46 protein-coding genes are annotated in these 52,441 nt (G+C 67.9%); 26 read left to right on the top strand and 20 right to left on the bottom strand.

Features of this window, described 5'->3' with window-relative positions; genetic code table 11:
- Nucleotides 1-802 (top strand): glycoside hydrolase family protein (locus EAD89_RS15350; RefSeq protein WP_199733514.1); only part of this gene is annotated, 802 nt, incomplete at its 5' end.
- Nucleotides 803-808: 6 nt separating this feature from the next.
- On the opposite strand, the gene EAD89_RS15345 is transcribed toward EAD89_RS15350, so the two are convergent.
- Nucleotides 809-1,702: an NAD(P)-dependent oxidoreductase gene (locus tag EAD89_RS15345; protein WP_121676181.1), complete on the bottom strand. Its 894-nt coding sequence runs from the start codon at nucleotides 1,700-1,702 to the stop codon at nucleotides 809-811.
- Between the two features lie 211 nt (nucleotides 1,703-1,913).
- Between EAD89_RS15345 and EAD89_RS15340 the strand changes: the two genes are divergently transcribed.
- From EAD89_RS15340 to EAD89_RS15315, 6 genes are all read left to right on the top strand, one after another.
- Entirely contained in the window at nucleotides 1,914-2,336 is a 423-nt protein-coding gene (locus tag EAD89_RS15340; RefSeq protein WP_233578705.1) for a YbaB/EbfC family nucleoid-associated protein, read from the top strand.
- Entirely contained in the window at nucleotides 2,323-2,643 is a 321-nt protein-coding gene (locus EAD89_RS15335; RefSeq protein ID WP_121676180.1) for a type VII secretion target, read from the top strand. Before EAD89_RS15340 ends, EAD89_RS15335 begins: the two co-directional genes overlap by 14 nt.
- A complete protein-coding gene (locus tag EAD89_RS15330; protein WP_121676179.1) occupies nucleotides 2,640-3,923 on the top strand; it encodes a WXG100 family type VII secretion target in 1,284 nt (427 codons plus the stop codon). Before EAD89_RS15335 ends, EAD89_RS15330 begins: the two co-directional genes overlap by 4 nt.
- A 4-nt stretch (nucleotides 3,924-3,927) precedes the next feature.
- Entirely contained in the window at nucleotides 3,928-4,158 is a 231-nt protein-coding gene (locus EAD89_RS15325) for a hypothetical protein (protein WP_121676178.1), read from the top strand.
- 227 nt (nucleotides 4,159-4,385) lie between these two features.
- Nucleotides 4,386-4,727, top strand: coding sequence for a hypothetical protein (locus tag EAD89_RS15320; protein ID WP_233578703.1), 342 nt, complete (start codon nucleotides 4,386-4,388; stop codon nucleotides 4,725-4,727).
- A 104-nt stretch (nucleotides 4,728-4,831) separates the two neighbouring features.
- Complete coding sequence (locus tag EAD89_RS15315; RefSeq protein WP_121676177.1) at nucleotides 4,832-5,767, top strand: NAD(P)-dependent oxidoreductase; 936 nt, start codon at nucleotides 4,832-4,834, stop codon at nucleotides 5,765-5,767.
- Between the two features lie 79 nt (nucleotides 5,768-5,846).
- Here EAD89_RS15315 and EAD89_RS15310 read toward each other — a convergent pair whose 3' ends face one another.
- From EAD89_RS15310 to EAD89_RS15295, 4 genes are all read right to left on the bottom strand, one after another.
- Nucleotides 5,847-6,197, bottom strand: coding sequence for a hypothetical protein (locus tag EAD89_RS15310; protein WP_233578701.1), 351 nt, complete (start codon nucleotides 6,195-6,197; stop codon nucleotides 5,847-5,849).
- Between the two features lie 111 nt (nucleotides 6,198-6,308).
- On the bottom strand, nucleotides 6,309-8,273 hold the full coding sequence (locus EAD89_RS15305) for a beta-propeller domain-containing protein (RefSeq protein ID WP_233578700.1): 1,965 nt from the start codon (nucleotides 8,271-8,273) through the stop codon (nucleotides 6,309-6,311).
- 153 nt (nucleotides 8,274-8,426) lie between these two features.
- Nucleotides 8,427-9,917 (bottom strand): CoA-acylating methylmalonate-semialdehyde dehydrogenase, encoded by a 1,491-nt coding sequence (locus EAD89_RS15300; RefSeq protein WP_121676175.1) that lies wholly within the window; start codon nucleotides 9,915-9,917, stop codon nucleotides 8,427-8,429.
- Nucleotides 9,914-11,203: an aspartate aminotransferase family protein gene (locus tag EAD89_RS15295; RefSeq protein ID WP_121676174.1), complete on the bottom strand. Its 1,290-nt coding sequence runs from the start codon at nucleotides 11,201-11,203 to the stop codon at nucleotides 9,914-9,916. Before EAD89_RS15295 ends, EAD89_RS15300 begins: the two co-directional genes overlap by 4 nt.
- Before the next feature lie 124 nt (nucleotides 11,204-11,327).
- Here EAD89_RS15295 and EAD89_RS15290 point away from each other — a divergent pair, with 124 nt between their 5' ends.
- The 5 genes from EAD89_RS15290 (at nucleotide 11,328) to EAD89_RS15270 (ending at nucleotide 17,972) form a co-directional block, all read left to right on the top strand.
- Nucleotides 11,328-12,932, top strand: a complete 1,605-nt coding sequence (locus EAD89_RS15290) for a PucR family transcriptional regulator (RefSeq protein ID WP_121676173.1) — start codon at nucleotides 11,328-11,330, stop codon at nucleotides 12,930-12,932.
- 239 nt (nucleotides 12,933-13,171) lie between these two features.
- On the top strand, nucleotides 13,172-14,728 hold the full coding sequence (locus EAD89_RS15285; protein ID WP_121676172.1) for an NCS1 family nucleobase:cation symporter-1: 1,557 nt from the start codon (nucleotides 13,172-13,174) through the stop codon (nucleotides 14,726-14,728).
- A complete protein-coding gene (locus tag EAD89_RS15280; RefSeq protein WP_121676171.1) occupies nucleotides 14,725-15,567 on the top strand; it encodes a nitrilase-related carbon-nitrogen hydrolase in 843 nt (280 codons plus the stop codon). The genes EAD89_RS15285 and EAD89_RS15280 overlap by 4 nt, the downstream gene beginning before the upstream one ends.
- Nucleotides 15,564-16,967 (top strand): dihydropyrimidinase, encoded by a 1,404-nt coding sequence (gene hydA / locus EAD89_RS15275; protein ID WP_121676170.1) that lies wholly within the window; start codon nucleotides 15,564-15,566, stop codon nucleotides 16,965-16,967. The genes EAD89_RS15280 and hydA overlap by 4 nt, the downstream gene beginning before the upstream one ends.
- Nucleotides 16,968-16,979: 12 nt before the next feature.
- Complete coding sequence (locus tag EAD89_RS15270; RefSeq protein WP_121676169.1) at nucleotides 16,980-17,972, top strand: TIGR03842 family LLM class F420-dependent oxidoreductase; 993 nt, start codon at nucleotides 16,980-16,982, stop codon at nucleotides 17,970-17,972.
- Between the two features lie 35 nt (nucleotides 17,973-18,007).
- Here the strand turns inward: EAD89_RS15270 and EAD89_RS15265 are convergent, their stop codons facing one another.
- Nucleotides 18,008-18,457 carry a VOC family protein gene (locus tag EAD89_RS15265; protein WP_121676168.1) on the bottom strand — a complete coding sequence of 150 codons (450 nt, stop codon included), beginning with the start codon at nucleotides 18,455-18,457 and terminating at the stop codon, nucleotides 18,008-18,010.
- A 123-nt stretch (nucleotides 18,458-18,580) separates the two neighbouring features.
- Between EAD89_RS15265 and EAD89_RS15260 the strand changes: the two genes are divergently transcribed.
- On the top strand, nucleotides 18,581-19,015 hold the full coding sequence (locus EAD89_RS15260) for a TIGR03668 family PPOX class F420-dependent oxidoreductase (RefSeq protein ID WP_121676167.1): 435 nt from the start codon (nucleotides 18,581-18,583) through the stop codon (nucleotides 19,013-19,015).
- An 8-nt stretch (nucleotides 19,016-19,023) separates the two neighbouring features.
- Here the strand turns inward: EAD89_RS15260 and EAD89_RS15255 are convergent, their stop codons facing one another.
- The 3 genes from EAD89_RS15255 to EAD89_RS15245 are packed head-to-tail and all read right to left on the bottom strand — an operon-like array spanning nucleotide 19,024 to nucleotide 20,827.
- Nucleotides 19,024-19,935, bottom strand: coding sequence for a TIGR03619 family F420-dependent LLM class oxidoreductase (locus EAD89_RS15255; RefSeq protein ID WP_121676166.1), 912 nt, complete (start codon nucleotides 19,933-19,935; stop codon nucleotides 19,024-19,026).
- Nucleotides 19,936-19,976: 41 nt separating this feature from the next.
- Nucleotides 19,977-20,369 carry a DUF2267 domain-containing protein gene (locus EAD89_RS15250; RefSeq protein ID WP_121676165.1) on the bottom strand — a complete coding sequence of 131 codons (393 nt, stop codon included), beginning with the start codon at nucleotides 20,367-20,369 and terminating at the stop codon, nucleotides 19,977-19,979.
- A gap of 44 nt (nucleotides 20,370-20,413) precedes the next feature.
- Nucleotides 20,414-20,827 (bottom strand): DUF2267 domain-containing protein, encoded by a 414-nt coding sequence (locus EAD89_RS15245; protein WP_158610741.1) that lies wholly within the window; start codon nucleotides 20,825-20,827, stop codon nucleotides 20,414-20,416.
- Nucleotides 20,828-21,492: 665 nt separating this feature from the next.
- On the opposite strand from EAD89_RS15245, the gene EAD89_RS15240 reads away from it, so the two are divergent.
- Nucleotides 21,493-22,722 carry a CdaR family transcriptional regulator gene (locus tag EAD89_RS15240; RefSeq protein ID WP_121676163.1) on the top strand — a complete coding sequence of 410 codons (1,230 nt, stop codon included), beginning with the start codon at nucleotides 21,493-21,495 and terminating at the stop codon, nucleotides 22,720-22,722.
- A 42-nt stretch (nucleotides 22,723-22,764) separates the two neighbouring features.
- Here EAD89_RS15240 and EAD89_RS15235 read toward each other — a convergent pair whose 3' ends face one another.
- On the bottom strand, nucleotides 22,765-24,678 hold the full coding sequence (locus EAD89_RS15235; protein ID WP_121676162.1) for a Xaa-Pro dipeptidyl-peptidase: 1,914 nt from the start codon (nucleotides 24,676-24,678) through the stop codon (nucleotides 22,765-22,767).
- A 376-nt stretch (nucleotides 24,679-25,054) separates the two neighbouring features.
- Here EAD89_RS15235 and EAD89_RS15225 point away from each other — a divergent pair, with 376 nt between their 5' ends.
- The 6 genes from EAD89_RS15225 (at nucleotide 25,055) to EAD89_RS15200 (ending at nucleotide 32,083) form a co-directional block, all read left to right on the top strand.
- The gene (locus EAD89_RS15225) at nucleotides 25,055-25,888 is read left to right on the top strand and encodes a carbohydrate ABC transporter permease (protein WP_147457360.1); all 834 of its coding nucleotides are present in this window, start codon (nucleotides 25,055-25,057) and stop codon (nucleotides 25,886-25,888) included.
- Nucleotides 25,885-27,186 (top strand): sugar ABC transporter substrate-binding protein, encoded by a 1,302-nt coding sequence (locus EAD89_RS15220; RefSeq protein WP_121676160.1) that lies wholly within the window; start codon nucleotides 25,885-25,887, stop codon nucleotides 27,184-27,186. Before EAD89_RS15225 ends, EAD89_RS15220 begins: the two co-directional genes overlap by 4 nt.
- On the top strand, nucleotides 27,179-28,189 hold the full coding sequence (locus EAD89_RS15215) for an ABC transporter ATP-binding protein (RefSeq protein ID WP_121676159.1): 1,011 nt from the start codon (nucleotides 27,179-27,181) through the stop codon (nucleotides 28,187-28,189). Before EAD89_RS15220 ends, EAD89_RS15215 begins: the two co-directional genes overlap by 8 nt.
- Entirely contained in the window at nucleotides 28,186-29,067 is an 882-nt protein-coding gene (locus EAD89_RS15210; protein ID WP_158610740.1) for a carbohydrate ABC transporter permease, read from the top strand. The genes EAD89_RS15215 and EAD89_RS15210 overlap by 4 nt, the downstream gene beginning before the upstream one ends.
- 18 nt (nucleotides 29,068-29,085) lie before the next feature.
- Nucleotides 29,086-29,553, top strand: a complete 468-nt coding sequence (locus tag EAD89_RS15205; RefSeq protein ID WP_147458806.1) for a hypothetical protein — start codon at nucleotides 29,086-29,088, stop codon at nucleotides 29,551-29,553.
- Nucleotides 29,554-29,695: 142 nt separating this feature from the next.
- Complete coding sequence (locus EAD89_RS15200; RefSeq protein ID WP_233578698.1) at nucleotides 29,696-32,083, top strand: sialidase family protein; 2,388 nt, start codon at nucleotides 29,696-29,698, stop codon at nucleotides 32,081-32,083.
- Between the two features lie 83 nt (nucleotides 32,084-32,166).
- Here the strand turns inward: EAD89_RS15200 and EAD89_RS15195 are convergent, their stop codons facing one another.
- On the bottom strand, nucleotides 32,167-32,418 hold the full coding sequence (locus tag EAD89_RS15195) for a hypothetical protein (protein WP_121676156.1): 252 nt from the start codon (nucleotides 32,416-32,418) through the stop codon (nucleotides 32,167-32,169).
- Nucleotides 32,418-32,717, bottom strand: coding sequence for a DivIVA domain-containing protein (locus tag EAD89_RS15190; protein ID WP_121676155.1), 300 nt, complete (start codon nucleotides 32,715-32,717; stop codon nucleotides 32,418-32,420). Before EAD89_RS15190 ends, EAD89_RS15195 begins: the two co-directional genes overlap by 1 nt.
- Nucleotides 32,718-32,949: 232 nt before the next feature.
- Here EAD89_RS15190 and EAD89_RS15185 point away from each other — a divergent pair, with 232 nt between their 5' ends.
- The 3 genes from EAD89_RS15185 to EAD89_RS15175 all read left to right on the top strand — a co-directional run bounded on the left by EAD89_RS15185 (nucleotide 32,950) and on the right by EAD89_RS15175 (nucleotide 35,717).
- Complete coding sequence (locus tag EAD89_RS15185) at nucleotides 32,950-33,840, top strand: helix-turn-helix transcriptional regulator (protein ID WP_121676182.1); 891 nt, start codon at nucleotides 32,950-32,952, stop codon at nucleotides 33,838-33,840.
- The gene (locus tag EAD89_RS15180) at nucleotides 33,833-34,030 is read left to right on the top strand and encodes a DUF397 domain-containing protein (protein ID WP_121676154.1); all 198 of its coding nucleotides are present in this window, start codon (nucleotides 33,833-33,835) and stop codon (nucleotides 34,028-34,030) included. Before EAD89_RS15185 ends, EAD89_RS15180 begins: the two co-directional genes overlap by 8 nt.
- Before the next feature lie 139 nt (nucleotides 34,031-34,169).
- Nucleotides 34,170-35,717: a CBS domain-containing protein gene (locus EAD89_RS15175; RefSeq protein WP_147458805.1), complete on the top strand. Its 1,548-nt coding sequence runs from the start codon at nucleotides 34,170-34,172 to the stop codon at nucleotides 35,715-35,717.
- Between the two features lie 92 nt (nucleotides 35,718-35,809).
- Here the strand turns inward: EAD89_RS15175 and EAD89_RS15170 are convergent, their stop codons facing one another.
- The 8 genes from EAD89_RS15170 to EAD89_RS15135 all read right to left on the bottom strand — a co-directional run bounded on the left by EAD89_RS15170 (nucleotide 35,810) and on the right by EAD89_RS15135 (nucleotide 49,954).
- A complete protein-coding gene (locus tag EAD89_RS15170) occupies nucleotides 35,810-36,769 on the bottom strand; it encodes a restriction endonuclease (protein WP_158610739.1) in 960 nt (319 codons plus the stop codon).
- Nucleotides 36,720-38,330 carry a serine/threonine-protein kinase gene (locus EAD89_RS15165; RefSeq protein ID WP_121676151.1) on the bottom strand — a complete coding sequence of 537 codons (1,611 nt, stop codon included), beginning with the start codon at nucleotides 38,328-38,330 and terminating at the stop codon, nucleotides 36,720-36,722. Before EAD89_RS15165 ends, EAD89_RS15170 begins: the two co-directional genes overlap by 50 nt.
- A gap of 45 nt (nucleotides 38,331-38,375) precedes the next feature.
- Entirely contained in the window at nucleotides 38,376-39,164 is a 789-nt protein-coding gene (locus EAD89_RS15160) for a hypothetical protein (protein WP_121676150.1), read from the bottom strand.
- Between the two features lie 28 nt (nucleotides 39,165-39,192).
- Nucleotides 39,193-42,090 carry a type I restriction endonuclease subunit R gene (locus tag EAD89_RS15155; protein ID WP_199733513.1) on the bottom strand — a complete coding sequence of 966 codons (2,898 nt, stop codon included), beginning with the start codon at nucleotides 42,088-42,090 and terminating at the stop codon, nucleotides 39,193-39,195.
- A 281-nt stretch (nucleotides 42,091-42,371) separates the two neighbouring features.
- A complete protein-coding gene (locus tag EAD89_RS15150) occupies nucleotides 42,372-44,507 on the bottom strand; it encodes an AIPR family protein (protein ID WP_121676148.1) in 2,136 nt (711 codons plus the stop codon).
- 42 nt (nucleotides 44,508-44,549) lie between these two features.
- Nucleotides 44,550-45,827, bottom strand: a complete 1,278-nt coding sequence (locus EAD89_RS15145) for a restriction endonuclease subunit S (protein ID WP_121676147.1) — start codon at nucleotides 45,825-45,827, stop codon at nucleotides 44,550-44,552.
- Nucleotides 45,824-47,788 carry a class I SAM-dependent DNA methyltransferase gene (locus tag EAD89_RS15140; RefSeq protein ID WP_255421275.1) on the bottom strand — a complete coding sequence of 655 codons (1,965 nt, stop codon included), beginning with the start codon at nucleotides 47,786-47,788 and terminating at the stop codon, nucleotides 45,824-45,826. The genes EAD89_RS15145 and EAD89_RS15140 overlap by 4 nt, the downstream gene beginning before the upstream one ends.
- Before the next feature lie 249 nt (nucleotides 47,789-48,037).
- Nucleotides 48,038-49,954, bottom strand: a complete 1,917-nt coding sequence (locus tag EAD89_RS15135) for an N-6 DNA methylase (protein ID WP_121676145.1) — start codon at nucleotides 49,952-49,954, stop codon at nucleotides 48,038-48,040.
- A 102-nt stretch (nucleotides 49,955-50,056) separates the two neighbouring features.
- On the opposite strand from EAD89_RS15135, the gene EAD89_RS15130 reads away from it, so the two are divergent.
- From EAD89_RS15130 to EAD89_RS15120, 3 genes are all read left to right on the top strand, one after another.
- Nucleotides 50,057-50,581 carry a DUF4352 domain-containing protein gene (locus EAD89_RS15130; RefSeq protein ID WP_121676144.1) on the top strand — a complete coding sequence of 175 codons (525 nt, stop codon included), beginning with the start codon at nucleotides 50,057-50,059 and terminating at the stop codon, nucleotides 50,579-50,581.
- Between the two features lie 83 nt (nucleotides 50,582-50,664).
- Complete coding sequence (locus tag EAD89_RS15125; protein WP_121676143.1) at nucleotides 50,665-51,201, top strand: hypothetical protein; 537 nt, start codon at nucleotides 50,665-50,667, stop codon at nucleotides 51,199-51,201.
- A 95-nt stretch (nucleotides 51,202-51,296) separates the two neighbouring features.
- Nucleotides 51,297-52,193, top strand: a complete 897-nt coding sequence (locus tag EAD89_RS15120) for a hypothetical protein (RefSeq protein ID WP_121676142.1) — start codon at nucleotides 51,297-51,299, stop codon at nucleotides 52,191-52,193.
- Nucleotides 52,194-52,441 lie beyond the last annotated feature (248 nt).

The following is a 52,441-nucleotide window of genomic DNA, read 5'->3' as shown; positions in this document are numbered from 1 at the left end:
ACCCTCGGCGGCGACCCCGAAGCCGAAGCCGACGACCGCCCGCCCGGCCGCACCGGCACCCGCGGTGACCTCGAAGAAGAAGGGCGTCGGCGTCTGGACGTTCAACGGCGTCAGCGCGGCATTGGCCAACTCCACGGCGAGCTGGTACTACACCTGGAACGTGGGCCACCCGGGAGTCACCAGCCCGAAGGGCAGCGAGTTCGTCCCGATGATCTGGGGTGCGAAGAGCGTCACCCCGAGCAACCTGCAACAGGCCAGGAAGAACGGGCGCTACCTGCTCGGCTTCAACGAGCCGGACATGGGCGGTCAGGCGAACATGAGCGTGGAGCAGGCGCTGGACCTGTGGCCGCAACTGGAGTCGACCGGCCTCCCGCTGGGCAGCCCCGCCGTCGCGTGGGGCGGGGACCGACCGGGCGAATGGCTCGACCGCTTCATGACCGGCGCGAAGGAACGCGGCTACCGGGTCGACTTCATCGCCCTGCACTGGTACGGCGGCGACTTCACCACCGCCAACGCGGTCAACCAGCTCAAGTCGTACCTCCAGGCCGTCCACGACCGCTACAAGCTGCCGATCTGGCTCACCGAGTTCGCCCTGATCGACTTCTCCAACGGGGTCCGCTTCCCCAGCCAGGCCCAGCAGGCCGCGTTCCTCACCGCGGCGACCCGGATGCTGCGCGGGCTGTCCTGGCTGCACCGGTACGCCTGGTTCGGCCTGCCCGCCACGGACAAGGACCAGACCGGCCTCTTCCGCACCGGCAGCGAAGCGACCGCCGTCGGCCGCGCCTACCAGGCCGCCCGCTGACCGGAACTACAACAGGTCCACATGGTCCCGCCAGGAGTGCTGGGGCTCGAAGCCCAGCACCCGGCGTGCCTTGTCGGTGCTGAGCAGCGTCTCGTGCTCACCGAGGTCCTTGCGGATCTCGACACCCGGGTAGACCTCCGCCATCAGGCTGGCGCTGGACCTGCTCATCACCGTGTCGGCGTTGGCGATGATGAAGACCTCGGCGCCCGGCTGGTCGTGGACGAGTGCCCGCTCGACCGCCTGGGCACCGTCGCGGGCATCGATGTAGCCCCACAGGTTCCACCGGCGCAGCCGCGGATCCGCGTCGAACGACGGGAACGGCACGTAGTCCTCGACGTCCATCACGTTGGAGAACCGCAGACCCACCATCACCAGCTCCGGATCCCACCGGCAGAAGTGCCGCGCCATCTCCTCCTCAAGAGCCTTGTTCAGCGAGTACGTCGACTCCGGGCGCGGCGCGTACTCCTCGTCGACCGGCGCGTACGGCGGCGGGGTGTCGAACGGCAGCCCCAGCACCGTCTCGCTCGACGCCCACACCACCCGCTTGATCCCTGCCGCCCGAGCCGCCGCGAACACGTTGTACGTGGCGGCCGAGTTGTTCGCGAAGGTGGTCGCGTTGCTGTGCAGCCCGGGGGCCGGTACCGCCGCCAGGTGCACGATGGCGTCGATCCCGCCGGGGTGCTCGTCGGCGCCGCCGGTGAACGCCTCCACCACCTGCCCGTAGTCGGTGAGGTCGACCAGGAGGAACTCGCCTCCGACGTCGCGGGGGTCGCGTCCGGCGGCGCGGTCGACGGCCAGGACGTCGACGCCGATGGCGCGCAGGTGGGTGACCACGGCGCGACCGAGCTTGCCGGTGGCCCCGGTGACGACGACACGCTTGGGCAGGGCGGGATTGGTCATGACCACATCTTCTCCGGCAGAGCGCGGCGCCCCACACGCGGGTGTGGTCCGCTCAGTTCTGGGGGTGGCCGGCCACCGCACTGGTCACGGGTCGCGAGGCCGCCCAGCGGCGGCACAACAACTGCGCTGCGGCTCGGCTTCGAAGAGCCGGGCCGACACGGAGGGCCATCGGTTGGTAACGTGGCGTCGGTTTCGGTGGTGATGACCGCCGATGTCCCTGGGGAGGGCCGACATGTGGGCGGACGACGCTGCGTTGGAGGCGGCGGGGCGCCGGCTCGATGAGTGGGAGTCGTCCCTAGCCGAGCGAGCGGCCCGGGCGACGGCTCTGTCGGCACGGCTTCAGGCACTGACCGGCACCGCCACCACCCCCGACCGGACCGTCGAGGTGACCGTCGACGCATCCGGCCTGCTGACCGACCTGCGGCTGGACGAGCGGATCCGGCAGCATTCTGCGACCCACACCGCCCGTCAGATCATGGAAACCACCAGGGCCGCGCACGTCGACCTGCTGAGTCAGCTCACCGAGGCGACCGCCGAAGCGCTCGGCGACGACGACCCGACCGGACGAGCGCTGATCGACTCCTACCAGCGTCGGTTCGGCTCGGACGAGAGCGTGCCAGATGCCCAGCGGTGACAGCATCCACGTGGACCCGGACGACCTGACCTCCCACGCCGCACACATCGACCGCAACGCCGACCGCCTCGATACCGCCCGCCAGGCCGGCCAGCACGTCCGGTTGAGCGCCGACGCGTACGGGCAGCTCTGCGCGATCATGCCCATCCTGTTGGACGGGCTCCAGCGCACCCTGGTCGACGGCATCGGCACCGCCGCCGGTTCGGTACACGACACCGCCGGGAGGCTGCGCACGAGCACGGACCACTACCGGGCGTCCGACGCCCGCGCCGAGCAGGTGTTGCGTCAGGCTGGGCGCCAGCGGTGACGACCAATCCACTGGTCGCCACAGCCTCCGCCTCCTCACCCAGCCCTTGTGCCGGCATCTGGATCTGCGAAGACATCGAGCTCATCGCCCAGGGCGTTCGTAACGGCAGTTGGATCGACGGCAGCCTCGGCGTGGTCAGTGCCGGCCTCGACGCTCTCGCCTTCGTCTCCGACCCGGTCGGCGCGCTACTCCAGTACGGCATCGCCTGGCTCATCGAGCACGTCAAGCCGCTCAGCGAGGCTCTGGACTGGCTCGCCGGCAACCCGGCAGAGATCGTCGCCCACGCCCAGACCTGGCGTAACGTCGCGGCCTCGCTGCGCGAGGAGGCCACCGGAATGGCCGCCGCCGTCCGCGCTGACGTCGCCGGTTGGGGCGGCACCGCAGGTCCCGCGTACCGGGCTTGGGCCGCGCAGCAGAACCAGGCCATCACCGGGCTCGCCCAGGGCGCCGACACCCTGGCCGCGATCACCGAGGGCGCCGCCGGTCTCGTCGCCGCCGTCCGACTACTGGTCCGCGACGCCATCGCCACCTGCGTCTCCCGCCTCATCGTGTACGCGGGCGAACTGGTCATCACCGGCGGGCTCGCCACACCGCTGGTGGTGGAGCAGGTCGTCACGACGGTGGCGTCATGGGGGGCACGAATCGCGAAGCTGCTCCGTGCACTGCTCAACAGCCTCCGCCGGCTCATCCCGGAGATCCGCCGACTCGGCGAACTCATTGAGCGGCTCAAGCAGGCTCTACGGCGGCTTCAAGACGGGAGCAGTGGTCGTCCGCCCGGCACCGGATCGGACGGGCTCGACATGCACGGGGGCCACACCAGCCGGCCTCACAACATCGGCGACTACGATCGGCAGGAACGATGGGCGGGAGAGGCGTACGACGCAATCCGGCAGCATGACGACACCGATGCGATTGCTGGTCAGCTTGCGGGCGCCCCTCGTCTCGATGGTTCCTCAGGCTTCCCCCGCGAGGAGATCGAGCGAATCCGTCAACACATCTTCTTCGAGGAACATCCAATGGATGACTACGCGGGCGGGATCATCCGTCAACGTTACGACCCAAGCGCTCCCATGGCTGAAGCATGGCTGCGCCTGCGTCGGGGCGATCCGTTGCCTGAGGACTATGCTCTCCTGGAGCACGAATTGGCGGAATCACGGTACTACGGGGCGCATCCGCAGGCGGATTACCGGGAAGCGCATCTCGCGGCCAACCGTGTGTCCAACTGGGAGGAACTGATTCCCGGGCCGACCTATGAGGACTACTCAAACTTCGGGGGTTAGCGCGATGGGCATGATGGTGGCCGCAAGGCGGATTGACGCCACCCAGGGTGAGGTCCGGTATGAGTTCGGATTCGAGGACAGGTTCGACCGGATCCTCACGATCGATCCCAGGACGCTTGAAGCACGCGTCGGTGACGGAGACTTCAACTCGGCCGCCAGCGCGATCACGGCAAAGATCGTCAACGCGTGGCGGTCCAGCGGCGAGTTCCCCGCGAGGATGTTATTCGCCAGCTGAACTACCGCCACCGCGCCCGGACCCCATCCCGGACCTGAGTTGTAGGCGGCACTGCGCGACCGAGGTAGGACGTGACTCGACGAGCTAGCCAACGCGCTCGACGGGCACGGCTTCAGCCTGTTGGCCGACGACGGCGCCCTCAGCCAACAGTCGCCGGAACGGTCGCTCGGATCGAACCCTTCATAGCGGACCGGAGCCCTCGGTCCGCGAGTCTTCATCGTGGGGAAATGATGGCTGGCCTGATCGTTTTGAAACCCGGGGTCGATTGGACCGCGACGGGAGGCTTGTTCGACTGGACGCTGGAGTTCCTGATCGCCCGTATCTCGGATAGGCAGGCTGCGGCCCACCTGCAGGAGATCGTCGACAACAATCTCGGATCTTTGTGGATCGACGACCTGCCGGCCGCGGCCAAGCAAGAGGTTGTCAACCACTGGCGGGAGGGCCTGGTTGCGGCTGGGGAGCGGCAACTGCCCGACACCGAGCACAAGACCGATGTCATCCGCCATCTTCAGGAGTTGGTGGAAGCTACCTACACCGCCGGTTTCGTCGCGCCGAACGATCTTGCATAGTCGGGGTCAGATACGGGGTACACCCGTAGCGCCCGGCAGCCTGCGTCCGGTCGGGGCAGTCTCTTACCTCGGCCGGGCTGCGACGCCTCAGGGCCAAGGACCTGATGATCGATGTGAACAAGCTGGCGCTTTGTGCGGCATTGCTCGAGCGAAATTGGCAGGATGGCGCCATGGCCACGGTCGCTGTGATCGGTCTGGGTGGGATGGGTAGCCGGATGGCGGGCCGGCTGCTCGATGTCGGCCATGACCTCGTCGTCTGGAACCGCACACCGCAGAGGGCCAGCGATCTTGTGGCGCGTGGCGCGGTCGCCGCCGACAGTCCGGCAGAGGCTGCCCGCCGGGCTGAACTGGTCATCACGATGCTGGCCGACCCGGCCGCGCTGCAAGAGGTGGTCGAGGGCCCGCAGGGCATCCTTGCCGGCGCTGACGCGTCGACGACGCTCGCTGAGATGTCGACGGTCGGGCCGCCCGCGGTGCGACGGTTGGCCGCGATGCTGCCGGAGGGCGTTGGCCTGCTCGACGCGCCGGTGCTGGGCAGCGTCTCGGAGGCCGAGTCGGGTTCGCTGCGGATCTTCGTCGGAGGGCCGGAGCAGCTCGCCCAACGGTGGATGCCGGTGTTGGGCGCGCTTGGCTCGCCCATGCATGTCGGACCGCTCGGTGCCGGCGCTGCGGCCAAACTGGTCGCCAATTCGACCCTGTTCGGGGTCCTCGCTGTTCTCGGTGAGGCGCTGGCTCTCGCGGACGGGCTTGGACTGCCGCGGGACACGGCGTTCGAGGTGTTGTCCGCGACTCCCGTCGGCTCGCAGGCGGATCGGCGACGACCAGCGGTCGAGTCCGGTCAGTTCCCGCTCCGGTTCGCGCTGTCACTCGCCCTCAAGGACGCCGATCTGGTCGTGTCGGCCGCCGAGTCGGTCGGCGTCGACCTGCCGGTCGCGGCCGCCGCGCGGCAGTGGGTCGCGTCAGCCCAGGAGGCGGGCCTTGGCGATCGGGACTACTCGGCCGTGATCGCGCACATCACCGACGCCGCCCGATCGGCCTGAGACCTGGCCGTGCGGCGGGCCCGTCCGGTGACCGTTCAACTCGCCGGGCAGCAGGCGATGCCAGATCGACCCGGCAGGTTCAGCGGGGTCGGCTCAGCCACTCCCAGGCGCGGCGGAGGCCCACCTGCACCGGGTCGTTACCCGCGGCCTCGACCTCTCTGGCCGGCGTGTCCTCGCCCGGCTCGTGCATCTCGGGGCCGGGCACCGACAGCACGACCCCCCGCTCGTACAGGTCGGCGATCTGGTCCCGGTGGGCGAAGCGGTGGGAACGGTACGGCTTCGGCGGGGCCACGATCACGCCGTGGAAGATGTCGGAGCGTTCGTCGGTGAGCACGTGCTCGACCACGCCGACGGGTGCCGATTCGACGTCGTAGACCCGGGTGCCGACGGCGAGCGCAAGGTACGAGACCTTCGCGCCGAGATCCTCCACGGCGTTCACGTTACCCGCCGCCTGATCCGGATGGGCCCGATCACGTAGTCGATGCGGACGCCAGGGTGGTGCGCGGCGGGGATCCGCCGCGCCCACCCACCACCTCGCCGTTCACGCGGTACGCAGCCAGCCGAGGGTCGTCATGGTGGAGAGGCTGGTCGCCTTGAGGCCACCGGCGGAGACGGTCCAGAGCACTCCGTCGATCACCAGTGACCGACGGATCGGCGTCAGGTCCTCGGGACGCCCCGTGCCCGGCGTGTGGTCGATTGTGCCGACCTCGGTGAACCCGCCGTCGTCGGCTCGCAGGGCCACAGCCACGTTGCTCGGCAGGCCCTTGCCGTAGACGGTCAGTGGGACCACGACCAGGCGTTCCGCCGGCCAGTAGAGGAACGCATGGGGGTCGAACTCCGCCTCGGAGTGCCCCTGCTTGACGTGATACTGGGCGAGCCGGGTCGGCTTGGTCGGATCGGAGACGTCGAAGAGCGAGAGCTGCGTGCCCTGGACGCGGCCCTGGGCGGACGCCTCCTGCCCGACACCGAGCAGCCGTCCTTCACCGGCCGGGTGCAGGTACGCCGAATACCCGTTGATCTTCAGTTCGCCGGTCACCTTCGGCGCGCCCGGATCACGCAGATCGACGGTGTAGAGCGGGTCGGTCTGCCGGAAGGTGACCACGTACCCGGTGCCGCCGACGAACCGTACCGCGTAGATCCGCTCCCCCTTGCCCAGTCCGGTGACCTTGCCGACGTGGGTCAGCGTCCTGCCGTCGGCGCGCAGGACGTGCACGCTGGACGTCGAGTTCGGCTTGTCGCCCCAGGTACGGCCACTGGTGGTGGCCACTCTCAGATGCCCGTCCCACTCGGACATGGCGTACTGGTTGATGAGCCAGCCCGGTACGGACGCGTCGGCGACGTACCGCGGGGCACCGGCGCCCGAGATGTCGAACTGATAGATGTCGGTGGTCTCGTCTTTGGGATCGGGTGCGACGTTCCGCGCCCTCAGCATCGGCAGCACCCGCCAGCGCTGGTCGTTGGCGACGTACAGCCGGGGTCCGTTGCTGTAGACGGTGTCGCCGTCGGCGATCATGCTGACCGGGTCGCCGGCGCCGAGCGTGGCCGCACCGAGGTTGAAGCTGAGCATGGTCACCAGCGACGTCCCGGAGTAGGCGGCCGGCCGGCTGATCCGTTCGCAGCCGACCCGTCCGGCGCTGGTCCGCCCGCCGGAGGTGACCTCGTACCGGGGCAGCCAGTCGTCGAGGGTGGCGTTGTCGATGATCTCGCGGTTGGCGGCGGTGCGTTGCTCTTCGGTGGCCCGTTGCGGGTGCGGGAAGTCCAGCCGGGGCGCGGAGCGGACCACGACCCGGACAGTGCTGCCCACCTGGCGGGCGTCCACCAGATTGCCGTCGATCCGGTATTCGCCGATGATCTTCGGGGCGTCGGACAGGTCGACCATGATCAGCCGGGGGCCGATGATGCCGTCCGGCGTCGGGGCGTCTGCGGTGCGCGCGTCTCCCCCGCGGATGGCCGGTTTCCCCATCCCGGCCCACCCGTCGCCGAGCAGCACCAGCGCCCGGTCGCCGTGCAGCAGCAGGCTGTCTTCGCCCCCGCGGAATCCATCGGCACCCGGTGCCAGTTTCAGTTCCCCGGTCAGCTGGCGGGTGGCCGGGTCGACCACGTACAGCTTGCCGTGCTGCACGGTGACGATCCGCTTGCCGTCGGTCTTGACCAGGTCCGGCTCATCGGCCCCGGCCTCGTGGGTGTTGGTGCCCGAGTAGCCGGGGGCGGCAGCTTTGGGCGCCGCATCCGTCCGCATCGCAGTGGCAGGCCCGGCGGCCTGTTCGGCGCCGGCGAAGGTACGGATGTCCCCGTTCGGCCCGAACCCCCAGGGCCCGACGTACGCCTTGGCCGCCGTCTTCAGCTGCTGCAACGCCTCCGGGCAGGAGTCGAACGCGACGAGCCGAAACCCGCCAGCCGGCACATCCCGGTCACGTGGCGGGACGGGAGCCGGCTCCGCCGTACAGCCGGTGACCAGCGCCAGGCCGGCGACCAGGGCCAGCCCCAGGACGCGAGCTGGAGTCATGAATCGAGGGACGCCGGTGGCGACGGTTGGCTGGGGTACGTGGGCGCTGCTACGCGTCATGCCCCCTACGACGTGGCTGCCCCTGGCTGGGTTCCCGCCATACAGACCTCGCACCCGGAGCTGTCCGATCGACGTGATTCGGCGAGGAGCTGCTCAGCTGTTCTGTGGGAAGCCGAGGTTCACGCCGCCGTGGGACGGATCGAGCCACCTGCTGGTGACCACCTTGGCCCTGGTGAAGAAGTGCACGCCGTGCGGCCCGTACGCGTGCGAGTCACCGAACAGGGAGTCCTTCCAACCCCCGAACGAGTAGTAGGAGACCGGAACCGGGATCGCCACGTTGACGCCGACCATGCCGACCTCGATCTCATTCTGGTACCGCCGCGCGGCGCCGCCGTCGTTGGTGAAGATGGCGGTTCCGTTCCCGTACGGGTTGGCGTTCACCAGGTCGACCGCCGCGTCGTAGCTGGGGACCCGCACCACCGAGAGCACCGGACCGAAGATCTCGTCGGTGTAGATGGACATGTCCACGTCGACGTGGTCGAAGAGCGTCGGCCCGAGCCAGAAGCCGGCGTCGTCGCCGTCGATCGATTGACCGCGTCCGTCGACCACCAGCTTCGCGCCCGCGGACCGGCCGGCGTCCAGGTATGACCGCACCCTGTCGCGGTGCGCCCCGGTGACCAGAGGTCCCATCTCGCAGCCCGGTCGGCGACCGTCGCCGACCTGGAGTCCGGCGATCCGTTCGCTGATCTTGCCGACCAGCTCGTCGCCGACCGGATCCACCGCCACGACGACGGAGATCGCCATGCAGCGCTCACCGGCCGAGCCGAAACCGGCCGAGACGGCGGCGTCCGCGGCGAGGTCGAGGTCGGCGTCGGGCAGTACGACCATGTGGTTCTTCGCGCCGCCGAGCGCCTGCACCCGCTTGCCGTTACGCGTTGCGGTCTCGTAGACGTACCGGGCGATCGGCGTCGACCCGACGAACGAGACCGCCTTGACCTCCGGATGCTCGAGGATCCGGTCGACCGCCTCCTTGTCGCCGTGCACGACGTTGAACACGCCATCCGGTAGCCCGGCCTCGGCGAGGAGCTCCGCCAGGAAGTTCGCCGCGGAGGGGTCCTTCTCGCTCGGCTTCAGCACCACGGCGTTGCCGCAGGCGATCGCGTTGGGAACGAACCACAGCGGCACCATCGCGGGGAAGTTGAACGGGGAGATCACCCCGACCACGCCGAGCGGCTGCTGGATCGAGTACACGTCCACCTTGGTCGAGGCGTTCTCGCTGAACCCGCCCTTGAGCAACTGCGGGATGCCGCAGGCGAACTCCACCGCCTCCAGCGCACGCTGTATCTCGCCCGCCGCGTCGGAGAGCACCTTGCCGTGCTCGGCGGTGATGATCTCGGCGAGGTCGGACTTGCGGGCGTTGAGCAGTTCGCGGAACGCGAACATCACGTTCGCGCGTTGGGTGAGGGAGGCGTGGCGCCAGCGGGAGAAGGCTTCGCGGGCGGCGGTGACTGCCTCGTCGACGTCCGAGGCGCTGGCGAAATCGACCTGCCCGCCGACCTGACCCGTCGCGGGGTCGTACACGTCACCCGTGCGCTGGGCGATGCCGGTCCATGCCTTGCCGCCGATCCGGTGCGTGATCCTCATGCCGACACCGCCCCAATTGCCTCAGCGAGGATGCCCAGCGCCTCGTCGGCCTCGTCCTCGGTGAGCGTCATCGGCGGGGCCAGCCGGATCACGTTGCCGTGCAGGCCGCCCTTGCCGACCAGCAGTCCGCGACTGCGCGCCTCCTCCAGCAGGGCGGCCGCGGCCGCGGGATCGGGTTCGCCGGCCGGGCCGACGAACTCGAGGGCGAGCATCAGACCCTTTCCGCGTACGTCGCCGACCACCGGATGCGTCGCGGCGACCGAGCGAAGGCCATGGATCAGGCGGTTCCCCAGCTTCGCGGCGTTCGCCTGGAGGTCGTGGTCGAGGAGGTAGTTGAGGGTGGCGAGGGCCCCCGCGGTGGAGATCGGGTTGCCACCGAAGGTGGAGATCGAGTTGGCCCGCAGGCAGTCCATGAGTTCCGCGCGGGCGACGACACCGCCGATCGCCAGACCGTTGCCGAGTCCTTTGGCGAAGGTCATCGCGTCCGGCACGACGTCGTGCGCCTGGATGCCCCAGAAGTGCTCGCCGGTACGCCCCCAACCGGTCTGGACCTCATCGGAGACGAGCAGGATGCCGTACTCGTCGAGCACCTTCTTGAACTCGCGGAACAGGCCGTCGGGCGGGGAGGCGAAACCGCCCACGCCCTGGATCGGCTCGACGATCATGCACGCCACGTCGCCGGCGGTCGCGGTCTCGATCACCTCGCGCAGGTCGGCGACGCACGCCTTGACGTAATCGGCGTCCGACAGGTCCTTGAAGGGGCTGCGGTACCGGTAGCCACCGTGCACCCAGCTCACCGTGATCGGGCTCAGCTCACTGGCCGACCAGCCACGGATGCCGGTGATCGCGACGGTGGCGAACGCGCGCCCGTGGTAGGAGTTGCGCAGCGCGAGCACCTGCCCGCTGCGGCGGTACTGCGTGGCGAGCATCAACGCGGTCTCGTTGGCCTCCGTGCCCGAGTTCGTGAAGAACACCTTCGCGTCCGGGATCCCGGACAGGTGCGCGATCTTCTCGGCGAGCTCGACCTGCGACTCGATCAGGTACAGCGTCGAGGAGTGCAGCACGCCGGTGTCGAGCTGCGAGCGGACCGCGTCGCTGATCTCGGCCACGTCGTAGCCGACCGAGTTGGTGAGAATGCCGCCGAAGAAATCGAGGTACGTGCGGCCCTCGCGATCGGTCACCCGGCGACCGTGCGCGCTGGCGATCTCAATCGGCTCCTCGTAGTAGAGGGCCAACCACTTCGGCAGCACGGACCGGTGTCGATGCAGCAACTCCCGATGCGCCATCGCGTCCTCCGTATCTCGTACCTCAGCCGAGTGTCCCGAGACTTCGGTGCTCACCGCCACCGACAACCTGTACGGGTCGGCATCGATGGCGCTACGTTGTGTGCAACCCCGCAGGGGAGGCGGCATGTATCCGACGGTCGCAGAAGCGGTGGCGCTGCCCGTGATCCGGCGCGGCCGGCCACGCGTCGTCGCGGGGTCCGATGGCATGCAGCGGCCCGTCCGCTGGGTTCATGCGGCGGAGGTCGCCGACATCGCTCACCTGCTGCGCGGTGGCGAACTCGTGCTGACCACCGGCATCGCGCTGCCGGACGAGGAGACGGCACTGACGGCGTACGTGGACGACCTGGCCGCGGTCGGCGCGGCGGGGCTCGTGGTGGAGTTGGTCCGGCGCTGGAGCGACCACGTGCCGGACGCGCTGGTGGCCGCTGCGGAACGGCACCGGCTTCCATTGATCACGCTGGCGCGGGAGACCCAGTTCGTGTCCGTCACGGAGGCGGTCGTGGCGTTGATCGTGGACGCGCAGCTCGCCGAGCTGCGGGCGGCTGAGCAGGTGCACGAGACGTTCACCGCGCTCACGGTCGCCGGAGCGGAGCCAGCCGAGGTGTTGCGCGAGGTCGCGAGGATCTCCGGGCTGCCGGTCGTCCTGGAGACGCTGGGGCACGACGTGCTCGCGTACGACTCGGCCGGGCAGGACCCGATCGAGCTGCTGACCGACTGGGGGCAGCGATCCCGGTCCGTGGCGGTGTCCCAACGGACCGCCTACGACGAGGAAGCCGGCTGGTTGATCACCGCGGTCGGCGCGCAGGGCGCCGACTGGGGACGGCTGGTCCTGCTCTCGCCGGCCCCTCCCCCGCACCGGCACGTGGTGGTCGCGGAGCGGGCCGCGTCGGCGCTGGCGGTGCACCGGCTCGTGGCGCGGGATCGGGAGAGCCTGGAGCGGCAGACACACCGGATGTTGCTCGCGCAACTGCTCGGCCAGGCGCTGCCTCCTGCTGATCTGACCACGCGGGCGGCCGCGTTGGGCGTTGCGCTGGAGCGGCGGAAACTGGTCGGGGTGGCGATCCGACCGGGGAGCATCACGCCGCGCGCCCCCGCACTGGCCACGCAGGAGGTGTTGCGGGACCTCGCGGAGGCCACCGCGTTGGCCGCGCGACGGGTGAGTGTGCCGGCGTTGGTGGGCGTCGTGGACGACACCAGCGTGCGGGCGTTGTTGTCGTTGCCGGCGCAGGCGGAGGTCGATGCGATCCTGCGGCGGTTGGCCAGAGAGGTGCACCGCTCGGCGGCCAGTGCCGTGGTGGTGGCCGTCGGCACGACGGTGTCGCAGGTGTCCGATGTGCGGCGCAGCCTTGGCGAGGCCGCACACGTCGCCGGTGCCGCGCTACGGTCCACCGGCGCCCAGGTCTACCACCGGCTGGACGACGTGCGACTGCGTGGCCTGCTGCACCTGCTGCGCGAGGACGAGCGTGTCCGGGCTTTCGCTCACCGGGAGCTCGGGCCCCTGTTGGCGCGCGACGACAGCCAGGGCAGCCGGCTCGTGGAGCTGCTGCGCTGCTTCTGCGAGCAGGGCGGGAACAAGTCGGCGGCGGCCGGCGCCGCGCACCTGTCCCGTACGGCCTACTACCAGCAGCTGTCGCGGATCGCGCAGGTGCTCGGGGTGTCGCTGGAGGACCCGGAGTCGATGTTGTCGTTGTACGTGGCGCTGCTGGTGCACGAACTCGACGACGCGTGACGGGTCGAGGGCCCGGCAGAAGGCCCGAATCCATCCACCGTGGGGATTGACAGCTCCGTACGGGCACGCCCGTGGACAGAGTGTGCCCCGATCACGGCAAGCGTGGACACTTTGCCGCTGCCCGTGGCGGGTCCGGGACACCCACCATTCCGAGATAAAGATCGTGCTGATCCGCCCCCACTCGCAGCACGCGCCGGTTGGCCGGCCGCTGTTGCGGCAGCGTGACAGGGAGGTGACCGATGGCCGTTGAACCCCTGCCCCCCACCGAGACCACCGCGGTCGAGCCGGGCACACAGATCACCCATCCGGACGGCCGAGTCGAGTTGCGTGACTTCTCGACGATCGCCGACAGCCGTTACTTCAACGAGGAACTCGCCCCGGTTCCCATCGAGAAGCGCACCTGGACCACGTACAACTTCGCGGCGCTGTGGATCGGCATGGCGCACAACATCCCCACCTACCTGCTCGCCGCCGGGCTCATCCAGCTCGGCATGAACTGGGTGCAGGCGTTCCTCACGATCACGCTGGGCAATCTGCTCGTCCTGATCCCGATGCTGTTGAACAGCCACGCGGGCACGAAGTACGGGATCCCGTTCCCGGTCTTCGCCCGCGCCTTCTATGGAGTTCGCGGCGCGAATTTCCCGGCCCTGCTCCGCGCCTTCATCGCGTGCGGCTGGTTCGGTATCCAGACCTGGATCGGCGGCGAGGCGATCTACGCGATCGCCGGCAAGCTGCTCGGCTCCTGGTGGGTCGACGCGGCGACGGTGATGGACTACCCGTGGACGCTGTGGGCGTCGTTCTTCGTGTTCTGGGCGATCGAGATGGCGATCATCTGGCGGGGCATGGACACCCTGCGGCGCTTCGAGAACTGGGCCGCACCGTTCGTCATCGTGGTCGCCGTCGCCCTGCTGATCTGGGTGCTGGTGGAGGCAGGCGGGCTCGGCCCGATCCTGTCCGAGCCGTCGAAGCTGGGCTGGGGCGCCGACTTCTGGAAGCTGTTCGCGCCGTCACTGATGGGGATGATCGCCTTCTGGGCGACGCTGTCGCTGAACATCCCCGACTTCACCCGGTTCGGGGGCAGCCAGCGGCAGCAGGTGACCGGCCAGGTCCTCGGCCTGCCGACCACGATGTCGTTCTTCGCCATCCTGTCCATCCTGATCACCTCGGGCACGGCCGTGATCTACGGCGAGGCCATCTGGGACCCCATCCAGCTCGCGGCCAAGTTCGAGAACCCGCTGGTCGTCGCGCTCGGCCTGTTCACCGTCGTGGTCGCCACGCTGTCGGTGAACGTCGCGGCGAACACCGTCAGCCCGGCGTACGACTTCTCCAACGCCGCGCCCCGACTGGTGAGCTTCCGGACCGGGGGCCTGATCACCGGCGTGCTCGGCATCCTGATCCAGCCGTGGCGCCTGGTGCAGGACCCCAACATCTACATCTTCGTCTGGCTCGGGTTCTACGGCGGCCTGCTCGGCGCGGTCGCCGGCGTACTCATCGCCGGGTACTGGATCCGCCACCGCATCAGCCTCCAACTGCCGGCCCTCTACCGCCCCGAGGGCAGGTACTGGTTCTCCGGCGGGTGGAACTGGGCCGCCATCGTCGCCACCGTCGTCGGCGCGGTCCTCGCGGTGGGTGGCGCCTATTCCGCACCCGGCAAAGGGCCGTTCCCGGAGGACGGCCTCATTCCGTTCCTCAAGCCGCTCTACGACTACAGCTGGGTGGTCGGGCTGGTCGCCGGGTTCCTCGTCTACCTGGCGCTGTCGATGCCGCGCACCGCGCACGTTAAGGGGGAGAGATGAGCACCATCATCCGAGCCGGGCTGGTGCAGCAGAAGTGGACCGGCGACAAGGAGTCGATGATCGCCAACGCGGTCGAGGCGATCCGCAGCGCCGCCTCGCAGGGCGCGCAGGTGGTCTGCCTGCAGGAATTGTTCTACGGTCCGTACTTCTGCCAGATCCAGGACGCGGACTACTACTCGTACACCGAGGCCATCCCGGACGGGCCGACGACCGCGCTGATGCGCGAGGTCGCCGAGCAGCACGGCGTGGTGTTGATCGTGCCGATGTACGAGCAGGAGCAGCCCGGGGTCTACTACAACACCGCCGCGGTGATCGACGCCGACGGCACCTACCTCGGCAAACACCGCAAGAACCACATTCCGCAGGTGAAGGGGTTCTGGGAGAAGTTCTACTTCCGGCCGGGGAACCTCGGCTATCCGGTGTTCGACACCGCCGTGGGACGCATCGGCGTCTACATCTGCTACGAGCGGCACTTCCCAGAGGGCTGGCGCGCGCTCGGCCTGGCCGGCGCGAAGATCGTTTTCAACCCGTCGGCGACCAGCCGCGGCCTGTCGCAGTACCTGTGGCGGCTGGAGCAGCCCGCGGCCGCGGTCGCCAACGAATACTACGTCGGCGCGATCAACCGGATCGGCGTGGAACCGTTGGGCGACAACGACTTCTACGGCCAGTCGTACTTCGTGGACCCGCGCGGGCAACTGGTCGGCGACGCGGCGTCGGACACCGAGGAGGAGGTCGTCGTCCGCGACCTGGACATGGACAAGCTGGCCGAGGTCCGTGACCTGTGGGCCTTCTACCGCGACCGCCGTCCCGAAACGTACGAATCGCTGGTGCAGCCGTGAGCATCGTCATCCGCAACGGAACGGTCGTCAACGCCACCGGGGCGTACCCGGCGGACGTGCTGGTCGAGGGCGAGCGGATAGCGGCGCTCGCCGCGCCCGACTCGGGTCTGGCCGAACAGTGGGCGTCCGGTGCCGAGCGCGTCATCGACGCCAACGGGAAGTACGTCGTGCCGGGCGGCATCGACGGCCACACCCACATGGAGATGCCGTTCGGCGGCACGTTCTCGGCGGACAATTTCGAGACCGGGACAATCGCGGCAGCCTGGGGCGGCACGACGACCATCGTCGACTTCGCCGTACAGGGCAAGGGCACATCCGTGTTGTCCGCGCTGGACAAGTGGCACAGCAAGGCCGACGGCAACTGCGCGATCGACTACGGGTTCCACATGATCATCTCGGACGTCAACGACACGTCTCTGAAGGAGATGGAGGCCTGCATCGACGCGGGCGTCAACACGTTCAAGATGTTCATGGCCTATCCGGGGGTCTTCTACGCCACCGACGGGGAGATCCTGCGGGCGATGCAGAAGGCCCGGGACACCGGGTCGATGGTCATGATGCACGCGGAGAACGGCATCGCCATCGACCAGCTCGTCTTCCAGGCGCTGGCCAACGGCCAGACGGACCCGGTGCAGCACGGCCTGACCCGGCCGCCCGAGCTGGAGGGCGAGGCGACCTCGCGGGCGATCGCGCTGGCCAAGGTCACCGGCTCGCCGCTGTACATCGTGCACCTCTCCGCCGCGCACGCCCTGGACGCGGTCACCCAGGCGCGGGACACGGGGCAGAACGTGTTCGCCGAGACCTGCCCGCAGTACCTGTTCCTGTCGTTGGAGGATCTGGCCAGGCCCGACTTCGAGGGCGCGAAGTACGTCGCCTCTCCCCCGCTGCGCCCCAAGGAGCACCAGGCGGAGTTGTGGCGGGGCCTGCGCACCAACGACCTGTCGCTGGTGTCCACCGACCACTGCCCCTTCTGCTTCAAGGACCAGAAGGAGCTGGGCCGGGGAGACTTCTCCAAGATCCCGAACGGGATGCCCGGCGTCGAGCACCGGATGGACCTGCTCTACCAGGGCGTCGTGAAAGGCGAGATCACCCTGCCGCGCTGGGTGGAGATCAGCTCGACCACGCCCGCCAGGATGTTCGGGCTCTACCCGCGCAAGGGCGTCATCGCGCCGGGCGCCGACGCGGACATCACCGTGTACGACCCGACGGCCCAGCAGACCATCTCGGCCAGCACCCACCACATGAACGTGGACTATTCCGCGTACGAGGGCATGGAGCTGACCGGAAAGGTCTCCACCGTGCTGTCCCGTGGTCGAGTCGTGGTCGACGGCAACGCCTTCCACGGCGCGGTCGGGCACGGCAGGTTCCTGAAGCGCGATCTCAGTCAGTACCTGGTCTGACAAGGAGGAGCCGTGGACTTCGGTGTCGTACTGCAGACCGACCCGCCGGCTCGCGACGTGGTCGCGGGCCTCACCGCCGCCGAGGACAACGGGTTCCGCTACGGGTGGACGTTCGACTCCTGTGTGCTGTGGCAGGAGCCGTTCGTCATCTACTCGCAGGTCCTCGCCGCAACCAAGCACCTGATCGTCGGGCCGATGGTGACCAACCCGAGCACCCGCGACTGGTCGGTCACCGCGTCGCTCTTCGCCACGCTCAACGACATGTTCGGCAACCGCACGGTGTGCGGGATCGGCCGCGGCGACTCGGCCCGGCGGGTCATCGGCCAGCCGCCGGCGAGCCTGGCCACGCTGAAACAAGCGATGCACGTGATCAAAGGGCTGGCCGAGGGCAACGAGGTCGAACACCACGGCACGCCGGTGCGCATTCCGTGGGTGCGTGACGGCCGGCTGGAGATCTGGATGGCCGCCTACGGCCCGAAAGCGCTGCGGCTGGTCGGCGAGCAGGCCGACGGCTTCATCCTGCAGACGGCCGATCCCGACATCGCCCGCTGGACGATCGGCTCGGTACGCGACGCAGCCAGCGCCGCCGGCAGGGATCCCGACTCGATCACGATGTGCGTGGCCGCGCCGGCCTACGTGGGCACCAACCTCGCGCACCAACGGGATCAGCTGCGCTGGTTCGGCGGCATGGTCGGCAACCACGTGGCCGACCTCGTCACCCGCTACGGTGACTCCGGGGTCGTGCCGAAGGCGCTCACCGACTACATCAGGGGGCGCGCGGGCTACGACTACGCCCACCACGGCCGCGCCGGCAATCCGTCCACCGACTTCGTGCCCGATGAGATCGTCGACCGGTTCTGCCTCGTCGGCCCCGAGTCAGCCCATGTCGACCGGCTGCAGGAGCTCAAGGAGATCGGGGTGCACAACTTCGCCCTCTACCTCATGCATGACGACAAGGAGAAGACCCTCACCGCGTACGGCAAGAACGTCATCACGCAGGTCTGATTCGGAAGGGGTGCCGGCGGCGCCTGTCGTCGGGCTCAGGAAGTGGCTGTCCGACCCATCTCGGCGAGGATCCCGGTGCCCTGGCCGAGCTCGATCAGGTAGCCGTCCGGGTCGCGCAGGTAGCACCGGATCTCGACGCCATGATCCTTGGGCTCGGTCAGGAACTCCCCACCCCGTGACCGCCACTGTTCGTAGACGGCTCGGACGTCGGTGACCCGGATGTTCATGGCGCTGCTGAGCGTCCGCAAGTCCGGCGGCGCCTGCGCCCGCACACCCGGCTTGTCGTCGGTCGGACCGCCCTCATCGTTGATCACGATGTAGCTGTTGTGGAAACGCAGGATCGCCGGCTGGCGTTCCCGCACCACCGTCGCTCCCAGCACCCGCTGGTAGAACTCTCGGGAACGGTCCACATCCCGCACGATCAGCAGGTGCGTCAGCACCATCCCAGCCTCGGGCTGGAAGTAGTCGGGCGCCTCGCTCGCCATCACGCCTCCCCCGCGTTTCGATCGGCAGGGCGTACCCGCGTGCCGCGCCGGCACACCCACCGGCTCGACGACGCTGGCCACAACGAGTCACCGTGACCTTTGTCGGCTGTTACCGTCGGGCCTGTGCCCGCCGACGAGATCCGGCATCGGGTCCGGTCGGCCAGGGTGGCCCGGCTGGCCACCGTCGCAGCGGATGGGCGTCCCCACCTGGTGCCTGTGTGCTTCGTGCTGCTCGACGAGGTCGCCTACCACGTGGTGGACGAGAAGCCCAAGCGCCACCGGCGGCTACGCCGGCTGGAGAACATCCAGGCGACGGGGCATGCATGCCTGCTGGTCGACGAGTACGACGAGGACTGGTCACGGCTGTGGTGGGTCCGCCTGGACGGGCACGGCCGGCTGGTGCAGGACCGCGTGGAGGAGGCCGCGGCCCGAGCGGCGCTGGCCGACAAGTACCCGCAGTACGTCCAGCGGCCACCGGCCGGGCCGGTGATCGCGATCCAGGTGACCGGCTGGTCGGCGTGGTCCGCGGCGGACGCGGCAGCCGACCCGACCGGATGAGCGCCCGATCAGCGGGTCGGAGCGAGCGCGTCGAGCACCTCGTCGGCCCGGCGCAGCGACGCCTGCGCGTCGACGCGGGGTGAGCCGATCTCCGGATCGAAGTTGAGATCGACGAACAGTTCGGTGATGCCGGCCTCGGCAAGTCTGCCGAAATCCGATCGGATCTGCTCGAGCGTGCCGGTGAGCGGCTCACGCTCGGACGGGCCCGTCGGGCGTACGCGGACCGCGCCGCGGCAGACGAATCGCAGTGAGCCGGGATCGCGGCCGGCCTCCGCAGCGGCGGCCTTGACGGTCGCGACCGCCTCGCCGATGCCCGTCAGATCCGCCTGGCTGCCACTGACCCAGCCGTCGGCGAGCCGGCCGGCCCGGCGCAGCGCGGCGGGCGCCTCGCCTCCGAGCAGAATCGGCGGGTGTGGCCGCTGCACCGGTTTCGGCTCCAGGCGCGTCGGCGGGACCTGGTAGAACTCGCCGCGATGCTCGGCGACGTCGTCCTGCCAGAGAGCGCGGAGCACGGCGAGGAACTCCTCGGCGCGCTGGCCCCGCCGATGCTTGCTCACCCCCGTCGCCTCATACTCCTCGTCCGCCCAGCCGAGGCCGAGACCCACGTCGAGCCGTCCGCCGGCGAGGATGTCGAGGGTCGCGGTCTGCTTGGCCAGCAGCACCGGAGAGACGAACGGCATGTTGAGCACCGCGACGCCGAGCCGGATCCGCGAGGTGTGGGCCGCCAGGAAAGCCAGCGTGGTCAGCGGGTCCTGAACGCTGTGGTAGGTCTCGCTCCAACCGAGGTCGGCGGGAGCCAGGAGCCGCTGGAACGTCCAGAGCGAGTGGTATCCGAGCTGCTCGGCGCGGCGGGCGACATGGATCATGTTCTCCGGTGTGGCCCACGAGCCGGAGACGGGCGGGGCGAAACCAACCTCCACCCGCGCACCGTACCCGGATCGGGCCAGGACGTGGGCTCGGTTCAGGCCCCGACGGTGCGGTCCACCGGACGGAAAAGCCGCCGGAAGTCCTTCGGCAGCTCGGATTCCAGGTTTTCAAGGTCTTCCGCGCTCACCGCCTCGCGCAGGGTCGTCAACACGGCGCGGGCAACCTCAGCGGTCCGGTCGCCATCCGTTCCCGCGCGGACCCCTACCTCATTGAGGAACTTCACGAGGTCGAGCTGTTCAGCGAAGTCCACGTCCTTGTGCAGGTACCCCCGCAACTCCTCGGGGACCTGGGTGGCCAGGTGCCGCGCCTCGCCGCCACTGACCCCTTCCGACAAGGTCGTGAGCGTGGCCCCGACGATCTTCGCCGCCTCCGCCGCCGGCATGCCCGCCCGCTTCCCCACCACTTCGAGAAACTCGGCGTAGTTCACCAGTTCTCCTTCCGGACCAGTCGGGGTACGTCCCGGCGTGCGTGCTACCCGCGGCGCTGCCCGCCACCGGCACCCACCGGTTCGATCACCTGCTGGAATTCCTTCGGAAGCTGGGCCATCGCGTCCTCGAATTGGTCACGGGAGACAGCCTCACGGAGCGTGGTGAGCACCGCGCCGACCCCGGCAGCGGCGAGCGTACGGTCGACGGCCGGGCGGTCCGCCACCCGCCGGACGAACTCGTCGAGCCCGAACGACGTGGCATGTTCCGCACTTCGCGGCAACGGATTGCGCAGGCAGTCGTCCAGCCCTCCGGGAAGCTGGTAGGCAAGGTTCTCCGCCTGGCCGGCGCTGATCCGGTCTGCCAACGTCTCCAACGTCGCCTGGCTGAGTGTCGCCGCCTGATCGGTCGACACCTTCGCCCGCGTGGCCACTGCGTTGATGAAATCCTCGTATTCCACCTGATTCTCCTCCCCGGCCCGATCGCCGTCGAACCGCCGGTTGCGAGCCCCTGACCTCGATGCGCCGCGATCGCACATTTCACCGCTCAGGTGCCGAGCGAACTGGTACCTCGACAGCCTCCCGGGACGGGGGGTGACCCTGCCTCATCCCCATCGGGCGAATCACCTGTGTCCGGGCAACGGCCGATCTCGGTGGGTGGCGGCCACACGGCCCGGCGTAGGCTCGCGGTCGGTGCCGCGTCGGATGGGGCCGGTTTGCGGGTTGATCGACTCGGTATCGCCGATATCGGGACATCAGCAAGCCCCGGACACCGCAATATCCCTGATATCGAGTCGATCACCCCCGAAGAGGCCACTCCCCAGGCGAGCCCGGGCGAGGTCGTCAACGAGCGCGATACCTCACAGGCATATTTATGACTCACAGGTATACCGCCCACCACAGCCACCGCCCAGGCGCGGTCGGGCTACCGCCGGCCGGACCAGCGCCGGGGATGGTCTCCACGGCCGGAATCACCGGCTACCGTTCGATAGACGGTTGTGAAGGTCCGCGTCGCCCAGCATGATCGTTCTGTGGCGCGGTGGCCACCCGGTCGCCGGGAGACTCGGGCAGCCCCTCGGGGTGCTGCTGCGGTGACGACCCAGTGAGGAGGTGACGGGACGATCTCATGCAAGGGGAGCTGCAACGCCTCGTCGACGCACTCGCCGCGTACGCGGGCCGTCCGGCGCTGATCGAGGACCGCCGTCAGCGGGTGGTGGTCTACAGCGAGCACACCGGGTTGATGGACGACGTGCGCAAGGCGTCGATCCTGCGCCGGCAGAACACGCCGGAGGTGATGGCGTGGTTCCGGGACGTCGGCATCATGGACGCCCGTACGGCGGTGCGTACGCAGGCGTCGCGGGAGCTCGACCTGCTGCCGCGGGTCTGCGTGCCGATCCGTCACCAGGACCTGCTGCTGGGGTTTGTGTGGTTCATCGACCCGGACGGCACGATGGCCGACGCGGACATCACCGCCACCGGCCTGATGAGCGAGCTGTCGCTGGCGCTGTACCGGGAGAACCTTCTCGGTGAGCTGGCATCCCAACGGGAGACCGAGGCGGCGCGGACCCTGCTCTCCGACAGCGACGTCGGCCGGGACCAGTCGCTGCGGACCCTGCGCGAGACCGGCCTGATCGCCGGGGACGGGCAGGCCACCGCGCTTGTCGCGCAGCTGGTGCCGCCGCACGGCGAACTGCCCGACGAGGTTGCCCGGCTGGCGCTGGAGCAGGCGCTGGTCACCACCCGGCGGTGGATCGGCACCCGGGAGGCGCTGCACCTGGTCCGCGACGACCACGGGGTGCTGCTGCTCTGCGGCGAGCGGGGCGCCGGGCGCCCTTCCCCCGAGGTCGTCGCGAAGCTGCTCGACGACAACCTGCGGCAGGCGACCCGCGGGCTCGGCTCGGTGGAGCGCGTCGTGGTCGGGGTCGGTCAGCCGCGGCCGCGGCTGACCGAGGCGATCGCGTCGTACGGGGAGGCGCTGCAGTCGGCCCGGGTGGGCGTACGGTTGCCGGCGCTCGGCCCCGTGGTGTCGTGGGCGGGGTTGGGCATCTACCGCGTGCTGTCGCGGATGGAGGGTCGGCACCTGGACATCGCCGACGTGCACCCCGGGCTTGATCGGTTGCTGAGGGAGCAGCCGAATCCGGTGTTGCTGCAGACCCTGGAGCGCTATCTGGATCTGGCCGGGAACGCGCACGCCACTGCCGAGCAGCTACGCCTGCACCGCACCACGCTCTACTACCGGCTGCAGCGGATCGAGGAGTTGGCCGACACCGACCTGAAGAACGGAAACGAGCGGCTCTGTCTGCACCTGGCGCTGAAGCTGGGCCGGTTGACCGGCGCCTACCGGCCGCAGGAGTGACACCGGTGGGCAGGGCTGCCGCCCCGCCCACCGGGTCCCCCGTTACAGGCCTGCGGCGGCGGCCGCCGACCGGCCACCCACGATCGGTAGCTCGATCCGGCTGCGGTCGAAGTGGGCGGTGATGTCGGCCCGGTTCTGCTTCGCCCGGCTGCTGTAGCCGGAATACGAGCCGAGCAGCACGACGCCGACCTGGTTGCCGGCCGCGAAGACGTAGTCCTCGGGGAGCAGCGGCACGTCGACGGAGTTCTTCCTGCCCGGCACCAGCGGCGTCGTCACGGACGGCGACTTCAGGTTGAGGCCGTCCAGGATGCCCTTGGTCACCAGCTCCTGCGGATCGGTGACGACGGTCTTCTCGGTCTGTCGGTAGCAGGCGTCCTCGGCGTGTCCGCCCCAGGTGGCCGATTCGCCCCAGCAGTCCTCGGTGGTCAGGGTCCGGATGCCGTCGCCCGAGGTGCTGAACCGCGGCCGGGTGCCGTAGTCCACCAGCAGGCCGGCGAAGTTGGTGTCCTCGCCGTTCACCGATGCTTTGATCTTGACGATCGGGGTGCCCGAGATGTGCAGTGGCCGGCGCAGCGGCTGGGAGAGGAAGACCAACCGGTTCTCCGTGTTCGCCGCCGGGTCCGACGGGTGCCGGATCGCGTTGGTCTGGCTCATCGACGGGGTGTCCTGGAACGTCCGGGACGCCTTACCCGGCTGCGGGCGGACCGACAGCCCGCCGGCCGCCCCCTCGTCCCCGGGGCGCAGGAACACCTGGGTGCTCCGGACGGCCGGGACCGGCCAGCTGCGGTAGGTCTCCCAGACGTCCGGCGTCCGCTCGATGTCGGCCATCGGCTCGGCCATGATGCCGTTCTTCACCCCGTGCAGCCAGAAGTCGAACCACCGGTGCAGGGTGTCCACCCACTCACCCCGCCGGAAGTCGAACGGGTCGATGTGACCGGTGCCGGTCAGCCAGAGCTTGCGCGGCACGTTCTCCTCGGCCAGCGCGTCCCACCACTTACTGAAGTGGTCCGCGCGGACGTTGTTGTCGTTGATGCCGTGGACCACGAACACACTCGCCCGCACCCGGTCCGCATGCGGGACGTAGTCTCGCTCGGCCCAGAAGGCGTTGTAGTCGCCGGTGACGTCGTCGCCGTCGACACCGAGCTGGGTCCGCACCGCCGCACAGTGTTCCCGCCGCTCCGGGTTGGTGACGGTGTTGGCGAGGCTGCCGGAGTAGTTGTTCGCCCGGGTGACCAGGCCGTTGCTGCGCGAGTAGTCGTACCAGCTGGAGATCGCCGAGATCGGCACGATGGTGGTGAGCCCCCGCACGCCGCTGGCGGCGGCCGCGTTGGCCAGCGTCCCGTCGTACGACTTGCCGATCATGCCGGTCCTGCCGTTGTGCCAGTCGGCGACGACCCGCTCGCCGGCCGCGTTGGTGCCGGCCCGACGACCGTTGAGCCAGTCGATCGCGGTCGGCGCGCTGATGTTGTCGGCGCGACCACCGGTGACCGGACAGCCGGTCGAGTTGTTGGTGCCGATCATGTCGAGCAAGACCACCGCGTAGCCGCGCGGGACGAAGTAGTTGTCGTAGAAGAGCGGCCACTTGTCGTTGAGGCCGTCGCCGTCGATGTCCGCCTTGCACTCGCTCTCGTTGCCCCGACACACCGTGGAGTAGTAAGGGCTGGCATCCATGACCACCGGCACCCGCAGGCCGGCATCGCTGGCCTTGGGGCGCATGATGTCCATCGCCACGACGTCGCGGGCGCCGTCGCCGTCGGTGTCGACGTCGGAGGTGACGAATACCCGCTCGCGGATCGCGTCGGCATACCCGAACACCGGCTGGGTGACTCCGTGCTGGATGACCGGCCTGACCCGGTCCACCGTCGGGTTCGCCGACGCGGTTGCCGCCGGCAGGCCGACGGCGATGGCCGCAACGACCACCACCGACGCTCGCCACCAGCTCCTTGTGGTTCGCATGGCGCTCCTCCCCATCTCCGGCACCGGCCGTGGACCGGTCGTCCCGGGCGAGGACGACGAGCGGGCGGTGCGGCAGTTGCTTCGCACCCTAGAAACCGATTTACCGATGGTCATCGGACAGATGCGGGAGGTGATCGCCGTCCGGTCCTACGTCTGTCGCATCTCGACAGGCGTAGGACGGGACGGCGGGTGATTCCAACAGGTGCCCGATGACGTGCCGGCCGCCCGGCCATAGGTTCGCCGCACCACCTCCGCCGGTCGACCCGACCGTCACCCAGGGTCAGCGGCGGAGCCCTCGGCGGCATCGGAGACGAGCGCGCGCCAACCGGTTGCCGGGCGACGGGAAGGGCGGAATGTGCGGTTCTCGGGCCCAGCCGTGATTCCGCGGTTCATGGGGCGGTTCCTGGTGCCGGCGGCGTTCGCGGCGCTCTTCGCCGCACCACTGTGGTTCATGGTGGTCGGCTCACTGCGACCTGCCGGCCTGCCCCCGCCCCGCACCTTCGAGGTACTCCCACCCGAACCGACCGTGGCCGCGTACGCCCGGCTGCCTGAGCTGATCCCGCTGTTCCGGTACCTGGCCAACTCGGCGCTGGTCGTCGCGGTCGCCGTGCCGCTGACCGTCATCGTCGCCTCACTGACCGGCTTCGGGCTGCGACTGTTGACGCCGGTGGCCCGCCGCCGGGCGGTCCTGGGCCTGCTGGCGGTGCTTCTGGTGCCGGTCACCGCGGTGTGGGCCACCCGCTTCGAGTTGTTCCGGCTGGCCGGCGTGGTCGACACGTACGTTCCGTTGCTGGCCCCGGCGCTGCTCGCCGGCAGCCCCTTCCTGGTGCTGCTCTACGCGTGGAGCTTCGGCGGCGTGCCGGACACCCAGCTCGGGGCGGCCCGGCTGGAGGGCGCCGGTTGGTTGACGATCTGGCGCCGGGTGGCGCTGCCGCAGGTGCGCCCGGCGACGCTGGCCGTCGGCGTGCTCGCCTTCACGCTGCACTGGTCCAACCTGATCGACCCGCTGCTCTACCTGCAGAGCGGTGACCGCTACACCTACCCGCTCGGCCTGCAGTTCCTGCGGTTGCTGAACCCGACGGACTGGCCGCTGCTGATGGCCGCCTGCGTTGTCGCGACAGCGCCGTGCGTGGTGGTGTTCCTGCTCGCTCAGCGAATCCTGCTCAATGACGATCCGCTGGCGGCACTGAGATCTGGAGGTCGTAGGTGAGCACGTTCCGCGCTCGACGATGGGTTGCCCTGATCACCGCCGCGCTGCTGCTCGGCTACGCGGCCGGCTGCGGCGCCGGCGACCGCGCGGCCGACCGACCAGGCATCACGGTCGTGCTCTTCGGCGACGCTGAGGAGATCGCCGGCTACCGCAGCCTGGTCGCCGCCTTCGAGCAGGCTCACCCCGACGTGCCCGTCAACCTCTCCCCCGTCGCCACCCAGGACGATCTGATGGCCCGCCTGACCACCTCGTTCGCTGGCGGGCAGCCACCGGACGTGTTCCTGCTCAACTACCGCCGTTACGGCCAGTTCGCCGCCCAGCAGGCGATCGAACCGGCGCAGGGTTACCTTGACCGCAGCGAGGCGCTGAAGGAGAGCGACTTCTCCCCGCGGGCGCTGGACGCCTTCCGGTTCGACGGTAAGACGCTGACCTGCCTGCCGCAGAACATGTCCTCCCTGGTCGTCTACTACAACGCCGACCTGTTCGCGGCGGCCGGCGTGCCGCTGCCGAAGGCCGGCTGGACCTGGGACGACTTCCTGGCCGCCGGCCGGGCCCTGACCGGCGACGGGAAGTACGGCGTGGGCGTGGAGCCGTCCCTGCCGCGGCTCGCCCCGTTCGTCTGGTCCAACCGGGGTGAGCTGGTCGACCACCCGGACAAGCCGACCACCCTGACCCTCACCGGCGACCCGGCCAGCCGCGCCGCCGTCGACTGGTTCCTCGACCTGCAACTGAAGCACCACGTCGTGCCGCCGGACGCCGAGGAGCAGAGCGAGTCGAGTGAGGCCCGGTTCCTGCGCGGCACGCTCGGCATGTACCTCAACAGCCGGGTCGCCGTGCCGACGCTGCGCACCATCGACGGCTTCACCTGGGACGCGGCGCCGCTGCCGATCGCGCCGGGCGGCGTACCCGCGTCGATCCTGCACAGCGACGCCTACTGCATGAGCGCCGGCCTGCCCGACCACGACCAGGCCTGGCGGTTCATCGAGTTCGCGATGGGCGGGCAGGGCCAGCGGATCCTCGCCGGGTCGGGCCGCACGGTGCCGTCCCGGCTCGACGTGGCCAACTCCCCGGACTTCCTCGACCCGCAGAAGCCCCCTCGGTCGTCGCGGGTCTACCTCGACGCCGAGCCGCACCTGCGCGCCACCCCGCGCACCGGCACCTGGTCGCGGGTCGAGCGCGAGGCCGGCGGCCTGCTCGAGGAGGTCTTCTACGGCCGGATCGGACGCGAGGAGGGGCTGCGACAGCTGGAGGAGAAGCTCCGGCCGCTCTTCGCGCTCCCGGTGGGCGCCGGTGGCTGAGCGGGGCGTGATCCGACTCGAATCGCTGACCAAGTCGTACGGGAAGGTCGCCGCCCTCGACGGCGTCGACCTGGCGGTGCGCGCCGGCGAGATGGTGACCCTGGTCGGCCCGTCCGGCTCCGGCAAGTCGACGATCCTGCGGCTGATCGCCGGGCTGGACCGGCCGGACCGTGGCCGGGTCGTCGTCGACGGGCAGGACGTGGCCCAGGTGCCACCGCACCGTCGCGCGGTGGCGATGGTCTTCCAGGACTACGCGCTCTACCCCCACCTCACCGTCCGCGGCAATCTCCTGTTCGGGCTGCGGGTCCGCCGCGTCCGGCGCGCGGAGGCCGAGGAGCGGGCCCGGACGGCGGCCGACCGGCTCGGCATCGCGGACCTGCTCGACCGCTACCCCGACGAGACCTCCGGCGGGCAGCGCCAGCGCATCGCCCTCGCCCGCGCGCTGCTGCGCGAGCCGACCGTCTATCTGCTCGACGAGCCGCTGGCCAGCCTGGACGCGCCGCTGCGCTTCGCCACCCGCGCCGACCTGCTCACCCTGCACCGCGAACTGGGCACCACCACCATCCACGTCACCCACGACCAGGCCGAGGCGATGACGCTCGGCGACCGGGTCGTCGTCCTCGACCACGGTCGGGTCCGCCAGATCGGCCCGCCGCAGCAGGTCTACGACGAACCCGCGGACACCTTCGTGGCCGGCTTCCTGGGCAGCCCGCCGATGAACCTGGTACGCGGCGGCGGTGTGCTGGGCGGCGGCACCGACCTGACCCTCGGCGTACGCCCGGAGGATCTGAGCCTCGACCCCGACGGACCGGTGGCGGCGACCGTCGAGGCGGTGGAGGCGCTCGGCAGCGAGGCCATCCTGCTGACCCGCTGCGACGAGGGCACCCGGCTGACCGTCCGCACCGACCCCCGACCCGGCGTATGGCCGGGCGATCAGGTGCGACTGCGCGCCGATCCGGGCCGGATCCATCGCTTCGACGCCGACACCGGGCGACGCCGGTGAGCAACGGCCGGGTCAGCCGGCCGCTGACCGCGTGGGCGTTCCTCGCGCCGTACGTGGTGGCGGTCGCGCTGCTGATCGCGCTGCCCGCCCTGCTCAACGTCGGCTACGCGTTCACCGACCACACCGGACTGACCCGGGACCCACGGTTCGTCGGCTTGGACAACGCGCGCCGCCTGCTCGCCGACGGTTTCCTCGCCGACAGCATCCGGGCCTCCGCTATCCACCTGGCGCTGGCCGTACCGCTGCGGCTGCTGGCCGCCATCGGGCTCGGGTTGCTGTTGGCGGCGCCCCGCCCTGGCGGCCGCTGGTTCCGGGTCGCGGTCTACCTGCCGACGGTCGTACCCGACGTGGCCCTGGCGGTGCTCTTCCTGTGGGTGCTCAATCCGCTCTACGGCCCGCTCAACCAACTGCTCGGGCTCTTCGGCCATCCGGGCATGAACTGGCTCGCGGAGCCCGGCTCCGCGCGGTTGGCGGTGGCGCTGATGCTCGCGTTCCCGATCGGTGAGGGGTTCATCGTCGTGCTCGCCGCCCGGCGGATGCTCGACGGCCGGCTGTACGAGGCGGCGGCCCTGGAGGGCTGCGGCCCGTTCGGCCAGTTGCGCCGGCTCACGCTGCCGCTGCTCGCGCCGGTGCTGCTGCTGCTCGCCGTCCGCGACACGATCCTCACCCTGCAGGTCAACTTCGTGCCGGCGTACGTCCTCACCGACGGCCGGCCCGCCAACGCCACGCTCTACCTGCCGGTCTACATCTTCGACCAGGTCTTCGAGTTCTCCGGCTTCGCCTACGGAGCCATGATCACGAGCGTCCTCATGGTGGTCACCGCGGTCATCATCACCGCGCTGCTGCTGATGGTGCGACGCTGGCGGGTGCTGCGCTGAGCGTGACATCCTGCTGCGGTGAGACTCCGGATGTTCGCCGTCGTCGTCACGGTTCCATTGCTTGTCGCCTGCGGCGGCACGGACGCGGGGCAGCCCACCGGCCGGGGGCCGGGCATGCTCGCGAACCTGCCCAGCTGCGACCGGGTGCCACTGGACGCCGACGCCGAGGTGGACAGCCAGGTCACCGGCCTGCTCCTGCCGGACGGCGCGCGGGTCACCTCGGTGGTCGAGCAGGGCGCCCTGACCACGGTCGCGGCCACCATCCGGATGACCCCGCTGGACGTCCGCGCCCACTACGAAGGCCGTGGCGACATCGACCTGCTGCGCGCCGAGGACGAGGTGTTCGAGGCCGAGGTGCTGATGCGGGCGGAGGAACGACGGACGTACCTGCGGGCCACCGCGCTCTGCGCGGACGGAACGACGCTGACCGCGGTGGTCGGACCGGACTCGGACGATGCCGGCCTACCCGAGTTCCAGAGCAACTGACGATCAAAGCCGTTCTCGACAGCTGTCCTAATCAGACAGGTCGATTCGCAACACGTGCTGGGTGACGTCGGTCACTCCACTGTCTAGCGTGCGCACTGTAGACCACTTTCCGGTCGCCACGGCGCGTGGACAGGGAGACTGCATGAGACTCACGCTCGTCCGACGGTATCGCGGCCTCGCGATGACAACGAGCCTGGGGCTGGTCATCGCGCTGGCGCTGACCGCCTCGTCCGCACCCCGACCGGTCCAGGAGTCGCTGGCCACCAACTCGCCCACCGGTCCGATGGAAGTCCCCGACGAGTGGATGACCGCCCAGCGGATGAGCGACGGCAGCCGGGACCTCTCGGTCACCAAGTACACGAAGGCTCGCGGCGAGGCCCACGATCTCAACCTGCGCACCCGCCTCCTCTACCGCCACCTGGCGCAGCGGAAATGGAACTTCTTCGGGCCCAGCAACATCGGCGGCCGGGTCGTGGACATCGCCGTCGACCCGCAGGTCCCCGACCAGATCTTCATCGCCGCCGCCTCCGGCGGCGTCTGGAAGTCCGACGACGCCGGCGCCACGTTCGAGACGGCCTGGCCGGACGACGGGACGCAGAGCATGGGCGCGGTCGCGATGACCAGCGACGGCGTCCTCTTCGCCGGCACCGGCGAGGCCCAGCCGGGTGGCGGCTCGATCACCTTCGGCGGCGACGGCATCTACCGCTCGAAGGACCGAGGCAGGACCTGGCGGCACGTCGGCCTGAAGGACAGCCACGCCATCGGCCGCTTCGCCATCGACCCGAGCAACGAGGACCGGATCTTCGCCGCCGCCAGCGGCAACCTCTTCGTACCGGGTGGCCAGCGCGGCGTCTACCTCTCGGAGAACGGTGGAAACAGCTGGAAGCAGGTGCTCACGCCGCCGAACGCCACCACCGGCGCCACCGAGGTCGTCATCGACCCGAGCAACCCGCGCCGAATGTACGCGGCCATGTGGGACCACCTGCGCGAACCACATCAGCGCACCTACGGCGGGCTCGGCTCCAGCCTCTGGCGCTCCGACGACGCCGGCCGCACCTGGTCGCGGATGACCAACGGCCTGCCCACCGACGCCGACCAGGGCCGCTGGGGCATCGCGGTCGCCCCGGACAACCCCCAGCGGCTGTACGCGTACGTCGGCACCGCACTCGGCCCGTTCCGCGCCTTCTACCGCTCCGACGACGGCGGCGACAGCTGGACGCAGACCCCGGTCACCGCCGGTCAGGCATCCCAGTCCACGTTCAGCTGGTGGTTCGGCAAGCTCTTCGTCGACCCCGGCAACTCCGACCACGTCTTCCTCACCGGGGTCAACCTGATGCGCTCGACCAACGGCGCGCAGAGCTTCTCGTCGGTCAGCGGCGTGCACGCCGACCAGCACGCGATGCGCTGGGACCCGAAGGTGCCCGGGCGGGTCTACCTGGGCAACGACGGCGGCCTCTACCGATCCGAGGCGAACGGCGCGAGCGACTGGGTCAAGGCGACCTACGAGCCCTACACCCAGTTCTACACGGTGGACGTGGCGCAGACCGATCAGGCGCTGAAGGTCGGTGGCGCGCAGGACAACGGCTGCAACCGCGGCTACAACGGTGTCGGTGGCCCGTGGAACGCCATCGGCTGCGGTGACGGCCTCCAGGTGGTCATCCACCCGGAGGCCCCGAACATCGTGTTCGGGTGCAGCCAGTACGGCTCCTGCTACCGGTCGGAGAACTCCGGCGGCACCCCCCGCCAGAGCATCGGCATCGGCCAGACGACGTCGGAGCGGCGCAACTGGCTGACCCCGCTGCAGTTCGACCCGAGCGACCCGAACGTCATGTACTACGCCGGGAACATCCTCAACCGCTCGACGGACAACGGCCGCACCTGGACGCCGATCAGCCCCGACCTCACCGGCGGCGGACCCAACGACCCGAACGGCTACCCGTGGGGCACGATCACCACCGTCGCCGCCGCGCCCACCGACGGCAACAAGCTCTACGTCGGCACCGACGACGGCAGGCTGTGGTGGACCGACGACCTCGGACAGAACTGGCAGCAGGTCAACCCGGGGCAACTGCCCGGCACCTGGGTCACCCGGGTGGCGGTGAACCCCGCCGACAAGAACATCGCCTACGCCACCTTCTCCGCCTTCCGGTCCGGTAGCGACCGGTCGCACGTGATGATGACCCGCGACGGCGGTCGTACCTGGAGCAACATCGGCCGGGGCCTGCCGGACGCGCCGGTGAACTTCGTCGTCCCGACCGCCGACGGCCTGCTGCTGGTCGGCACCGACGTCGGGGTGTTCATGTCGGCATGGAACGGTGGCGAGTGGGCGGCGCTCGGCACCAACCTGCCGCAGGCAGCCGTGATGTACCTGCGTTACCACGAGCCGAGCCGGCAGCTCACCGCGGCGACCTTCGGGCGGGGCGTCTACGACCTCACCGTGCCCCGCTGCCCGGCAGCGTCGACCAGGCTGCCGCTCAAGCCGACCGGTGTCGGCGTGATCGGCGTGCTCGCCTCCTGCCGAGCGGGCTGATCAACCGGTAGTTCGTCGCGTCTGACGCGCTCACAGGCCACCTTCCGCACCCGGAAGGTGGCCTGTCCGTTAAGACGCAACGGTCATCTGCGCAGCCGGCGGGCGCAGGGGCCGTCGTGCCCGTCGCGGAGGAGGCAGCGCCGGCCGCCAGGCAGCCGCAGGTCGCAGAAGACCCGGTGGCGGAGGAACTGCTGGTCCTCTTCGGAGACGGTGGTCTCCCCCGGGTCCGCCATGGGCAGCACCGCCATCCACCGGCCGATGACCCGGGCCAGGCGCTGCGCGGCGGGCAGATCGGTGGCCACGACGGGCAGGTGGATGACGTACCGCTGGCTCATTAGGCCTGGTCCCGCTCGTTGCGGGCGCGGGCCTGATCGGTCTGCCAGCGACGCAGCCCGGCCTTGATCCGGGCGGTCTCGCGACGACTCTCCGCGAGAGCGGCGTAGACGGCGGCCATGTCGACGGCAACCCGGTCGAGGAATGCATACACGTCGTCGGGGTTCAGACCGCGACGTCCGAGCCCGGTCGGCGCGAAGCGGCGCTCGCGCACCTGCCATGGCAACAGACCGGTGTCCGCGGTGGAGCGATACGTCGTACCGCCGCTCGGCGGCCCTGGTCGCTGGTTTCTGGCGTTCATGTCTGCCTGCCTTCCTGATGCGGAGGGGCGAGGGGTGTTCGGGGAAGGACGGCGGCCGCTCGGGGGGACCGGCCGGCCGCCGTGCTGTGATCAGACTGCGACAGTCCGCAGTGAAAGAGCAACGTTCCACACCGCAATTTCGCCGTTGTGCATTGACTTTCTTTGTTGAAACCCGTAGGAGTTGCAGGAGCGGGTCACGCAGTGTTGCGTGATGGAACCAGGGAGTGTGCGGATGCCCGAAGACATCGGATCGACCGTGCCGCGTCGGCAACTCGGCCGGCTGCTACGGCAGTTCCGCAACGAGGCCGGGGTGACGCTCGACGCCGCCGCCGAAGCCCTCGAATACAGCCGGCAGAAGATCTGGCGCCTCGAATGCGGCCAAGGCTCGGTCCGGGTGCTCGACGTCAAGGCGATGTGCGAGCTGTACGGGGTGTCGCCGGAAATGACCGAGGCGATGCGCGGGCTCGCCGTGGAGACGAAGTCGAAGGGCTGGTGGCACGCGTACGGGGATGCGGTGCCGAACTGGTTCGAGCTGTACGTGGGGCTGGAATCCGCCGCCGCCCACCTACGGGAGTACGAGGAAACACTGATCCCTGGCCTGCTTCAGACACGGGAGTATGCGCTCGGCCTCGCCCGGCTGGACCAACCGTCTATCGGTGAAGAGGATCGCGATCGGTCGGTGGAGGTGCGGCTACAACGGCAAGGGTTGCTGACTCGGCGGCTGCCGCAGCCGCCCCGGTTGAATGCCGTGCTCTCGGAGGCGGTGCTGCGTCGGACTGTCGGTAGCCGGGGCGTCATGGTCGAGCAGCTCGGTCGCCTCCTGGGCGCCGGAGAGATGCCGAACGCGTCCGTGCGGGTGCTGCCCTTCGCCGCCGGACCGCACCCCGGCGCGGTCGCGGGCTCGTTCGTGATCCTCGACTTTCCGGCGACCAACGGCGGGAGAACTGCGCCGGAGCCGTCGGTGGCGTACAGCGAATCGTTGACTGGCGCGCTCTACCTCGACAAGCCTGACGAACTGGCTGCCTACCGCGACGTATGGCGTGGTCTGGAGCGGCTGGCTCTCGATGAGGCACAATCGATGGACATGATCAAGAGCGTCATAGCGGAGATGCGACATGACTGACCTGACCGGCGCCGTTTGGCGCAAGAGCACCCGCAGCGGCGGCAACGGCGGCAACTGCGTCGAGGTCGCCACTAACCTCCCCGGCGTCGTCGCCGTCCGCGATTCAAAGGATCCTACCGGGCCAACCCTGGTTCTCTCGCACGACGCTTGGCGCAGAATGCTTTCCTCCGCGATAGATCAGGCAGGCTGAGGCGAAGCCCGATTCAGACGATCGCCACCGCGGTTTAGGCACGAGCTGGCCTGGCGCGCGGTGAATCAGGGGCATCACCTCGCGTCGTGTCCGACTAATATCTCTGCCCAGGGTTGCCGAGGACGGGCGGGGATCAACTGTGACTGCGGCGTGGATGGTGCGAGCCGGTCGGGATGGCGAACGTGAGGACGCGGCGCTGCGCGAAGGTCTGGCCATCGCGGGTTGGCCCGAACTCGGAGACCTTTCGGCTATCGAGACCCGTGCCGAACTGCGGGAGCTCGTGCGGGATGCCTACCCGGACCGGAGCAGCGCCGTCATAGCCAACTGGACCGGCCAGCTCTGGCGCTTTCTCAGCCGGATCAAGGACGACGACCTGTTGGTCGTCCCACTACGGCGACGCGAGCAGCTTGCGATCGGCAGAGTATCCGGTGGATACGAATATCGTGCTGAGGCTCCCCTGGGATTCCGACACGTCCGGCCCGTAACCTGGCTACGCACCGATGTGCCGCGTAGCGCCGTCCTTCCTGACCTGCACAGCTCAATGGGCTCGCTGTTGACCGTGTTTGAACTGCGCAGGCATGATGCGGTACGACGGGTCACATACCTAGCCGAGCACGGTACCGATCCCGGCCGGGATCCTGGCGAGGCCGGCGAGAACACCTTCGCTACCCGCGATGAGCTTCTCGACCGGGCCGGCGACGAGGGCGCACCGTCCGCCCCTCGCCTGAGCATCCGAGACTTCCTGGGGATGTGGAACGCGGGCCGCCGAACTGCAGGTGTGGTGGCGGAAATCGAGGCGGACCTCTCGGATCGGGGCCTCACCACCCGCCCTCCCTTTACCGAAGGCTGGATCGACAACACGATCGAGCTGGTTCCGGTGAGTGTGGAGCCGGAGCCGGATGTCGTCCGGCCGGTTGAGAGGACCCGGATCCCAGCGCCTGCCGAAGCGGTGGCAGCCGAGGATCTTCCACCGGTGTCGCTCCGCATAGGTGATCTTGAGTCGGCCAACCGGCCGGTACTCAGCGTGGACGCGGACGACACGCTCGCGGCGGCGATAACGCACATGCTCGCTCACGACTACTCACAACTGGCCGTGTTCGACGCGTTCGGCGGGGTGCGCGCTGTCAGCTGGGAGTCCATCGCCAAAGCACACCTCGCCAACCGCGAGGCCACACTGCATGACGCGACGGTCGCGGTCCGCGTCGTCGATCACGACGCCGACCTCCTGGCCGAGGTTGGCGAAATCTACAACGTCGGATACGTGCTGGTTCGAGGCCAAGACAACGGAGCCATCACGGGGATCGTCACAACAGCCGACCTGACGCAACAGTTCGCAACCATGGCCCGCCCGGTGGCACTGATCGAGGAGATCGAACGTCGACTCCGACGCCGAGTCGACGAGGTCTTCACGCTTGACGAGATCCGTGGGGCGTCGATGAAGCCCAACAAGACGAACTCCGCGGCGGACCTGACCCTCGGCGCGTACGAGCACCTACTCAAGCCGGAGGACGAATTCCGTCGACTCAGGTGGCGCCTAGACCAGCAGCTTTTTCTTAATGCCCTCAAGGCTGTGCGGCACATTCGCAACGACCTTATGCACTTCTCCACGGACCCGCTGACTGCAGATCAACTGCAGGCGATCGGCGGTCTCGTCAACATGTTGCGAACGGTCGACCCACGCCCATGACTCTCGCGCTGATTTGAGATTGCAGGAAACAAGCGGCAAGAGGGCTGCCCTGCGGCCACAGGGGCTGTCTGCGTAGCCATGAAGCGATTCGATCATTCCTCCGCAAAGAAGTTCTCGTCGATCTGCTTCAGAATGTACGTCTCTTCGGTTACGACGCCACAGCTGTGCTCAATCATCAATCTGGCGAACTCCGGGCCGTCGATCAGGATGAGCCGAGCGTTCACCCGGTCCGCGTAATCTCTCGCATCGGCACTGAACCTGCTCGTCGTGATGAAGATGCCTCTGCTGGCTTGAACACCGTGCAGCGCTCCGACGAATGCCTGAATGTCGGGGCGGCCGATGGGCTTGTCGGTGTAGCGCTTCGCCTGCACGTACACGACGTCCAAACCTAGCGGGTCAAGCCGCACCAACCCGTCCAGCCCGCCGTCGCCTGGTCCCCCCATGTGCTCGGTCATCCGCTCCAAGCCGCCGTAACCCATCGCGACGAGAAGGCGCAGAACAAGGTGTTCGAGGAACTCCGGCGGTTGGCTGATCACTCGACTGAGTAGTTCCGCCGCAACCGCCGAGTGGGCGGCCTCGATGAATTCCTCGATTGCCTCACGAGGCGCCAACGTCTCGACGTTCGAGTCCTCGGCCTGCTCCTCCGAGGACGTCCCCGACGGTCGCACCCGCGCACGGGTACGGAACTCGACGTACTCAGCGAAGCCTTTGAGGATCCTGATGTCAACGCGTTCGGGGTATGCCCATAGGACTTCCTGCCCCCTACCAGTGATCTCCGTGACGCCCCTCGTCGGCCTATGCAGGAGACCCGCCTGCGCAAGATGGGTGATTGCCCAGGCAATTCTGTTGGCATACCGAGGCTGTCGCCCGCTCGGCAACAGCACCTTCCGGTCCTCATCGGTGATGGCGAGAGCACTCACCACCGCTTCCCGGATCTCCGTCACGGCGTGCGGCTTCTGGTCGGCATGAGCATCGAGCACCGGCCGCATGAAGGCCTGGAAATCAGGAATGGCCATCGTTCTCCTTCTGGTGATCCTCTCGCGCTCCTTCACCAAGACGCATGAGGTGGGTCAGTAGTGCCTCAACCTCCGCCACATCGTGCGAATCCAAACCTTGAACGCGGCGAACATCGACGAGCAAGCCTTGAAGCTCTCGACGGGCCTCCGCTGTATCGCCGACACCAGCGGTGAGCAGCGCGATCTGGTGACGTAGGCCGAAGAGCTCTGGCGCATCGGCGCCTACGGCGCGCTGCTGGTCGGCCAACAAAGCGCGCAATGCCTGCAACGCCTCAGGTGCCTCGCCGAGCTCGGCCTGGCATGTAGCTGCCTGTTGTCGGCAATGCCAAATCAGTTCCTGGTCTGGGACCGGACGCTCGGCCAGGTCGGTGACAAGTCGGGTGAACTCTGGCAGCGCTTGCCGGAAAGCGCCGGCGAGGACGTGAAGGTTGGCCAGGTTGAGTCGCAGTTCTAGCACCCGCGGCTGCTTCGCGCCGTGGCCCCGCAGGACCGGACGGAGCGCCGTTTCGAGTAGGGCGGCAGCTTGAGTGAAGCGCTCCTCCTCGGCCAGCGCCCAGGCTCGTTCCTCGACCTCGGTCAGCTCTTCGAGTGACGGCGGTTCGATGACCTCCGGCGCGGTGCGTGGCCGAACGACGTCGACCCGCGTCGGTGCAAGCGGTGACCGAGGCGGTAACGGACCGAAGGGATAGCGGTAGGGCATGGTCGGGTCGACCGGCTGACCGTCGGCAACGGCGATCGCGAGGCCGCCCGCCAGCTCGTGTTCGACCGCGCCGAACGGCGCCAGGATTTCGTACACTTCCGCGGCTGAACCAGGCCGGTCCTGCGGATCCTTGGCGAGCAGTTGCTCCACGAGTTGCACAAGGCTATCCGGCACACCGGCCCGGCGTTCAGTGACCGCTGGGACGGGATCGTTCATGTGGCGGTGCAGCAGCCCGAGCGCACTGTCCGCACGGTACGGCGGGTTGCCCGTCAGTACCTCGAACAGAACACAGCCCAGCGCGTAAAGGTCTGCTCGGGGACCGACCGCGCTGTTTAGTGCCTGCTCGGGAGCCATGTAGGTGGGGGTCCCGAGGGTATGGCTGGTGGCGGTGAGCCGGGGTACGTCCGCTCCGAGCAGCGCGGCCACCCCGAAGTCAAGCACGTTGACCGACCCGGCGGGGGTGACCATCAGGTTCTGCGGCTTGAGGTCGCGGTGCACAAGGGAGGCAGCGTGCGCGGTGGCGAGCACCGAGCAGATCTGGGCGCCGATTGCGGCGGCCCACGGTACCGAGAGCCAACCGCGCTCGGCAATTAGATCGGCGAGGACCATGCCCGAAACGAGCTGCATGACGATGTAGATATCCTCGCCGTGGTACCCGACGTCGTGAACGCTGGGTACCCCGGGGTGGTCGAGTCGGGCGGTGACCCGTGCCTCACGCATGAAGCGCTCGACCGCAGTCTCACGCTCGTTCTCGGGGATAGTGAGCTGACGAAGGAACTTGATGGCGACCGGCCGATCGAGCTTCTCGTCGAAGCCCGCCCACACTTCCCCCATGCCACCGCGGCCGAGCGGGTACGTCAGCTCGTACCGCTCGGCGACCCGCTCCTGCGCCTGCATTCGTCTCTCCCCGCTCCTCAGCCGGTGATCCGCTGGTTGAACCAGCTAGTACCGTTCGCCGTAAATGTCGGCCAGCTCGTTGTATGCCTCACGAACCGCCTCGACCGCGTTCGGATCGTGGGCAGCGTTATGGGCAGATACGGCCGCAAGCTCGAGTGCGGTTTGGATCCGGGCCAGCTCCGCCTCGGTCTGCTCCCACAGCGCCCTCGTCCTCTCCCGCTGTTCCGCCAGAGAGCGGCTGGCAGTGCTGTTCGGTGAACCGGCCCTCGCCGGATGGTTCTGTTGGCGGCCGACCTGAGGGCGAAGCTGCTGCCGACGGCTGAGAACGTCGGCAGCTTCCCACAACACCTGGGCGAGGAGTTCTCCTCCCTCAGCCGGGTCAATCGCTTCGTCTACGGCTGGTAGCCCACGGCCGGCTTGCTCAGTCAGGCCCATCAGGTCGAGGAATTCTTCACGCTCTTCACGCTTGTTGAGCGAGTGGTGGAGTTCCGGAAACGCTGTCTCGTCCGGCGCGACCACATGGGGTGGCGGCGTCTTCGAGAGAATCGCCGCCAATCCGAATCCCAGCACCATCGCCATCAGGATGAGGATCACCAGCACCGGCGCGCTGCTGAGACAGAGCAACAGGGTGCCAATCAGCACCCCGGTGCAGAGCACGATGACGCGGCCCAACTTGGAAGAGCTTTGAGCCGCTGGTATCGCCTGCAGGTGAGTGAGGCTGCCCCACTCATGTTTGAGAGGCGTACCGGATATCTTCAGTGGCGCGAGCGCGACAACCGTCCGAGAGTCGTCGGTAGCGACCCAGAGGTGGAAGTCGGGGGTGGACGGAGACAACCGTCCTCCTCTCGGCGAGGGGTGGGGGTTAGGCGATGCCCTTGCGGCTGCGGATCATCTGGTACGCCTGCCGGCGTGCGAACTGGTTGAGCTGCGAGCGCAAGCTCTCGTCGTCCAGGTAGCGCTGCATCAGCTTGCCGTTGTCGTCGTGGCGGGACAGGATCACGTCCTCGATCCGCTTGTCACAGACCACGCCGAAGTTGCTTTCGTCGTTGACCATCGCGGCGGCTTCGAGGGTGCCGTCCTCGGCGAGGGCGACGATCTGCTGCTCGACCCAGACCTTGTCCGACTCGCCCAGCCCAATGCCGAACCGGTCGTTAAACGCGTCGATCAGCTCGGACAACACTACTTTCTCCAGGTCGCGCTGCTGGCCTGCGGCCCCGCCGAGGAAGCCGGGCAGCATCTGCTCGCCTTCGGGCGACAGCGACGCGTCATGCTCGCCAGTCTTGCTGACCCGCAGGTGGGTCAACTCCACCTCACCAATGTCGACACTCGGATCCTGTCGGCGGGGTAGCCGGTTGAGCAGCGCCCGCCCGTACAGGTAAAGGCGTTCCAGATCGTCGTCGTGGTACGGCACGACCTGGCTCAGGAACGCGTACATCCGGGTGTAGTCGCGCAGCGCGGACCGGAAGGTGTCCGCGGCCTCCGGTTCGTCGGCGGCCAAGGCGTTGAAACGCTGGACCGCCGGCTCGGTGAACCGGTAGAGGGCGGCGTGCGCTCGCTGAAGCGCGGTGTCGCTGGTCGCCTTCTGCTCGGCGGCGAGCAGGGCATCAACGTACGCCTGCATCTCCGAGTCCACCAACACCGGGTAGCCCGTCACCGCGTTCTGCGCGGTGTAGAGCAGGTTGGGGTCGGTGGGGGTGGTGGCAGCGGTTTCGAAGTACGGCTTGAAATGCTCGGCGATGTCGCCGGCCTCGTTGACGAAGTCGAGGACGAAGACGTCACCCTGCGCCTTGAGCGGATGGGTGCGGTTGAGCCGGGACAGGGTCTGCACCGCGGCAACGTTCTTGAGCAGCTTGTCGACGTACATCGTGGTGAGCAGCGGCTGGTCGAAGCCGGTCTGGTACTTCTCGGCGACGACCAAGATCCGATATTCGGTCGGCTGCTTGGCCTTGGGCGTGCCAGCGTGCTTGTCGTCGGCGGCGGTGTAGGCGAACCGTTCGGGGAGCTCGCCCTCGCTGAAGCCGTTGCTCCGCGCCTCGGTGTGCTCGACGCCGTCGACCTCCAGGTCGCCGGAGAAGGCGACCAAGGCGTCGCACCCGACGTAGCCCTGCATCTCGACGTACTTCTTGATGGCAGCGTGCAGGCGGACCGCGGCCTCCCGGGATCCGGTGACCACCATGGCCTTGGCGCGATTACCCAGGCGCGACGCGGTGTGCTTGCGGAAGTGCTCGACGATGATCTCGGCCTTCTGCGCCTGCATGGTGGGGTGCAGGCTGGCGAAGCGCGCGAGCTGGGCGCCGGCCTTCTTCGGGTCAACCTCCGGGTCGTCAGGGTTGGCGTTGGCCAGCTTCCAGTACGACTTATAGGTCAGGTAATTTCGCAGTACATCGAGGATGAAGCCCTCATCGATGGCCTGCCGCATTGAGTACGTGTGGAACGGCTGCGGGTTGCCGGTCACCGGGTGCGGCGTGCCGAACAGCTCCAGGGTCTTCGGCTTCGGCGTGGCGGTGAACGCGAAGTACGACAGCGTCTCGTGCCGGCCCCGGGCCAGCGCCGACGCGGTGAGCAGGTCACCCGACTCGTCCACATCGTCGCTGCCGAGCTTCAGCAGCACCTTCTTCAGCGCGGCGGCCGAGTCACCCGACTGCGACGAGTGCGCCTCGTCGACGATGACCGCGAACCGCTTACCGCGCAGCCCCTGCACCTGGTTGAGGATGTAGGGGAACTTCTGCATGGTGGTAATGACGACCTTGGCCGTCTCGCCCTGGAGGGCGGCGGCTAGTTGGGCAGAGTCCTTGTCGATCCGCTGCACTACGCCGGGCACGTGCTCGAACTGGAAGACGGTGTCCTGCAACTGCCGGTCGAGCACCACCCGGTCGGTGATGATGATGACCTTGTCGAAGACCGGCTCGTTGGGGCGCAGCCCCTTGGCTCGGGCATCCTGGTCGAGGGTCGGCGCGGTGTGCAGACTGGAGAGCCGGTGCGCCAGCCACGCGATGGTGTTCGACTTGCCCGACCCGGCCGAGTGCATGACCAGGTAGTTGTGGCCGGAGCCGTTGCGGGCCGGATGGTCGGCGAGCTGGGTGACCGCGTGCCACTGGTGGTAGCGCGGGAAGATCAGCGCCTTGGATTCCTTGTCCGTGTGCAGGAACCGCCGGACCAGGTCCAACCAAGTGTCCGGGTGCCAGATCTGCTCCCACAGGTAGGAGCTGCGGTAGCCGCTTTCACCGGCGGGCGGGTTACCAGCGCCGCCGGACACTCCCGGACCGTCGGATCCGGTGTTGAAGGGCAGGAACCGGGTCTTGTCACCGGCCAGCTTCGTCGTGACGAAGACCAGGTCGGGATCGACGGCGAAGTGCACGAGGGTACGCCGCGCGAAGAGCAGTTCCTTCGGGTCTCGAGTCTCCCGGTACTGCTTCTTGGCGTCCTCGACAGTCTGGCCGGTGAGCGGGTTCTTCAGCTCGGCGGTGGCGAGGGGGATGCCGTTGACGAAGAGGACCAAATCGAGGGTGTTGTTGTTGCTCGTGGAGTAGGCGAGCTGGCGGGTGACGGTGAGGCGGTTGGCGCGGTAGAACTTGAGCGCGTCGTCGGTGATGGCGTGGGCGGGCTTGAAGTAGGCCAGCCGGATCAGCACCCCCTTGTCCTTGACGCCTCGTCGGAGGACGTCGAGAGGACCGCGCTCGTCGATCTGCTTCGCGAGGTACTGGGCGAAGTGCTGCTGCGCCTCGTCGGGGTTGTTGCCGTGGTACGCCAACAGCTTCACCCACTGGCCGGGCTGAGTCCCGCCAACGAAAGCAAACAGCTCACTGGTGTCTATACCGAGTTGCTGGTCAAACTGACCTGCGACACCAACTTTCCATCCCGACCTCACCAGATCACTTTCGATGACCGATTCAAAGATTCGCTCTCCGCCGACCTTCATTATCCTCAGACCGCCCGCCCAAGTTGGTAGCTATCCAGAACGCTTAGCCGAAACGCTGCAAACACCATCGAATAGAAGCTCCGTGGATGCCTCAGGGCCGTGAACACTGCCCTTCCGCGCCTTCAATCTAGATCGGCCTCCCTCTTCAAGACTTCCTTGGCAAGCACCGCCAGCGATTCATCCCGTGATACAAACCAGCGGGCCGTGCCTTGCACCGATTTGGGCCGGCCACCTTCCCAGGCCGCAAGATCCCACATACGTTGGACGAGACCGGTGGGCGTGTATTGCCTTCCATCGACGCTCCATAAGAGCGGCCTAACCCTATCGTTCAACCAGGAAGCTTGACCTCTACGAGGGTCGTCCGCCAGCCATGACGCCATGGCATCCTGCTCCGATTTGGCGATCCCCATGTAGTTAAGAATCGTCCCATCTTTAATTCGGCCGGCGTCGACCAAGACACGAACAGAATTGGGCCGCCTAGGCGCACGCACTCGCGCATAACTTGCCGACAGATCCGGAGCCCGAACACCATCCACCAAACTTGCAGAAACCTTTTGCGAAAGAACCTGTAAACGTTTGGCACTCGCGAAAGTGTTAGTAATAGACGAGGTGGGCCCAAACTCTTCGTCAATATGATGCAACAGCCACTTCAGAGCCGTGTCTGTCAACTGTTCAATTTGCCCAAGTGGAACAGAAAGGTCCAACTCCGGCCTATGGATCCCCGAAATGTCGACCTTCTCAAGGACGCAATGGGCGACAAGCAACTCACCCTGTTCCGCCACCGACTCCGCTCTTCCGGCCCGATTACCTCGGCCATCCGAAAGGGCTGCCTTGATTGACCTTAGCAGTAGCACAAGACGCCAGATCTCGAAGGCACTTGGCGTGCGGCGTCGGTGGAATAGAAGCTCGTAAGCACCCTGAGACCCACGCTCCCACAGCAGGTCAGGGTCTGCGATAGCTCGTATGACCAGATCTGGGTCCGGATACGCACAGGCGAGCGCAAGCGCTGCCTCTGCAACCGAGCAACCGTCCTTTGGATCAGGAACTTCCTCCCCCCGCATTACGACATATCGCTGCGGCAACGACAGGTGGAAATCGTCTTCTATATCCGCCTGAATCGGATCAAGCGCAATGAAGTCGCGCAGTTCAACCTGGTTCTGCTTATTGGTCGCCTGAGTGATCCGGACACCAAATCCTTCCGGCGCGCCACGGAGAGAAATTACACGAACAGAGACGTAGCCTCGCTTGGTAGCCAACGGATCTTGACGTACCGCCTCAGAGATAGCCGAGACGCTCTGAGCCCCATTTACAATGCTGGCACCGACCACGTTGAGGTTAACCGGGCTGTCGGCCGCGCTCGGATTCCAGAGATGGGGTTCAACGGACTCGCAAAGCATGGTGATCCCATTATTCAAGACACCGAAGTTTTCCGGCTCTCGAAGAAGTGAGTTCACCATTCCAAGATTGACCTCAGTCTGCCCAAGAGGCTTCCGCAGATTGCGCTCGAACAGGCGATCGCCGTATTCGTCCTTCCAGCTTGCCACCGACCCGACGGCAACTTCGCCCTGATAGGCTTCAAGATGCCCTGGCAACTTGTGCCAGTTGCCCATACCCACCTCTAGCCTGATCGGTGCCTCTCGAAGGTCCTCCTTCAAAATCTGGCGGAGGTCCTTCATGAGGAACACCCGATAGTCAAGAAGAGGATCGTCCTGGTTGTAGCGATTAAACTCATTAACGGCATCATCAAGCCGTCGCGCTACGTCTCGAGATATCGCTTGGGTACCCATAACCGCTAGAACCAGAACGATCTTCCGTCGTGGGTTTTCCAAGACTTGCAAAATTTGCGGTTCGAAGGCTCGTAGCCTTGGGTTGAAACTCGAGAAGTCTCTCCTGGTTAACAACCTCATCCCATCCAAGAGGCTGTTTACTTCACCTACGGAGATACTTTTGTCGCCGTGATCACTCCACTTACTCTGAACCAACCAGAGCCGGGTATCAGCGTCCGTTGCTACGGCATCGATTCCTTCGTCATTGAAACCGTCCACGACGCTTCGAGCCGCCGCAACGCTGTCACAGCCCGTAAGACTTCGAATTACTAAGGCTGCTTCCGCACGCGTACGGAACATCTGCTCGCTTGCGTCGCGTTGCCCCGCCGGGTCTGTCATATCGATCAGGCCGCTGAACTCTCTCTCCAGCGCCTTCCTCACCTGCCATGCGGCGAGCGGAATACTGCCAGCCCTGGCACCGGTCGCAGTCACTGCCTCTCTCCCCTCATCCCTGGTGTTCCCGTCGTGGATTACCTAGTTGAGGTAAGCAGCATCGTCCGCCGTGGCGTGACCTGTTACGGCGGCAGCTATGAGCGATCGCTTCCGCTCTTCAATCAGGCCAATCTGCTCGCTAATCGCCGCAGTAGCGGACTTACAAATTCGGCGCAACTCGGACAACTCTTCGACTAGATCGGCTTGCGCCGCCAAGGAGGGAATGGGCAGCTCAATATCTCGGACGACTTCTAGATTGATCCGCGACCTAGTGGAGCCGCGCCTCAGCGCCGATATCTGTTGGGAGACAGGACCGGAACTGAGGGCCCAAGCGGCGAAATCGTGGGAGATTCTATTCTCATCTAGGCGGACCCTGAAGCAGTCTGCCTTAACAATCGCTGGCCCGAGCCCTGCGGGCACTACCGATGCACGCCCTAGGGGATGATTCTTGTCACCGAGACCGGCAATCACCAAATCACCCGGCATCGCCTCGTGTCGACGGAGACGAAAGAAGTAGGATTCTGCAATATAGGCCTCGTCTGAAGGCAGGAACTCTGCCCGGCCGACATTGCCAAGGCGAATGACCCGCGCCCCCTGATCGGTATAGTGACTGCTAGTCAACGCACTGCCGAAAGGGCCATCACACATCGCCGTAGTTACTCGCCGCAGCGGCGTTGGCCGGCAGGCAGTCATGAGCTGGTCGATCCGGGTTGACCAAACTGACTCAAGTCGGTTTTCGATCAATGCCGATTGGCGCCGCCGAGCCTCAGCGAGGCTATCGAGACCCGCAACAGCCCGATCGAGGTATGCTACCAATGCCGACTGCACGTTGATCGGAGGAAGGGGAGTCCTTAACTGTTCAATGTCTGGCATGTAGACTGTTTTATGCGTCGAGCCTGCTGCGATACGTCGCAGGTCCGGAGCGGTAGCCCGCAGAACATACAGGAGAAACCGCGGGTGCAACCGAGGACTGCAGGTCCAAGTCGCGAAGTCCTGGCTAGTTGCCATGCCCTTCTTCATAATCGCAGAGAAGCCAACCGATGCGGTGCGAGAGAGAATAACTGTTCCCGCTGGATGAACCACAGCCGCCGAGTTCGCTAGACCCACCTCGCTGATGTTTTCCTTTGTTTCGTTGAGGTAATCAGTTGCGCCGGAACGCAACTGCCAAACATCTGCGAGAGTCACCCACGGGATGGTGCAGTTTTCCCAATATTCCGGTTTGGCGCGACTAGGGGTATGTCCGGTGCCCAGCCTTGCCGCGAACCTGATCGGAACTGTGGCCCATCGTGAGTCGGCCAGCCATGGCGCTACCGTTGTCACTGCCGAACCACCCGACCAAGAAGCTCCTCGATTTCGCCGTTCAGCGCCATGATTTCGGCGTCAATTTCTGCGATCGGACGAGGCGGTCGGTGCACGTAGAAGTACCGGGTTAGTGGGATCTCATACCCGACCTTGGTCTTGGTCTCGTCGATCCAAGCGTCGGGAACGTGCGAAAGCACCTCGCGCTTCAGGTACTCGTGGACGTCCTCACCCAAGGGCACATTCTCATTGTCCCGCAGGTCGGGGTTCGGGATGGGTCTACCCTTGCGATCGGTCTGCGTCTCGCCCTCCGTGTCGTTGATCGAGAATGCCTCCCATACCGCCTTCTCCACCGTTGCCGGGAGCTTTCCCAACCCATTCAACTTCATCGCGAACTCCACCCGGGTTGCAGATGACGTACCAATCAGCGACTTCGCTGCTGCCAACAGCGACTCTCGCTCGGCGTACCCGGGCACCGCCTTTGCCTCGCCGAGCAGGGCGACTGTCTCCTCGGTAACCTCGAAGCGCAGCCGCAGTGGGCGCTCCACCGTGATCCGCTGGTAGCCAAAGTCGGTGGTCTTGAAGACCTTCACCTTGGCGTGCTGGGGGTGCTCGGGGTCGTCCGCGATGGATAGTGCCTCTACGTACGCCCGGGTCAGCTCAGCTATGTGCTCGTCGGTGAGCATCTTGCGCTTGTCGCCGAGGCTCTTGCGCATCTTGGTCCAGTAGTCGCGGCCGTCGAGCAGCACCACTTTGTGCCGGCGGGCCGGCTCCTTTCGATTGGTGAGGATCCAGAAGTAGGTGGAGATGCCGGTGTTGTAGAAGAGCTGATCGGGCAGCGCGACTATGCCCTCCAGCAGGTCATTCTCGAGGATCCAGCGGCGGATCTCAGACTCCCCCGACCCGGCAGCGCCGGTGAAGAGGGGCGAGCCGTTGAAGACGATCGCCTGGCGGCTGCCGCCGTCCTCGGGGCGCTTCATCTTCGAGATCATGTGCTGGAGGAACAGCAGCGAGCCGTCGTTGATTCGAGGCAGGCCGGCACCAAACCGGCCGGCGTGGCCGCGGGCGTGCTCGGCCTTGATGAACGCCTCGACCTTCTTCCACTCCACACCGAACGGCGGGTTGGCGAGCATGTAGTCGAAGCGTTCGCCCTCGTGGCCGTCCTGGCTGAACGAGTTGCCGTAGGCGATCTTCGTCGGGTCGCCGCCCTTGAGCATCATGTCGGAGCGGCAGATCGCGTACGTCTCGCCGTTGAGCTCCTGCCCGTACACCTCGACGGTGGCATGCGGATTGTGCGCCTGAATGTGCTCCTGAGCCTCGCTGAGCATGCCGCCGGTGCCGCAGGCCGGGTCGTAGACCTTGCGGACGATGCCCGGGGTGACCAGGTCGTCCTCGTCGGGGGCGAGCAGCAGGTTGACCATCAGCTTGATGACCTCGCGCGGGGTGAAGTGCTCACCGGCGGTCTCGTTGCTGATTTCGGAGAAGCGGCGGATGAGCTCCTCGAAGACGTAGCCCATCTGGTGGTTGGAGACCACGTCCGGGTGCAGGTCGATGTCGGCGAACTTGGCGACCACCTGGTAGAGCAGCCCGGCTTCGGCGAGTCGGCTGATCTGGGTGTCGAAGCCGTACTTGTCCAGCACGTCGACTGCGCCGGGCGAGAAGCCGCCGATGTAGGCGCGCAGGTTGAGCGCGACGTGGTCCTGGTCGCCGAGGAGCTTCCGGAAGGACATCTCGCTGGTGTTGTAGAACGACAGGCCGGCGGTCTTGCGCAGCACCGGGTCCATGTTCTGCACGCCCATGTCCTTGAGCTGGTTGTGCCGTGTCAGCACCGCATCCTTCGTCGGCTCCAGCACGCAGTCGAGCCGCCGCAGCACGGTCAGCGGCAGGATCACCCGGCCATACTCGGACTGCTTGTAGTCGCCGCGGAGCAGGTCGGCCACCGACCAGATGAAGTTCGCGAGCTCTTGGTGCTTGGTACTCACCAGGTTCCTTTCGATTGCCTTAAGTCAGGAGTATTGCTGCTGGCCGGCATCGTCGGGGTCCTCCACTTGGTGGAGATGATCAACCGAGTGTCAGAGGGTCGTTGCTGGCGGGTTCCATGCCTCGCTAGGTTCGCGAGCATGAGTCGGCGTGTGACGATCTCCGTCCCTGATGACGTGGCCGAGCAGTTGGATGCTCTCCCGGCCCGCCAGGTTTCCGCGTATGTCACCGAAGCGCTGCGCCGCCGTCGACTATCCGACGACATGCGGGCCGCTCTGCGGCCGGATAGTTCCCCGGGCCAGACCGTCTGCGGTGAGCTGGACTAGCTCCGCGCCCAGCGAGGCGGCCTGTCGGATCGCTGACTCGAAGGCGTCGAGGCGCCGGAACGCGTTCCCGTGTGCCCGTTGCTCGTCGAGCGACAGCCGCCGCACCTGCGCCCGTCGAATGTCAAACCGCATGGTTCCCGAGAGACTCGACGCCTGTTTCTCGTTCGCCGATGTCCGCAGCTGACCGGCCAGGAACCACGGATCCAGCGCCGCCGGATTGGGTCGCAGCAGGTAGAGGTTGCGCCCCAACAGCGCGCCGTCGGCGGTGACCACCCGCGGGATGAGCTGCCGCGCGATCATCGGCACCACCACGTCCCCCACAGCCAGGGGAATCTCCTGACCGAACCGGTCGTCAACCCGCCCGGACGCCTCCACCCCGGAGAGCACGTCCGGAACGGTGAGCACCGGCTGCCCGTCGGGTGCGGGTGTGGACGTGCCGGCGCGGACCGGTCCGATCAGTTGGAGCGCCCCGGTCTTCGCCAACTCCCCCACCGTGAGGAAGAGACCGTCCGGCCCGTCGGGCGCGGGTGTGACCTGCGGCAGCAGCGCGGGCAGCTCACCGACGATGGCGGCCAGCCGTTCTCTGGTGCGTACCAGATGCTCTCCTGAAGCCTCGCCCGCGACGGCGGGTTGCCGGCGCGCGGGGGTGAGGTCGACGTCCTCGTCGAGAAGCTCGATGACCGGGACCGCGCGGGCGAAGCCGGCTTCTTCGACGTCGGCGTCCGGGGCGGCGGCGAAGACCCGCCACGCGGCCAGCACGCGCGGCGCGGTGTCGGACAGGTCGCCGCCGGCGGCGTCGATCAGCAGCGCCCGCGCCGGTGGCGGCGCGTCGGCCGCGGCCCGCCGCAGCACCCACAGGTGCAACGGTACGCCGTGCGGCGCCGCCACCCCCGGCGGGAGCGCAATGACGGCGCGCAGGTGGCCTCGGCGCAGCAGTTCGCTGCGGATCCGTTTGCCGGCGCGCCGGCTGGCCACCGTGGGCGGCATCAGCAGCACGGCGTGCCCGCCCACGCGTAGGTGCGCCAGGGCGTGCTGCGCCCACGCCAGCTCCGGTTCGGTGCGGGGTGTGGTGCCGACGATCCAGCGCGGATCGTGGCCGAGTTCCTCGTCGCCCCAGTTGGTGGCGCCGAACGGTGGGTGGCAGACGACGGCGTCGACGGCGCGACCGGCGAAGGCGTCCGCGCGCAGTGAGTCACCGGGGCACACCTCTCCGGGTACGTCGTGCAGGGCCAGCCACAGGCCGGCGAGCCGGGCCAGATCCTCGTCGAGTTCCTGCCCGTACACGGAGGTGCCGCCGGCGCGGACGGCGGCTCGCAGGATGGCGCCGGAGCCGGCGGCCGGGTCGAGCACTGAGCCGCCGCCGACGCTGGCGAGTCCGATCATCAGGTCGGCGAGGTCATCGGGGGTGGCGAAGGGGCGGCCGGGCCCTGGTGCGGAGAACCGCTGCCACAGCTCGTCGAACGCACCCTGCGCGCCCAGTTCGTCGGCGAGAGCGTCGACGTCTGGCAGCAGCGGCGCGACGTGTGCGTCGGGGTGGCCGCTTCGGGAGCCGCGCTGACGGGCCAACAGCAGCGCGCCGACGGCCGCGAGCCCGGCAGGTGGGGAGTCGCTGGCCGCGGCGAGGTGTCGCCAGAGCCGGTCGGCGGTGGCGAGCTCGGGGAGCTTGCCCTGCGTGCGTAGCCACTGCTCGACCTGAATCAGGTCGAACTCGGGGCTCGCCGTGGTCCCGCCCACCGGGGCGGGGAAGTCGGGGTGCCGTTTGCGCCAGTTGCTGACTGCGGCTCGACCGACGCCGGCGAGCCGGGCGATCTCCGCTGCCGTGATGGTCGGGTTCTCCTGCACGTCGAAAGTCTCGCACGTCTGTCAAGCACGAGATTGTCTGTTGACACCGCTCTCGGACGATGCTCTTATTGACGCCGCAACGTTCACATCAGGAGGACAACGATGCGCAAGACCACCACTCTCGCTCTGATCGCCACCGGCCTCATCGCCCTGGGCTGCGGCTCCGGCGCCGCCGACAAGTCCACGAGCTCCGGCGGCAGCGGCATTGGCGAGGACGCCCCGGCGAAGACCGCGAAGGTGGGCGAGGCGGCCCGCGACGGCAAGTTCGAGTTCACGGTGAAGTCCGCCAAGTGCGGCGTCGCCAAGGTCGGCAGTGACCTGCTCGGCCAGAAGGCGCAGGGCCAGTTCTGCCTGGTCACGGTCAACGTGAAGAACATCGGCAAGGAAGCGCAGATGTTCGACGGCAGCAGCCAGAAGGCGTACGCGGCCGACGGCACCGAGTACTCCGCCGACGGCGGCGCCGCCATCTACGCCAACAAGAACGCCGAGACGTTCCTCAACGACGTCAACCCCGGCAACCAGGTCAGCGGCGTCGTCGTCTTCGACATCCCGAAGAACGTCAAGCTCGCCAAGCTCGAGCTGCACGACTCGCCGTTCTCCGGCGGCGTCGACGTCTCCCTCGGCTGACCACTCCCCCGTAGCACCGGGGCGGGTCTGGACGATCCGCCCCGGCTGTTCACAGCCCACCTGTTCACACGAGGAGTCTCGCCATGACCGACCCGACCACCCCGACGCCGCCTGACCAGCAGCCACTTCTGCCTGCTGTCCCGGCAGACCACAGTGAATCCCGCCCGCAAGCCCCCACGGAGGTGGCAGCTGAGCACAAGCACGGCCGGCGCCGTCTCCTGTTGGCGAGTGCGGCGGGCGCTGCTTTCCTTCTCCTGGTCGGCGTCGGTGCCTTCGCGGCGATGCGGGCGACCGCGACGGAGGGCGGGCCGCCTGAGACGAAGTCGCCGTTCGCTACGGCGAAGGAGAAATGCGGAAGCGCCGCCACCGGCGAGGCCGAACTGGGGGATGAGGGAAAGACGCTCACCCTGCACGGCGACGGCAAGGAGAGCAGCGGCCTCAGTTACTCGACGCTCGAGTGCTACTGGTCGGCGCTCGACATGCCCGACTCGGTGAAGGCCGAGGTCGAGGCCACCCGAGCCCTCGACGGCCGGCAAAGCGGCGACTGGGCTGACATCCACGCGTCGTGGAGCTACCACCCGGACAGCGGCCTGCAGATGGTCCTGACCCGCTCCAACTGAATCGTCTACGTCATCAGCTCGAAAGCGTCCGACTCCCCCATCCCGTCGGCCCGGCTGACCCTGGGCCGCGGACCTCCCTGCCTGTGGAGACGACAATGGCCACTTCCCAGCCGTACGACAAACTCCCTTCCTCGGCCCTGACCATCCGCCCACGCCGCGCCTTCGGCGTCCTGCTCACCACTGTCCTGCTGGCTACCACGCTCACCGCCTGCGGTGACGAGCAGCGGCCCACCGCCACGCCGGCGACCGCCACCTCGAGCGGGTCCGCCTCTCCCAGCGCCTCGCCGACTCCGCCCCCGCCGCCCGATCGGGACCGCGACGGTATCCCCGACTCCAGCGACACCTATCCCGACGATTCGATGAACACACCGCAGCAGCCCCCGGTCAGCCTGGAATGCGACACGGGCAACGACGGGAACGCGCTGCTCACGGTGCAGCCGGGCAAGGACGGACGGCCAGACTTCAGTGAGGTGTGGGCGGCAAAGCCGACGTCCTGCGACTCCCAGGCGGAGATCTACCCGGTGACGGACACCGAGAAGGCCGCTTTGAAGACGTCCAAGTACGAGGACGGGGACATCACGACCCTGTACGAGATGTGTGCCGCCGTCGACCCCGAGGACACGTACCTGGAGGCGGACTTCGCCGCCAGCAGCGAGCAGATCCCGGAGATCAACGCCGCGCTCCAGCTCTGCCCCACCTACCCGTACGCGAAGAAGTGGCGCGAAACGGTGAAGCGCGGGCAGGTCGACGTGGACCTGGCGGCCCAGGGCCGGCTCTTCGGCTCCGGAACGTTCCGCGTCGGTAAGGAGATCAAACCCGGCACGTATGTCACCACCGACGTCGACGGCTGCTACTGGGAACGGCAGAACAGGTCCGGCGACACCATCGACAACTACTTCACCAACAGCGCCCGCAGGGTGCAGGTGACCATCCGCTCCTCCGACTACGCCTTTAGCTCGGAGAACTGCGGCGAGTGGCGCCCCGCCCGCTGAGACGAAGCACTTCCTTCCACCGCTCACCCCGGGCGGGTCGACGAGTCGTCGGCCCGCGGACACCACACGCCTGGAGACGACCATGACCCAGCCCTCGCAGCCGACGGCGCCGCTGATCGAGCTGATCTTCGACCGACTCGCCGCCGCTGACGACGTACCGGCTGAGACCGCCGAGCTGGTCCTCGCCGCGCTCACCGGCGAGGACGACCTGGCCGCCGCACTCGCCGGCACCCCCACCCGTCTCGACC

The organism is Micromonospora sp. BL4 (assembly GCF_003667505.1).
In the GTDB taxonomy this organism is placed as follows: domain Bacteria; phylum Actinomycetota; class Actinomycetes; order Mycobacteriales; family Micromonosporaceae; genus Micromonospora.
This window is presented reverse-complemented; position numbering and strand designations above follow the sequence as displayed.

Bases quoted from the DNA above. Each gene is read 5' to 3' on its own strand.
- EAD89_RS15345 (WP_121676181.1), bottom strand. From the start codon at position 1,702: ATGACCAATCCCGCCCTGCCCAAGCGTGTCGTCGTCACCGGGGCCACC.
- EAD89_RS15340 (WP_233578705.1), top strand. From the start codon at position 1,914: ATGTCCCTGGGGAGGGCCGACATGTGGGCGGACGACGCTGCGTTGGAG.
- EAD89_RS15335 (WP_121676180.1), top strand. From the start codon at position 2,323: ATGCCCAGCGGTGACAGCATCCACGTGGACCCGGACGACCTGACCTCC.
- EAD89_RS15325 (WP_121676178.1), top strand. From the start codon at position 3,928: ATGGGCATGATGGTGGCCGCAAGGCGGATTGACGCCACCCAGGGTGAG.
- EAD89_RS15320 (WP_233578703.1), top strand. From the start codon at position 4,386: ATGATGGCTGGCCTGATCGTTTTGAAACCCGGGGTCGATTGGACCGCG.
- EAD89_RS15315 (WP_121676177.1), top strand. From the start codon at position 4,832: ATGATCGATGTGAACAAGCTGGCGCTTTGTGCGGCATTGCTCGAGCGA.
- EAD89_RS15305 (WP_233578700.1), bottom strand. From the start codon at position 8,273: ATGACTCCAGCTCGCGTCCTGGGGCTGGCCCTGGTCGCCGGCCTGGCG.
- EAD89_RS15300 (WP_121676175.1), bottom strand. From the start codon at position 9,917: ATGAGGATCACGCACCGGATCGGCGGCAAGGCATGGACCGGCATCGCC.
- EAD89_RS15295 (WP_121676174.1), bottom strand. From the start codon at position 11,203: ATGGCGCATCGGGAGTTGCTGCATCGACACCGGTCCGTGCTGCCGAAG.
- EAD89_RS15290 (WP_121676173.1), top strand. From the start codon at position 11,328: ATGTATCCGACGGTCGCAGAAGCGGTGGCGCTGCCCGTGATCCGGCGC.
- EAD89_RS15285 (WP_121676172.1), top strand. From the start codon at position 13,172: ATGGCCGTTGAACCCCTGCCCCCCACCGAGACCACCGCGGTCGAGCCG.
- EAD89_RS15280 (WP_121676171.1), top strand. From the start codon at position 14,725: ATGAGCACCATCATCCGAGCCGGGCTGGTGCAGCAGAAGTGGACCGGC.
- EAD89_RS15265 (WP_121676168.1), bottom strand. From the start codon at position 18,457: ATGGCGAGCGAGGCGCCCGACTACTTCCAGCCCGAGGCTGGGATGGTG.
- EAD89_RS15240 (WP_121676163.1), top strand. From the start codon at position 21,493: ATGCAAGGGGAGCTGCAACGCCTCGTCGACGCACTCGCCGCGTACGCG.
- EAD89_RS15235 (WP_121676162.1), bottom strand. From the start codon at position 24,678: ATGCGAACCACAAGGAGCTGGTGGCGAGCGTCGGTGGTGGTCGTTGCG.
- EAD89_RS15200 (WP_233578698.1), top strand. From the start codon at position 29,696: ATGAGACTCACGCTCGTCCGACGGTATCGCGGCCTCGCGATGACAACG.
- EAD89_RS15195 (WP_121676156.1), bottom strand. From the start codon at position 32,418: ATGAGCCAGCGGTACGTCATCCACCTGCCCGTCGTGGCCACCGATCTG.
- EAD89_RS15190 (WP_121676155.1), bottom strand. From the start codon at position 32,717: ATGAACGCCAGAAACCAGCGACCAGGGCCGCCGAGCGGCGGTACGACG.
- EAD89_RS15185 (WP_121676182.1), top strand. From the start codon at position 32,950: ATGCCCGAAGACATCGGATCGACCGTGCCGCGTCGGCAACTCGGCCGG.
- EAD89_RS15180 (WP_121676154.1), top strand. From the start codon at position 33,833: ATGACTGACCTGACCGGCGCCGTTTGGCGCAAGAGCACCCGCAGCGGC.
- EAD89_RS15165 (WP_121676151.1), bottom strand. From the start codon at position 38,330: ATGCAGGCGCAGGAGCGGGTCGCCGAGCGGTACGAGCTGACGTACCCG.
- EAD89_RS15130 (WP_121676144.1), top strand. From the start codon at position 50,057: ATGCGCAAGACCACCACTCTCGCTCTGATCGCCACCGGCCTCATCGCC.
- EAD89_RS15125 (WP_121676143.1), top strand. From the start codon at position 50,665: ATGACCGACCCGACCACCCCGACGCCGCCTGACCAGCAGCCACTTCTG.
- EAD89_RS15120 (WP_121676142.1), top strand. From the start codon at position 51,297: ATGGCCACTTCCCAGCCGTACGACAAACTCCCTTCCTCGGCCCTGACC.